We start from the raw sequence: 56,768 nt of genomic DNA, 5'->3' as shown, positions 1-56,768 counted from the left end.
GCGCCGCGCGCAACGCCACCGAGGTGGTGGCGGCGGGTTGGTCGGCCAGGACGGCGTCGACGGCCTGTTCGGCCTGCTTAGCCGGGAACCCGAGGCCCACGAGCGCTTCGGAAACCTGTTCGCGCACCGGAGTACTCGGCGTTTCCGCACCGGGCGGACCGGTGGGGACGGCCACCTGGTTCACCTTGTCGCGCAGTTCGACGACCATCCGCTCGGCGCCGCGTTTGCCGATGCCGGGGACCCGGGTGAGGGCGGCGACATTGCTCTCGGCCAACGCCTTTCGGAGTGCTTCGGGTTCGAGCACGGCGAGCACCGCCATCGCCAGGCGAGGGCCGACGCCGGACACGGTCTGCAGCAGCGCGAACAGTTCGCGCGCTTCGGTGTCGGCGAACCCGAACAGGGTCATCGAGTCCTCGCGCACGATCATCGCCGTGTAGAGGCGGGTCTGCTCGCCGCGGGTCAGCCCGGCGAGCGTGGCCGGGGTGGCATTGAGGCGATACCCGACGCCCGCGGCTTCGATCACCACGTGATCGAGCGCGATCTCGAGCACCTCCCCGCGTACCGACGCGATCACCCGCGCACCACCTTCCGTTGTTCGGCGAGCCGTTGTTCGTAGCGCCGGCGGACCTCCTCGGCCTGTGCCTGCGCGGCCGCCATCCGGTCCATCAGCGGCGCCCGCCAACAATGACAGATCGCCAGTGCGAGCGCGTCGGCGGCATCGGCCGGTTTCGGCGCGACCTGCAAACCGAGAATCCGCGTCACCATCGCGGTGACCTGCGCTTTGTCCGCTGTACCGTTGCCGGTGACGGCCGCTTTCACCTCACTGGGCGTATGGAACGCCACCCGGATCCCGCGCCGCGCCGCGGCCAGCGCGATCACCCCACCGGCTTGCGCTGTCCCCATCGCGGTCCGCACATTGTGCTGCGCGAACACCCGCTCGATCGCGACAGCTTCGGGCCGATGCGTATCCATCCACTCCTCGGCGGCATCCGCGACAGCCATCAACCGCAACGCTAGCTCGGCGTCGGGCGGGGTCCGCACCACCCCCACATCGAGGGCGACCACCTTCCGGCCCGGTCCGCTGTCCACCATGCTGAGCCCGCACCGGGTAAGCCCCGGATCGACGCCCATCACCCGCACCGGCCACCCCTTCGAAGACACGAACAGTTGTTCGAAAGTCTAGAGCATCCTCGCGTTCCGGCCGACCAACGACACGACCCTCACGCCGGTCGCGACGGGAGCCCGAGCAGTGCCGGATCGCCGGCGTGGTCGGCCCAGACCCGGGCCGGATCCGCGACCAGCTTGCGCGTCCGCAGGTCGAGCAGGCCGCTCACATAGGACACCGTCGCGGCGACCTCACCGTCGCCCCTGGTGAGCGTGTGCTCCACCCGATAGGTCTTGCCCTGTCCCCACTCCCACCGACAGTCGACCTCGACCGTGTCGTTCGCACGCAACTCCCGCAGATAGCGAACGTTCAACTCGAGGTTGACCGGCCCCACCCCGGCCGCGAGGAAGTCCGGCACCGAGACTCCCGCCTCGGTCACGCACGCGAACCGCGCGTGGTCGGCGAACTGCTGATACGCCGAGCCGGTGACGTGCAGTTGCGGGTCGAGATCGGACACCCGAATCGGGATCCGAACCCGAAACGGCACACTGGTTTCCGTCATGCCCGCGAGTGTGCCACCGGGGTCCGACACAGTCGCGGGCCGTCGCCGAGGGACCGGCGACTACGGCGTGCTCTTCAGCCCGATCGACGGGTCGATGAACTCGTTGGTGACGATCGCGTCGGCGGCGAGGCCGTCGGGAACCTCGACTCCGCGCTTGCGCAGGATCGGGGTGACGGCGCTGATCACCCGCTCGACGCGGGCGGTGTCGAAATCACCGAGGCTGTTGTCGGGGCCGTTGCCGACGATCTTCTGGGCGAGCTGGACTTTCACCGAGTCGGTGTTGCCGCCCGCGGTCATCGGCGGACCGTCGGGAATCGTCTGGGCGATGCGCAGCAGCGCCGCGTTGACCGGTTCCGGATCGGTGATGTAGTCGATCTGGGCCTGCTGCAGCATCGGCACCAGCTTGCGCAGGCAGGGGCTGAGTTCTTCCCTGTCACCGGTGCGTACCGACCAGGCGTGCGGGTAGATCTCGTAGCCGGACTCGTGGACCAGCAACGACTTCACCGGCTTGAGCCACCCCTTCACGTCATGTTCCCACCGGTAGGGCTCGTTGGAGACGTAGCCCTGCTGCATCACTCGGCCGTGTTCGGCGACGAAGCGGCTCGGGGTGCCGTCGAAGGAGGCGTCGGCCTGATCGGGTTTCACGTCGCCGTGGGCGATCAGGTAGTCCATGAACAGCTTGCCCTCGCTGTAGACGACGGGAGCGCCGGACGCGGGAACGTCCTTCCAGGACGTGATCTGCGGGTAGGTCGCCGGATCGAACAGGACGATCTGCGGATTGACGTCGAGTGAGGCGAACACCCCGGTCACCGGGAATTTCGCCTGCGCCCGCACCGCGTCGTCGGTCGGGACGAAACCGAGGGTGATGCTCTGGTCCTGATACATCTGCGCGGGCACCGGCTGACCACCGAGGAACGGACCACCGAGGCGTACTTCGACATTCACCCCCGTGTCACCGAGCGGACCGGAGTACGCGCCCTTCTTCACATCGACCGTGCCGTTCGGCCCGACCAGCTGATACGCCGCCGCCCGTTCCGGCGTGGCGAACCAGTCCGTCTGAACGACCACGGTCGACGGGCAGACACCGGCGAGGACACCCTGCCCGGTGGGGCCGGGCACCGAGGTCGCACTGTTGCAGGCGGTCAGCACTGTGGCGCCGGCCAGCACGGCCGTGGCGAGGAGAGGTTTGCGCACCGGGAATCCTTCGGGGTCGAGCGAATGTGAGGGTGGGACAGGAGAAGTGGGCTACTTGCCGCGACGCAGTCCGTGCGCCCGGTCGACGCGCCCGGCCAGGAAGTCGAAGAACCAGAACAGGATCAGGCCGACCAGCGAGGACATCAGCAGCGCGGTGAGCAGTTCCTCGGTGGCGAGTTGCTGACGGTAGACATCGATCATCCGGCCGATGCCGGGCTCGCCCTGACGGAAGAAGAAGTCGGCCACGATGGAGCCGATGATGGCCATGCCGCCGGAGATCTTGAATCCGGAGATCATCGCCGGAAGCGCTGTGGGCAGTTGCAGTTTCAGCAACCGCTGCCACCGCGAGGCGCCGTGCAGGGTGAACAGGTCGTGCTCGGCGGGCGCCACCGATTTGAGCCCGAACAGCGTATTGGTGATCACCGGGAACAGCGCCACCATCACGCAGACGATCACCCGGCTGGAGAACTCGTAGCCGAACCAGAACCCGAACAGCGGCACCACCGCGAGGATCGGGATCGTCTGCAGCACCACCGCGTACGGATACAGCGAGTACTCGGCCCAGCGCGCCTGGCTCATGACCACCGCGAAGCCGACGCCGAGCGCGATCGCGATCACCAGACCCACGAGCGCGACCTGCACCGTCGACCACAGCGCGGTCAGGATCGTCGATCGCGCCAGCGGATCGAGCAGCCCCTTGCCGAGCACCTGTTCCGGCGCGGGCAGCAGGAACCGCGACTCCTCGGCCAGCAGTTGGTGGCTGACCAGCGACCAGAGCCCGAGGACGGCGACGAACACCAGGATCGGCGCGATGACACGCACCGGGGCGACCCGGAAAGGCCAGCGGTACTTCGGTTTCGCCGCCGACTCCGCGACGACTCCCCCGGGGATGGCGACGGTGGTCATGCGGCGGCCTCCTGTCCACGCAGCGCGGCCGACACCTCGGCGCACAGACGGGCGAATTCGGGGGTGTAGCGCAGTTCCGGGGTGCGCGGGAAGTCGAACGGGACGGGGATGTCGGCAGCCACCCGGCCCGGCTGGCCCGTGAGCACCACGACCCGTGTGGACAGGAACACCGCCTCGCCCACCGAGTGGGTGACGAACACTCCCGCGAAACCGTCGCGGCGGAACAGGGTGCCGACTTCCTCGTTCAGGCGCTGCCGGGTGATCTCGTCCAGCGCGCCGAACGGCTCGTCGAACAGGAACAGCTCCGGCTGCGACGTGAGGGCGCGCGCGATGGAGGCGCGCATCCGCATGCCGCCGGACAGCTGGGCGGGTTTGTGCTTCTCGAACCCGGCCAGTCCGACGCGTTCGATGGCGTCCGCGGCGGCGGCCCGACGGGCGGTCTTGTCGACGCCTTCCAGCTCGCTGGGCAGTTCCACGTTCTGCCGCACCGATCGCCATGGCAGCAGGGTGGATTCCTGGAAGACGTAGCCGAGACGGCGGGTGCCGACACCGACCGTGCCCGTGGTGGGCTTCTCGAATCCGGCGGCCAGGCGGAGCAGGGTCGATTTGCCGCAGCCGGAGGGCCCGACCAGCGAGACGAATTCGCCACTGCGAACAGCGATGTCGATGTCGGCGACGGCGGTGGTGCCGTTGTCGAAGGTCAACGTCACATTGTCGAAGGACAGGGCGGGGGCGGGCTCGTCGCGTTCAGCCGTCGTATACGAGTCCCGGCCCGATACTGCGGGGGCGGTGGAAACCGTGGCGCTCATGCACTATTTCTAGTGGCATACCATTGCCGCCAGCGGTCAACGCGATTACGTCCCTGTTTCGTATACGATCAATTCGCAGTGCGGGCATCCACCCGCGACACGATCCGGCCGCGCTTCACCACCAGCTGCCGGGTGGGCAGCTGGACCACCGCGGCGGCGGGCGTTTCGGCCTCCACCACGAACAGATCGGCGGGTGCGCCGACCGCGAGCCCGTAGTCCTCGAGGCCGAGAACCCTCGCGCCGCCATAGGTTCCCGCGGCCAGCGCGAGTTCGATCTCGGCATCGGCGACGAGGCGATCACGATAGGCGACGGTGTTCACGCGACGCAGCATGTCGCCGTCGCCGTACGGCGTCCACAGGTCGCGAATGCCGTCGTTGCCCAGCGCCAGGGTGGCGCCCGCCTCGTGCATCACGCGGACGGGAACGACCGCCGCCTCACCGACCGCGCAGGTCACCATGGCGACACCGGCCTCGGCGAGCGCGTCGGCGATGCGGCGCTGTTCGTCGTCGGATTGCTGACCCATCGCGTAGGCATGGCTGATGGTCACCCGGCCCGAAAGCCCTGTCGCCTTGGTGCGTTCGATGATCAGACCGAACTCCCAGGCGCCCATGGCGCCGCCGTCGTGCAGGTGGATATCGACCTTGGCGCCGAACTTGTCGGCGAGATCGAAGATCACATCGAGCTGCCCGACCGGATCGTTGTCGTAGCCCGCCGGATCGAGGCCGCCGACGACCTCGACACCGTCGGCCAGCGCCGCGGCCATCAACGCGGCGGTGCCGGGACGCGTGATCAGCCCACCCTGCGGGAAGGCGACCAGTTCCACATCGACCCGCCCCGCGTGCCGTTCGGCGGCGGCCCGCACCTGCTCGACGCCCCGCAACCCGATGTCGGGATCGATGTCGACGTGGCTGCGCACGTAGGACGTGCCGTATCCGACCATGGCGCCCAACAGATTCGCGGCGTATTCGGCATTCGGAATGCCGAGTTCGGCGCGACGGCGTTCCCCGTTGGCGATGCGCCCGGCCAGCGTCCGACCACCCGAGTTGGCCACCCATGGCGCGCTGTACAGGGTTTTGTCCAGATGACAGTGGGTGTCCACGAGGCCGGGCAGTACCAGCGCACCGTTCAGCTCGATGATCTCGGCGCCCGCAGCGGTGAGGCCGGTGCCGATCGCGGCGATCCGGCCGTCGGTGAGGTGGAGATCAGCGAGTTCCGGTGTGGTGCCGGGTGTCCACGGTCGGCCACCGCGCAGGAGCAGGTCGGTCATCAGAGGTCCTTTCGGTCGCGGGGTGTGGGGGTCGTGCGATGAGCGGTCGTCGTATGTCCCGGCGCACTGTCAGCCGGTGACCAACATGGCGGACCCGGCGCCGACGCCGAAGACGATCACCACGGTCCGGAACACGGCCGGGCGCAGACGATCGGCGAACTTCGCGCCGAGGACACCGCCGAACAGACAGGCCGGCGCGAGGATCGCGACGACGAGCCAGTCCACCGGCCCGAACAGTGCCACCGCCACCATGGCGGTGGTCGAAACACTCAGCGTGAGGACGCTTTTCAGGCCGTTGAGCAGTTGCGCGGAGGCATCGAGGCCGAGTGCGAGAGCGGTCAGCAGCACGATGCCCATGCCGCCGTTGAAGTAGGCGCCGTAGACGCTGCCGGCGAAGACCCCGAGATAGAGGGTGATGCGCGAATCGGGGTGGCGGGCACCGAGAGTGCGCGAGAGCCAGGGTTGCGCGGCGAACACCGCGGTCGCCCCGAGGACCAGGAACGGCACCAGCGCGGCGAACACCTCCGGGGGTGCGGCGAGCAGTGCGAGCACACCGAGACCGGCACCGGCGACGCTGATCACGACGAGCCGCGGCAGCAGTGCGCGGTAGTCCTCGGCACGCTTGCGCAGGGCCGCCGCGCCGCCCAGGTAGCCGGGCCAGACCGCGACCGAGTTGGTGACCGTGGCGGTGACCGGGGGCAGGCCGAGTGCGAGTAGCGCGGGGAACGAGAGCAGGCTGCCGCCGCCCGCGATGGCGTTGCAGAAGCCTGCGCCGAGTCCTGCGGCCAGCAGCAGCGCTAGATGCACGGGGTCCATGAAATCCTTCCGACAGAGCGTCGTGCGATCGTATACGACAGCCGTCGAGGGTTCGCGCCGAGCGATGTCACCGGCAGAACACCCGCCCGAATGCCGTAGATTCGGAGCAATCCTTCGAAGACCGGGCGCCGGTTCGTAGCCGACCGACGCGCGGTTCCGCCATTCGACCGTTGGGGGCGACGTGAGCAGCACCGTCCGACGCATGACACCGCAGCAGGTGTGCCGCGCGATCCGCGACGACATCATCCGTGGCGATTTCCGCCCCGGGCAGCGCCTCACCGAGGACACCCTGGCCGAGCGGTACGGCGTCTCCCGCGTCCCGGTCCGAGAAGCACTGCGGACGCTCGAAGCCGAGGGATTCGCCTGGTCGCGCCCCTACGCGGGGACCTTCGTCGCCGAGCTCACCGAGGCGGAGGCGGCCGATCTGCTCGAGATCAGGGCACTGCTGGAACCGATGTGCGCCGGTAGGGCCGCCGTGCGCCGTTCCCCCGAACAGCTGGGACGACTCAAGGAACTCACCTCGCTCGGCCAGGAAGCGGTGCGCGACGGCAGACTCGGCGAACTCGCCCGGCTCAACAGCCGCTTCCACGAGGTGCTCGCCGAGGCGTCGGGCAGCGCGCTACTCAGCCAGCTCATCACCCAGCTGAGCTGGAAGATCGCCTGGGTGTACGCGGTCGAACTCCCTCGGCGCGCCGAGGATTCCTGGCGCGAGCACGACGAGATCTGCGCGGCGCTGGAGGCACAGGATCCCGACCGGGCGAGCGCGGTGGTCGCCGAGCACATCGCCCACGCCACCTCGGCTTATCGCCTGCGTCCACGTGCCGACGCCGAGACTGCGCCCGAGCCCGCTCCCCCGCCTGTACCTACGCCCTGAGTACCGCGCCTGCGCGCCGATGGCGTAACACGGGCGCAGCAATCGCCGTCATCACTTGAAACCTCAGCGTCGTATACAAACGGTGTTCCGTTCTGCGACTGGAGGTTGTCATGGTCGATCTGCTGCTGCGTCGCGCGCGTATCGCCGATGACGCCGACCCGGTCGATATCGCCGTCACCGACGGCTTGATCACCGCGATCGGGCCGGCCTCGCCCGGTAGCGCGGCGACCGAGATCGATTGCGCGACAAGGGTCGTCATTCCCGGGCTGATCGAATCCCATGTGCACCTGGACAAGGCTCTGCTCGATCGCCGGCGCAGCGCGCCCGACGGCACCCTCGCGAGCGCGATCGAGGTGACCGGCGAACTCAAACGGGGGTTCACCGCCGACGGGGTTCGCGACCGCGCGCGCCGGATTCTCGATCAGGCGATCACCCACGGCACCACCGCACTTCGCGCACACCCGGATGTCGATCCGATCGTCGGGCTACTCGGCGTCGAGGTGCTGTTGGGGCTGCGCGAGGAGTATCGCGACCTGATCGACCTCCAGATCGTGGCCTTTCCGCAGGAGGGAATCCTGCGCGCACCCGGCACGCTGGAACTGCTCCGCGCAGCGCTGCGTCTCGGCGCCGATGTCATCGGCGGATGCTCCTACAACGAAGCCGACGTCGCCGACTGCCGCCGCCACGTGGACCTGGTCTTCGAACTGGCCGCCGAATTCGGCGTCCCCGTCGACATCCACGCCGATTTCGCCGACGACGCCACCGACCCCCGCTTCGCGATGGCCGACTACATCGCCGAGGCCACTCAGCGCTCCGGTCTGCGCGGCCGGGTCGCCCTCGGCCACGTCACCTCCTTGGCGGCCCGTCCCCCGCGCGAACGACAGGCGACCATGGCCCACCTCGCCCAGGCAGGCGTCGCCGTGGTTCCGCTGCCCGCCACCGACATGCACCTCGGCGGGCGAGGCGATCAGGCCGCGGTGCGCCGTGGCGTCGCACCGGTCAGTGAACTGTGGGCCGCCGGTGTGACAACCGCGTACTCCTCCAACAACATTCGCAATGCGTTCACCCCCTACGGCAACGCCGATCTGCTCGACATCGGCCTGTTCCTCGCCCAGACCGGGCATCTGTCCGGCGACACCGACCTGCGCCGCGTCCTCGACATGGCCACCACCGACGCGGCCAGGGTGCTCGGCATCGCCGAGCACCACGGTCTGCGCGTCGGCGCCCGAGCCGACCTGGTCGTCCTCGGCACGCATCGCCTCGCCGACGCCCTGCTCGACCGCCCCGACCGCTGCTACGTCATCAAGGCAGGCCGAATCATCGCCCGCACCACCCGCGTCACCGAAATGCTCGCCCCCGCTGTCCACGCACGCTGATTCGGCGCTCGACGGACCGACTTCACCCGTGGGGCATCCGCTGCGCCGGATCAGGCCGCGCTGTGGTTGCCGCGGTGGACGAGCGCGTCGATGCGCCGTTTGTAGGCATTGAATTCCGGTGTGGTGGAGTCACGTTCGCCGGGCAGGTCGATCTCGACGATCTCGCGCACGTGGCCCGCGTTGCCGTGGGCCGCGCCACCGGCCATCACCACGACGCGGTCGGCCAGGTAGACCGCCTCGTCGATGCTGTGGGTGACGAACACGACCGTCACGGCGGTCTCGTGGTGGATGCGTTTCAGCTCGACCTGCATGTCCGTGCGGGTGAGGGCGTCGAGTGCGCCGAACGGTTCGTCCATCAGCAGGACGGCGGGGCTGTTCGCCAGCACCCTGGCGATCGCCACGCGCTGCTGCATTCCGCCGGAGAGCTGGTGCGGGAACGACTTCCGCACTCGGGTCAGACCGACGGTCTCGAGCCAGCGGTCGGTGATCTCGCGGATGTCGGGCCGGGTCATCCTGGCCTGCTTCGGTCCGTAGGCGATGTTCTCGGCGACCGTGAGCCACGGGAACAGCCCGTAGTCCTGGAATACGACACCACGCTCGGGGCCGGGCCCGCTGACCCGTTCGTCGGCGACGGTGACCGTGCCGGTGGTGGCTGCCTCCAACCCGGCGAGGATCCGCAGCAGCGTGGACTTGCCACAACCGCTGGCGCCGACGACACAGATGAATTCGCCTGCGGCGATATCGAGTTCGACATGGTCGACGGCGAACCCCGGTGCACTGGAATAGCGCTTGCCGACGTTGTCGACGACGATGCGCGCGGGACGCCGCGGGCGGCGGCGAGTGGAGTAGATCTTCATGAGGGTCCTGTCTGCGCGATCACGGAAGGAGCGGCCTACGGCCCGCGACAAGCTCGACCAGCAGCATCAGCAACCGGTCCGCGACGAATCCGGCCAGCCCGATCACGATCATCACCGCGATGATCAGGTCGGTGCGTGACTGTTCTCTGGCCTGGGTGATCAACGCCCCCAACCCGATTCGGATGCCGACCGTCTCCCCGACGACGAGGATCACCCATGACAGGCCGAGCGCGATCCGCAGCCCCGAGACAATGCTCGGCACGGCGGCGGGCAGCACCACCTTGTACAGGGTGTGCGCGGGTGGGGTGCCCAGCATCGCGGCGGCCTCGAGCAGCCGCTTCGGCACCGCCCGCACCCCGGCGATCGTGTTCAGCAGGATCGAGAACACCGCGGCGAGGAACACCAGGAAGATCGTCGAGCGGTCACCGAAGCCGATGATCAACAGAGAGAGCGGGGCCCACGCGGTCACCGGGATCGGTCGGACCAGGTTGATGGTCGGTTCGAGCATTCGGTAGACCAGCCGGGAGCGACCCATCACGATCCCGAGCGGGATCGCGACGGCGGCCGCGAACAAGAACCCCTGCACCACCCGCAGCGTGCTGGCGTAGAGGTGCAACCACAGGGTGCCGCTGTAGGTGTCGCCGATGACGCCACCGAACGCGAGGTCGGCCGAGCGCCGCGCCACCTCGTACGGTGTAGGCAGGAACTGCATCTGGATGCCGAACGGCAGCGTCCACGCGCCTTCGACACCGCGATCCCACAGCAGCCCGAGCACCAGCGGGACCGGGAGCGCCCACAGCACCGTCAGCGCCCGATCGGGAAACCGCCACCGACTGTCGGGCGGCGCCTCGGTGGTGCGGACGGCCGGTGGTGCGTCGAGCGCCGTCATCGCCCGATCCCCGCGGAGGTCAGGAACCCGGTGTCGAACACCATCGCCATGTCGGGCGCCTTGGACAACTGGTCGAAGGCCCGCATCTGCTCGGCCAGGGCGACCACCCGGCCGCGATACTCGTCGTCGAGTTCCCACCGCAACCAGACGTTCTTCGTCGCGGTGTCGACGATGGTGCGGTCGAGGCCGAAGGTGTCGACGAGCCCGTCGACCCAGGCGGTGTGATCGCCCAACATGTACTCGATCGCCTGGACGAAGCTGCGCACGGTCTGCTGCACCCGGTCGCGATCCTGGTCGATCAGCGCGCCCCTGGTACCGAAGACGATGTTCACCGCGCCGATCGCGGTGTCGTACGGCGAGACGATCGGATGCGCGCCGACCCCCATGACGATCGACGGCGCGGTCTCGGCGCTCAGGAACGCGTCGATCTGGCCGGACTTGTAGGCGTTGGCCATGTCCGAGTAGGAAAGGTTGACCAACTGCACGTCGGTGGCCGGGTCGAGGCCGTGCGCGGTCAAGGTGAGCCGCAGCAGGATCTCCTGCGACGAGCCCTGCGGGAATCCGATCTTCTTGCCGCGCAGTCCGTTCACCGTGGTGATCTCCGGCTTGCCGACGAATGCCGACCCGCCGTCAGCGGCGGAGGCGACGATCTTCACATCCTGACCCGCGGCACTGCCCGCCAGGATCGACGGCGCGCCGAGCACTCCGAAATCGATGGCACCCGAGGCGATCGCGTTCTTGATGTCGGGTGAATTCTCGAACAGCACGATCTCGTAGGTCGTGCCCGCGGGGGCGAAACGCTGCATGAAGTAGGGCGCGTAGAGATGCGGCTGCCCCCGCAGGGTGCCGATTCGCACCGACGCCGGGTCGCTGCCGCCGCCCGGTGTGGACACGCAGGCGGTCAGGCCCGTGACGATGAGCAAGGCCGCGAGCACCGCCGAGAGAACCCGACGCAGTGGGTGATTCATCGGTGGAGTGGTGGCGGTCCACGGCGTGTCGAAGGCAGGCATTGCGGGTCCATTTCTCATAGGTTCGCCAGTCGGGCGGCGCACTGGGTAGCGAGGACGATGAGGGCGCGGTCGGAGTTCGCGCCGCCGATCAGACACAGCCCGGCGGGCAGGCTGCGGCGGTTCGGCAGCGGCAGCGTGACGGCGGGCAGGCCGGCGATCGATGCCAGGCAGGTCAGCCGCAGAGTCGCGTGGCGGACGGCATCGCGCGTACGCCGATCAGCCGCTCGCGGCGGCGGCGGTCCCGCCGTGGTCGGCAGCACCAGCACCCGGTCGCCGAGGATGTCGCGGATCCGCGCAGCGGCCTCGGCGACGACTGTCCGCGCGGCCGCGGCCTCCTCGGCGGTCACCGTCGCGGCCCAGGCGAATCGCTCGCGCACGTCGGGTTCGAGCGCGTCGGGATGCGCGGTCAGCCAGTCACCGTGCCCTGCCCATGCTTCGAACGCCTGCACGGCGCGAAACGCGGAGAACCAGCGATCGAGGTCGGCCCGCAGGGTGATCCGTCGAGCGCCGAGTTCTTCGGCGGCCCGCGCACACTGCTCGGCGATCTCGGGCTCTGCCGCCGCACACAGCGTTGGATCGACGACCAGGTCCGTGGTCGAGAACCCGGACCCGTCTGATCGGGGTACAGCAGGATGGGCAAACACGCTGTCGGCCACCGCGAGCAGGGTCGCGGCGTCGCGGGTGAGCCATCCGATGGTGTCGAACGACGGGGCCAGCGGGAGGAGGCCGGTGGTGTCGAGACCGGCGTGCGTAGTCCTGATGCCCCAGAGTCCTTGGTACGAGCCGGGAACCCGGATCGAGCCCGCGGTGTCGGTGCCGAGGCCGATCGATACCTCGCCGCGGGCGACCGCGACGGCGGGGCCGCTCGATGAACCACCCGGAACTCGCTGTGGTGCAACCGGATTGACCGGCATCCCGGTGCGCCCGTTGGCGCCGGTGATGCTGTAAGCGAACTCGTCGGTCCTGGCGATGCCGGTGACGGTAGCGCCCGCCGCGAGCAGGTCGGCGACGACCGCGGCGTGGCGGGGCTCGGGAGTGCGCTCGGCGAGAAAGTCCTCGACACCTGCGCCGAGGGGGTGGCCTGCGACCGCGAACAGGTCTTTCACGGCCACCGTGTGCCCGGTGAGCGGGCCGGTCGAGGTCGCCCCCACCAACGGTGAGCCGAGCTCGCGCCACACCGTGGTGTCCACGCCGCAGCGCGCTCCCGCGCCGAACCGATTCGCCGCCTCCCGCGCCGTCGCGGTCACCGCGCCCGCTCCAGGATGAAGCGGGCCAGATCGGTACCGGTGGCATGCGCGAAGTCGGCGACACGGATCTTGCCGTGTACCCCGCGGGTCAGATCGACGGCTTGCGAGATGGTGAAATCGGCTGCGGCACTGAGGTAGAGGTAGGCGCTGCGCGGATCGGTGTCGAACAGCGCGCCGAGCAGGTCGACGGCATTGCCCACACACAGCGACAGCGCGGTGTCCAGATCGGGATCGAGCCCGGTCGGGATGACGAGTCCGTGACCTGCGGCGAACGGCCCTGTGCCCGAACCGATGTCGGTGACCTGTTCGGCCGGCACGACGTCCAGGGTCACGGTCGCCCGCAGCGGCGCCTCCAACGCGGTGAGCGCCACCTCTCCGTCGCCCTGCGCGAAATGCGGGTCGCCGACATAGAACAGCGCGTCGGGCACCTGCACCGGCAGGAACAAGGTGGCGCCGGGAGTGAGCAGTGTGACGTCGATATTGCCGCCGTGCGCGCCCGGCGGCACGGAGTGCGCCCGGTCCTCGGTGTCGGTGGCCACGCCCATGATGCCGAGGAACGGGGCGAGCGGGAAGCGCGCCCGGTGCGGGCTGCCCGGCCCGATCGGCATGGTGCCGAACCACTCGTCGTCCTGCCCGGTCACCGTGCAGAACTGACCGTACGAACCGTCGTGTGGCGTCCCGGCCAGCATGCCGCGGCCGTGCCGGGTCGAGATGACGCCATAGGGCGCGCGCATGGCGAGGTGCTCGATCCGCACGGCGAGGAGATCGCCGGGCCTGGCGCCGTCGACGGCGATCGGGCCGGTCACGATGTGTGGGCCCGCTCCGTCCTCGCGGACGCGCCGGGCGACCACCTCGACGGTGTCGTCGAGTATCTGATCGCGGGCCACGCCGTGCCCGCGAAAGTAGGCGACCGGGTCCGAGCCCTGATCGTCGAGGATGCCCTCATGACTGATGGTGTCGATGACCACCCGCGTCCCCGGCGCGACGGTGGTGACCGGCGTATCGCCGCGTCGCGGCAGCCTGCCCCACAGCACCCGATCCGGATCGGCGGGGATATAGGTGGTCTCCGGTGTGATGCCGATGCCCTGCTGGAGCACCGGGAAAGCGGCGGCGATCTGGTCCCCGGCCAACGACGTCACAGTGGGTCCTCCGGTCTGCGCGACACTCGGTCGAACATTGGTCCGACCATCTGATGCGATAACGGTATTCCACTAGGAACAGCCCTGCTACCGGGAGAAACGTGCGTAACCGAGGCTTTACACCCCGGCAATATCGGGCCACCGGGCACCCCCTCTTATATGATTGGCCGGACCAATCAGTAGGTGTCGAGAGGAGTCCGATGGCCGTCGCGCCGATCCCCCCGCTGCGCCGCCGCACCGGCAGCGTCAGCGCCGAAGTCGCCGCTCATCTGGAGCGGCTGATCATCGACGGCGCGCTGCGCGCGGGCGATCGCCTGCCGCCCGAACGCGAGCTCGCGGCGCAGCTGAACGTGTCGCGGTCCTCGCTTCGCGAAGCCATGTTCGAGCTGGAATCCAAGAAGCTGGTCGACCGCAGACAGGGCCGTGGCAGCACCGTCACCGATCTCCCCCGCGGCGCCGCCGAACTGCACGGCAGCCTCGCCGACCTCGACACCGAACTCGCCTACGCGACCGAACTGCGCGACCTGGTCGAACCCCGCATCGCCCAGCTCGCCGCCCTGCGCGCCGTCGAATCGAATCTGCTGTCGCTGCACGAGATCATCGACCGCTCCGACGAAGCCCTCGGCCCGGCGGAATCGATGGCCCTCGACATCGAATTCCACACGCTCCTGGCACATTCGGCCCAGAACCCGCTCCTAGTCACCCTCTGCACGATGACCACGGAATGGACCCGCCACACCCGAGTCCTCTCGCACCGCACTCCGCTCGGCCGCCGCGTCTCCGTCCACGGTCACACCCAGATCCTGCGCGCGGTAGACCACCGAGACGGCCCCGCCGCCGCTGCCGCCATGGAACAACACCTGCGCGAGGTCCGCGAGATCAGCACCCGCTAGCGACCCCACATGGTCTCGGGCGCACTCTGTCACGGCGCGGGCGCCTACCCCACAGCGGCGGTGAAGACCTCGAGCGCACGATCGTCGAACAGCACGAACCGCACCTGGGTCACGTGCGTCTCGGCCGCGCGGACCGTCTCGACCGCGATCCGCGCGCCGTCATCCATCGGCCAGCCGAAGATGCCGGTGGAAATCGCCGGGAAAGCGACGGTCGACGCTCCCAATTCGTCTGCCACACGCAGGGATTCGCGATAGCAGGAGGCGAGCAGCTCGGAGCGGTCCTCGGTGGCCGACCATACGGGGCCGACCGTGTGGATCACCCAGCGGGCGGGGAGCAGGCCCGCGGTGGTCGCCACCGCCTGGCCGGTACGCAGGCCTTTGCCGTAGTGCGAGGCGCGCAGGTCACGACATTCCGACAGGATCCGCGGACCGCCCTTGCGGTGGATCGCCCCGTCGACGCCACCACCGCCGAGCAGCGAGGAGTTCGCGGCGTTGACCACCGCGTCCACCTGCTGCTCGGTGATGTCGCCCCGGACCGTCTCGATTCGCGTCATGATCCTCATTGTGCCGGGGCGTTCACGTCGTCCACGGGTACCGTCGAGTGAGCAGGCATGGTCGGTCCGTCCGAGGCGAGGAGAACCACGCATGGCCATACCCACCGGTGACATCGTCGCGACGCCCGACGGGCGGGACCTGGTGATCACCAGGTCGTTGGGGTTGCCGATCGAGGAGGTGTGGGCACGGTTGACCGACCCGCATCTGACCGCGAGCTGGTACGGCACCTGGGAGGGCGACGCGGGCACCGGCAACACCGTCCGGGTGCAGATGCGGTTCGAGGAGGGTGAGCCGTGGACGTCGATGCGCATCGACGACTGCACCCCGCCGATCCACCTCGGCCTCTCCTCGACCGACCAGATCGGCCTGTGGCGGCTCGAGGTGACGTTGCTCGACACCGGCGCGGCCACCGAACTGCGCCTGGTCCACCATCTGACCTCGGAATATCAGCTGGCGGAGATCCCCCAGATCGGTCCGGGGTGGGAGTACTACGCGGACATGTTCGTCGCGGCCTGCACGCATACCGAACGACCGGATTTCGCCGACTACTACCCGTCGATGTCGGGCTACTACCAGCAGCGGGCGTCCTAGCCGAAACGTGAACCGCCCCGGCCGAATTCACGACCGGGGCGGGTTCGACGGAAAACGATCTACTCGTCGTCGAGTTCGGCGGCGACCTCGTCGGAGATGTCGACGTTGGTGTACACGTTCTGCACATCGTCGCTGTCTTCGAGCGCGTCGACCAGCTTGAACACCTTGCGCGCACCCTCGGCGTCGACCGCGACCGACACCGACGCCTGGAAACCGGACTCAGCGGAGTCGTAGTCGATGTTCGCGGCCTGCAGGGCCGAACGCACCGCGATCAGATCGCCGGGCTCGGTAATGATCTCGAAGAGATCGCCGTGGTCGTTGACGTCTTCGGCGCCCGCGTCGAGGACCGTCTCGAGGACGTCGTCCTCGGACAGGCCGTTCTTCTCGAGGGTCACCACACCCTTGCGGGCGAACAGGTACGACACCGAACCCGGATCGGCCATGTTGCCGCCGTTGCGGGTCATCGCCAGCCGGACCTCGCCCGCGGCGCGGTTGCGGTTGTCGGTGAGGCACTCGATCAGCACGGCGACACCGTTGGGCCCGTAGCCCTCGTACATGATCGTCTGCCAGTCGGCGCCGCCGGCCTCTTCACCACCGCCGCGCTTGCGGGCGCGCTCGATGTTGTCGTTGGGGACCGATGTCTTCTTCGCCTTCTGGATGGCGTCGAACAGCGTCGGATTGCCCGCAGGGTCACTACCACCAGTGCGGGCCGCCACCTCGATGTTCTTGATCAGCTTGGCGAAGAGTTTGCCGCGCTTGGCGTCGATTCCCGCCTTCTTGTGCTTGGTGGTGGCCCATTTGGAGTGGCCGCTCATGCCCTACTTCCTTCAAGTCGGTTGCGCGTCTGCCCGGGCGGACAAGCTCGATCCAGCCTACTCACCGTCCGCCACGCCCGCCGACGCGGGCTTTAACGCGCCGCGCGAACCAGGTCGACGAACAGTTCGTGCACTCGAAGATCGCCGGTCACCTCGGGGTGGAACGAGGTCGCCACCACGTTGCCCTGTCTGGCAGCCACGATGCGACCCTCGGCGGGCCCGTGCGGCACCCGCGCCAGCACCTCGACATCGGCACCCACCCGCTCCACCCACGGGGCGCGAATGAACACCGCACGCACGGGCGTGTCGAGGCCCGCGAAGTCGAGATCGGTCTCGAAGGAATCGACCTGCCGACCGAACGCGTTGCGCCGCACCGTCATATCGATGCCGGACAGGTGCTGGGCGTCGGCCCTGGTGTCGAGGACCTCCGAGGCGAGCAGGATCATGCCCGCGCAGGACCCGAACGCGGGCAGCCCGTCGCGCAGCCGCGCCCGCAACGGTTCCAGCAGGTCGAACGCCTGCAACAGCTTGGAAATCGCGGTCGACTCGCCGCCGGGCAGTACGAGCCCGTCGACCGCCGCCAACTCCGACTCGCGCCGCACCAGTACCGGATCGGCGCCGCAGTGCTCCAGCGCGGCAACGTGTTCACGCACGTCACCCTGCAGCGCGAGGACACCGATGGTCGGCCGGGTGGAGGTCGAGGTTGCGTTCACAGCCGTTGAGCTTACGAGCGCGCCCGATGTGGGCCCGCTCACGCTCACTTCTGGCGCGGTGTGCGGATCAGGCCTTCCTGGACGACAGCGGCGACCAGGTTGCCTTCGCGGTCCCAGATCTTGCCGCCGGTCAGCGCGCGACCGAAACCGGCCGAGGGTGAGGACTGGTCGTAGAGCAGCCACTCGTCGGCACGGAACGGGCGCAGGAACCACATGGCGTGGTCGAGGGACGCGTTCTGGGTCGGCTCGTCGGGGTGGATCACCTTCGACGAGCCGAGCAGCGTCATATCGCTCATGTAGGCCAGCGTGCAGACGTGGAACATCGGGTCGTCGGGCAGCGGGTGCCGGTACCGGAACCACACCTGCTGGGGGGAGACGGCGCCGTCGCGCGCGACGACCTGCTCCTGCGGGACCGTGCGGATGTCCCAGTGCTCCCATTCGCGCATGGCCCACAGCCGCTCGGGGGTCATGGTCACGCTGGCATCGGGCAGGTCGTCGGGACCTTCGACCGTGGGCATCACGTCCTGGTGTTCGGGCCCTTCGTCACCGTGATGGAACGAGGCCGACATCGTGAATATCGCCTGCCCGTCCTGCACGCCGGTGACCCGCCTCGTGCAGAACGACCGGCCGTCGCGGATGCGTTCCACCAGGTAGACGGTGGGTTCCTCCGGATTGCCCGGTCGCAGGAAGTAGCCGTGCAGGGAATGCACCTGGAAGCTGGGATCGACGGTACGGACCGCCGAGACCAGTGCCTGCCCGGCTACCTGACCGCCGAAGGTGCGCGGTAGCTGAGACTCCGTGGAAGCACCGCGGAAGATGTCGCGCTCCAGCCGCTCGATCGCGAGAGCCTCTTCGATTGTCGCCATGCGCTCGAGATTATCGCCTTGCCGACCGGGCGGTATGTCCGGCTCGGCACGACGGCCCCGAATTTGCTGAGATGGTCCGGTGCCGACATTCACGCCCACCTCGCCCGCCGCCCTCTCCCGGCTCGTCGCCGACCGGCTCGTCGAGCTGCCGGGGCGGCGGGTGCTCGCGGTCGACGGCGCCGATGCCGCCGCGCCGGTGGAACTCGGCCGCCGGATCGTGCAGACGCTCACCGACCGGGGGCGATCGGCGGTGGTGGTGTCGGTGCACGACTTCGTGCGCCCCGCGTCGCTGCGCATGGAGTACGGACGCGATGACGAATGGTCTTATCGCACAGCATGGTTCGACTACGAGGCGATGCGCCGCGAGATCCTCGACGTGCTCCGCACCGAAGGGCGCTGGTTGCCCGCACTGTGGGACGAGGAGCGGGACAGGTCGGCGCGGGCGGCGATTCGGGCCGCGCAGGCCGATCTGGTGCTGGTGCTCGCGGGGCCGATGCTGCTCGGTCGCGGTCTGGATTTCGATCTCACGATCCGCCTGGAATTGAGTGAGCAGGCGGCGCTGCGGCGCACCCCCGTCGAGCAGCGATGGACGCTGCCCGCTGTGCGCGATCACACTGCCGACAATCCCGAGGAAGCAACGTGGACCGTTCGCTGGGATCACCCCGATCGGGCGGCGCTGCGCCGCTGACATCAGGGGAACCGACGCAGCCCGGAAACGCGAAAGCCCCGTCCGACAGACGAACGGGGCTCGAGCGACGACGATCAGGCGCAGGCGACCGAGGTCTGACCCAGGTTGGTCAGCATGCCGCAGGCCCACGACTTCTGGACCTTCCACTTGCCCGCTTCGGCCACGAACGGCACGTCGACGACGTTGGTCTGACCGTTGACGGTGAAGTTGGCCTTGGCGTTGACGCTGTCACCGAAGGAGGTCACCTCGGTGACCTGGACCTGGACGTTGTTGTCCTGGACGGCCTGGGCCAGGCGGTTCGGCAGCTCGGGATCGGCCTCGATGCCCTGCACGAAGTCCAGCTTCTGGTCGTTGGGGACCGCCGGATCCAGTGCGGTGGTGAGCTGTGCGTTGAGCTGTTCGACCGTCGGCACCGCCGGCAGGTCCGCGGTTGCCGAACCCTGAGCCTTGGCGCTGGTGGTGGTCTTGGGCGCGGGCTTGTCGCCCTTGTCGTCACTGCACGCACTCAGGCCGAGGGCGGCGACCACAGCCAGTCCTGCGATCGCGACTCGTCCGGTCCTACGAAACTTCATCCACTCGTCCTTACGTCGGGTCGGAATCTCGCCCTCTGGGCGACGGCGGAGGACCGGCGCCACACAGCGCAGGCCTCGATGCCACGGCGAGGACGCTACCCAGTGATGTTGAGGAAACTCTGAGACACAGACAACCCGGCTCTGTGAGATGCGCCCGATTGTGATGCACCCCAGCGTCACCCGGCGCGCAGACCCGCCACCGCCTCGACCAGCCGCGCATGGGTCGGCGCGTCCGCTGCCGCGATGAGCCCGTGCGGCTCGGTGTGCAGCGGTTGCCCGGCGAGACCGGTGACCACGCAGCCCGCCGCCTGGCACACCGCGATCGCGCTGCTGAAATGCACGCTGTCGCGGAGATCGCCGCCGGTGATGTAGGCGGCGCGACGCCCGGCCGCCACCCAGACGAGGGCTAACGAGGTCGATAGGACCCGCGGATGGAACTCTCCCGCAAAGCCTTCGGCGTCGAAGAGCCGCGCCGGGGTCGACCAGGGGAACGGGTGGTCGAGGTCGACATCGACGAGGTGGCTTTCCGAGTGCGGGCGCAACGGCTCGTCACGGCCGTCGGTGCGCAGGAACGCCCCCTGCCCCGCCGTCCAGAACACTTCGTCGGCGAACGGGTCGGCGGTCGCCGCCACTGTCACGGCGTCGCCGTCGCGCAGCGCGACATTGACCGCCACGAACGCGGTGTCGACAGCGAAATTCCTGGTGCCACAGAGTGGATCGACAAACCACGTCCGATCGCTGCGGGCAGAGCCGGTGACGCCCGATTCCTCGGCGACGAACCGGTCACCCGGACAGGCGGTCGCGAGGACGTCGAGGATGGCTTTCTCGGCCGCGATATCGGCCTGCGTGGCGAAATCGTCGCCCTGTTTGGCGTAGCGAGTGAGCGGAGCGTGGAACGCCGACCGGATCACCGCTGAAGCGACTTCTGTTGCGTGGATTGCGATTTCACTATCTGAGTGGTGCACCGTCTCCAGGCTACGGACCACATCGCGCCCCGGCAGGCGAACCAGCGGTCCGCGGCGAACACGCACGGGCCACTACTGAGCCAGGTACACGGCGAGCCCGAGTCCGCCGATGCCGACCGTCACCCGCAACACACTCGGCGGGATCACCTTCACCACCGGCGGACCGCACCAGCCACCTGCCAGCGCACCCGCGCCGAGGGCCAGCGCCGCGCCCCAGTGCACCGGCCCGAAGGCCGCGAAGCCGACCGCCGCGACCAGGTTCGCGATGCCGAGCAGGAAGCTCTTGAGAATCGAGGCGCTCCAGATGGATTCGGCGGTGCACAGCATCATCATCGACAGGTAGATCACGCCCGCGCCCGCGCCGAAGTACCCGCCGTACACGGAGGTGAGCAGGATGCCGACCGGCACGATCCAGGGCGCGCTGAGCTCGCCGATATGGCGGCGCACCAGTGGCTGCACCAGCAGCGCGATCGACGCCATGGCCACCAGAAACGGCACGACCACCTCGAACGCGCCGTCCGGGGCGACCAGCAGCGCGAGCGCGCCGAGCAGCCCGCCCACGGCCGCCAACACCGCCCAGCGCACCAACGTGGGCCCTCGGCCGACGAGTTCACGTCCGGAATTCGCGGTCGCCCCGACACCGACGGCGACCATGGCGACCGTGTTGGTGACATTGGCCGCGACAGGCGGCAGACCGGCGGCCAGCAGCGCCGGATAGGAGACGATCGAGGCCATCCCGGTGACGAAACCGATCAAGCCGGTGAAGAATCCCGCGACGACCAGCAAGGAGAAGTCGAGCGCGGTCACGGACCGACTGTACGGTACGCCCAGTTGGCAGCAATTTCTGGGCCAACCGATACCGAGCCCACATCGCCCACCTGCGCCGGGATCACTCCGACGCGCCGAAGGCCGTGCCAGGATGTCGGAGTGCAGATGACGACTTTCGAGCCGGGCGAACCACCCGTTCGACGTAACCGGCTGGACTCCAACACCGTTGCCCGCCTCGACGACGTCACCACCTTCGCCCAACTGCTCGACGCGTTAGAGCTGGTCCGCATGGATCATCCCGATGCCAGGATCCTCTGCACGCTCGACGATCTCGGCCAGTGCGCGTACACGAGCATGCACGCGACGCTCGGACTCGTCGAAGGCGAGGGCGGCGCCGTCCACGACGACCCGGACGACCCCGCCGCCACCCACCACGCCGAGAACGCCACGGTCTCCCGGATCGCCGCGCTGCTGGACAACCCGTCCGCCCGCGTTCCGTGGGACGCGCTGCGCGACACCCGCAACGCGTCCGAGGACGAACTCGCCGCGCTCGTCGCCGCCAACCGTTCCCCCGACCGTGTGGTCGACGACGTCGTGCTGATCCAGCGTGTCCCGGTGGACCGTGACGACCTCGCCATCGCGGGCATTCCCAACGGGTACTTCGCCGATGACTGGAGCACCTACGACAACCACACCGTCATCCGCCGCATGGCCACCCACGGCTACCGCCACATCGCCATCGGCGCCTCCCTGCTCGCCTTCGCCCGCCCCACCGCGCCCACTCCCGAACAGGCAGCCGCCCTGGTCACCGACCTGACCCATCTGTACGGCTCCCCCACCGCCATCGCCTGGCACGAACTGGCCGTCCTGCTCCCCACCCAGCGCCAGCTCGTCCTCGGCTACGCCGAGAACTTCGCCGACGCCCTCACCGCCGATACCGAAGGCGCGGCGGGCCAGCCCTAGACAGCGGGCGCGGTAGCCGGCTGTCTCGCGGTGACGCTCGACCACACGCTCCAGGCCAGCCACACCATGCCCACCCCGGCCGTGATGTGCCCGGCGCGGACCAGCGTCGCCGGGAGCAGGAAGGTCAGGCACAGCACGGACAGACCCGTGGTGTAGAGGATCGTGGCCGCCGCCGGGACGGCTCGGCTTCTCAGCAACGCCGAGCCGAACAGCAGCGTTCCGGTCAGCGCGAGGAACGCGGTCACGAGGAACGCGGATTTCGCCGGGCTGGTGAGCAATTCGTCGACAACCGGCTTGTCCAGGTACACCAGGACGAAGTTCTTGGTGAAGGCGACACCGGCGAAATAGCCGAAGCCGAGGAATTGGACGGCGAAGGCGAGTGCTCCGAAGCGGCCGAGGCGCTGGTGCAGCAGCGTGTACAACGCGACCAGTAAGCCGATGCCGAAGGGGACGGACGCCCCGTTGAGGACCTGGGTCAGTGGTGTCTTGCCGTCGGCGATCAGTTCGGTCGCGCCCGCCGCGGCGATCGCTGCGCCGCAGAGGAATCCTGCGACGCTACCCAGTCGCAGTAGTGCTCGTGTGTCCATGTCGAAATCCCTTCTCGATGTCGAGTTCGACGGTAGGAATCCGGTGGTCACGGCGGTAAGTGCCAGGCGACCCATGACTTTCGGCTACATTCGCCGCGCGGCCCTGGTCGTGTGCGGAACAGGGCCATAGGCTCAGCCGATGCATCGACCGCACGCACTGACCTGGGTGGCGTGCTTCCTCTACGCCTCGGTGCTGATCGCCGGACTCGCTGTCGCCTCGACCGCGCCCGTGGACCCCGTCCGGTTGTGCGCTTTCGCCGGCGCGGTCCTCGTGGCGGGCGCGCTGGAGATCGCCGAATGGCGTGGACCTGCCACCCGGGCCGTCGCCCTCGCGGGGCTGGTCGTCCGCACGGCCGTGTACGCCGTGATCACCGTGCTGGACGGCAGTGGCAATGCGAAGGTTCTGTTCGTACTGCTCCCGCTCACCGCCTATTTCACCGTCGGACACCGGGTCGCCTACACACTCGCCGGTGGCGGTCTACTCCTCGCCGGAGCCGTTGTCATCGGACGGCCTGCGCTGCGCCAGGATCCCGAAGCGCTGTCCGATCTGCTGATGTTCGCGATCGGCATCGTGTTCGCCCTCGCGATCGCGGTGATCGCCGAACGCGAGGAGACCGGGCGGCGCCGCGCCGAAACGCTGCTCACCGAGCTGTCCGACGCGCACGCCAGACTGCGCGAGTACGCGGACCAGGCGGTCACCCTGGCCACCGTCGCCGAGCGAACCCGGGTGGCCCGCGATATCCACGACAGTGTCGGCCACCATCTCGTGGTCATCGCGATCCAGCTCGAGAAATCGGCCGCGTACCGAACGGTGGACACCGACACCGCCGACCGGGCACTGGCCGAAGGACGTCGTTCCGCGCGCCTGGCCCTCGACGAGGTCCGCCGCGCGGTGGGCACGCTGCGCGCCGACGACACCCAGTTCACGCTCGGCTGCTCACTGCGCGCGCTCGCGGCCCGACTCCACGACCCGGGCTTCGCCGTGACCCTCGACCTCACCGGTAGCGAGGACACCGTCGGCGAACCCGTGCGCCTCGCCCTGTATCTCGCCGCGCAGGAGGCGCTCACCAACGCGCGCCGCCATTCCGGCGCCACCGCGGTGGCGGTCCGGGTCGATCTGACGCCGACCACGGGCGTCCTCGACATCGCCGACAACGGAACAGGTTTCGCGCCGGGCACGGCCGAGGGGCAGGGGCTCGGCGGCATGCGTGAACGCCTCGATCTGGTCGGCGGCGAGGTACGAATCACCTCCACCTCCCGGGGAACTCGGCTGCTCGTCACGATCCCGGTGGTTGCGCGATGACCGGACACGATGCCGGGATGCCGGCGCCGAAGGTCCGCGTGCTGATCGCCGACGACGAGCGTCTCGTGCGCGAGGGGATCGCCGCGCTGCTCGCCTTACAGTCCGGCATCGACGTGGTCGGCACGGCCGAAAGTGGCGCCGAGGCAGTCGAATCGACTGCCGCACTGGCACCTGATGTGGTGCTGATGGACGTGCGGATGCCCGGAATGGACGGCGTCGAGGCAGCCGCCCTCTTGCGCGGCCGGGCGACGGTGTTGATGCTCACGACCTTCGACGACGACGGCTACATCGTCGCTGCCCTGCACGCGGGCGCCTCCGGATACCTGCTCAAAGACCTCCCCGCCGCCGAACTCGCCCAGGCGATCCGCCTCGCGTACGCGGGCGTCGATCAGTACTCCGCCGCCGTCACCGCGCGCCTGGCCGCCATGGTCCGATCCCGCACGCCACGCCCCACCGTCGAGCTCACCGGTCGCGAAACCGAGGTCCTGCGCCTGCTCGCCACCGGCGCCGCCAACCGCGAGATCGCGCGGTCCCTCTACCTCAGCGAGGGCACCGTCAAGAACCACATCTCGAGCATCCTGAACCGCCTCGGCGTGCGTGACCGCACCCAAGCCGCCATCTACGCACACGAGCAGGGCATCCTCTGAAACGCCTGCGCTCGGGTTCAGGTCAGGGCGTTCACCATGCGCGCGGCGAGCACCCGGGTTCGGTCGAACGGCGCCGCGCTCACGGCGGGCGTGCCGATCACCGAGCGCAGCACGCCGAGGCCGATCAGCAGGGCGCCGATCAGCTCCGCGCGGAGTTCCGCGTCGGGTCCTTCGAGCCGGTCGGCGAATTCGCGCAGGTAGTCGTCGCAGAGTTGAGCGCGTAACTGATCGCGCACGTCGTCGTGACCGGCCGATCGGAGCATGGCCAGGAGCGGGTGTTCGCCGCCGTAGCGCGACCAGTCCTGGTACACGACATCGTGGAGCAGGGCGTCGGCGATGCTGACGACCGGGCGGTGCGGATCGGCGGCCACTCCGGTGGGGATCTCCAGGTGCATCGCCTCGGCGTAGAGCCCCTTCTTGGAACCGAAGTAGCGCGACACCAGGGCGGGATCGACCCCGACCTCGGCGGCGATCTCGCGCAGTCCCGTGCCGTCGAAACCCTGCGCCGCGAAGCGGATTCGCGCGGCGTCGAGCAGCGCGGCACGGGTGGCCGCACGGTCACGGCGACGGGGTTCGGCTTTCGGTTCCATGAAGTCATGCTAAGTCATCAGATGTTGACTTGGTGCCGCGTTCGTTTCTAGCCTCGACATATCGGCCGATGACACAGTCCAGAGTGATTCGAGGAGAACGGGATTCGATGCGCACGTATGTCATCACCGGCGGCACCGACGGCATGGGCAAAGGGCTCGGCCTACATTTTCTGCGACGCGGCGACCGGGTGATCGCGATCGCCGGCGGCGCGACGAAAGGCGAGGCGTTCCGCCGCGAGGCCGCCGCGATCGGCGCGGGCGAGCGCGCGGTGTTCCTGCGAGCCGATCTGAGCACCCTGAGGGGAATGCGGGACACCCTTGCCCGGGTCACCGCGCTGGCCGATACCGTCGACGGCCTCGTCTTCGGCGCCCAACGCTTCCGACCCCGGCGCGAGGTCACCGAGGACGGCACCGAGTTCACCTTCGCGCTGCACTACCTGAGCCGATTCGTCCTCGGACACGGTCTCGTCGATGCGCTGGAACGCACGGATACCCCGGTCATCATGAACATCTGCGGCCCCGGTGGCTTCCCGGGCCGAATCCACTGGGACGACCTGACCCTGCGCGAGGGCTACACCGGCACGCGCGCCGCCATGCAGGCCTCACGCGCCAACGACCTGCTCGGCGTCGCTTTCCCGCACCGCCATCCGAACACCCGCACCCGCTACGTGCTCTACAACCCGATGATGGTGCGGACCGCGATGGCCGACCCACTGCCCACACCCCACCGGATACTGGCCAAGGCTGCCGGATTCGTTGTCGGCCGATCGGTCGATCAGGCGGTCCCGCCGATCGCCCAGCTCCTCGACGAGCCACCCGCAGATCCGGTGACCGCCTTCCGGCGCCGGACCCGACTCCCCCTCACGCGCAAGGACTTCGACCCGGACAACGCGATCCGTCTGGACACCCTCACCACCGAGCTCGTCCAGCGCTGAGTCGCCGCACGGCAAAGCCTCGGCGGGCGTCGCGATCACGACGCCCGCCGAGGCGAATGCTTCGATGCCCGAACGATATCGGGCCGGCGATCACCAGCCGCGCTCGGCGAGACGGTGCGGCTGCGGGATCTCTTCGACGTTGATGCCGACCATGGCTTCGCCCAGGCCGCGCGAGACCTTGGCCAGCACGTCCGGGTCGTCGTAGAAGGTGGTGGCCTTGACGATGGCGGCGGCGCGCTGTTCGGGGTTGCCGGACTTGAAGATGCCCGAGCCGACGAACACGCCTTCGGCGCCGAGCTGCATCATCATGGCGGCGTCGGCGGGGGTGGCGATGCCACCGGCGGTGAACATGACGACCGGGAGCTTGCCGGTCTGGGCGACCTCACGAACCAGTTCGTACGGGGCCTGCAGTTCCTTGGCGGCCACGAACAGCTCGTCCTCGGACAGCGAGGTCAGGCGACGGATCTCGCCGCGGATGGTACGCATGTGGGTGGTCGCGTTGGACACGTCGCCGGTGCCCGCCTCGCCCTTGGAGCGGATCATGGCCGCGCCCTCGGTGATGCGGCGCAGGGCCTCGCCCAGGTTGGTGGCGCCACAGACGAACGGGACGGTGTAGTTCCACTTGTCGATGTGGTTGGCGTAATCGGCGGGGGTGAGGACTTCGGACTCGTCGATGTAGTCCACGCCCAGGCTCTGCAGGATCTGCGCCTCGACGAAGTGACCGATGCGGGCCTTGGCCATGACCGGGATGGAGACCGCGGCGATGATGCCGTCGATCATGTCCGGGTCGCTCATCCGGGACACGCCGCCCTGGGCGCGGATGTCGGCGGGTACCCGCTCGAGCGCCATCACGGCCACGGCGCCGGCGTCTTCGGCGATCTTGGCCTGCTCGGCGTTGACCACATCCATGATCACGCCACCCTTGAGCATCTCGGCCATGCCGCGCTTCACGCGGGCGGTGCCGACGGTGTTGGTGGTCTCAGGCGTAGTCACGAATGTCTCCTGTGTCATGGGCGCCAATCAAGTCGCTCGGATTCGGTTCACCGTCGATTCTAGAGCTGCCCGAAATCGGCCTTCATAGCCAGTTGAGCACCACTGGCCTTGTCACGACCAGCGGCGATGCGTTCGCCGCCCACCGCTGGCCTTGTCCGATGGCCTGGCATTCACCGTGCCACGGCTCCGACCGCGTCCTCCACGGGCCCGCGCCGTGCCCGGTCGACCAGCACGATCGCCGCCGCGACGGCCGCCGCCCCGGCAGCGCACCACAGCGCCGCGACCGGGGTTTGCGCGCGATCGACGGCCACGCCGGCGACGACCGGACCGAGCACCGCGCCGATATTGAGCGCGGTGGTGGCCAGGGCCCCGGCGAGCCGAGGCGCGGCGGGTGCGGCGGTCCGCACGATGGTCGCGATCAACGCGGATCCGACGCCGAACGCGGCCGCGCCCGTGAGCAACGTCATGGCCGCGAACCCCGCCATCGTGTGCGCGGTGATCGCGGCCAGCGCCCACACGCCGACCAGTCCGGCTGTACCCACGGTGATGATGGAACGGCCGTGGCGGTCGCTGTACCGGCCGGTGAGGGTCACCCCGACGAAGGAGCCGAGGCCGAACAACGCCAGCACCAGCGGGACCCAGACGCTGGTCGCGCCCGCGATCGCGGCGGCGACGGTGCCGAGGTAGGTGAACGCGGCGAACGTCGCGGCATTGACCAGAACTCCGACGATCACGGCCGACCGCACCGCGCGCACCCCGAGCACCGCCCACTCGGACCGCATCGACCGATCCGCAGCGCCGACTCCCGCACCGTCGCGCGGCACCATCGACGACACCGGGACGAGGACCACCGCGCTCACCACCGCGACGGCCCAGAAGGCCGATCGCCAACCCCACAGCTGCCCGAGCAGCGTCCCCGCGGGCACGCCCGCGATGCAGGCCACTGTCACTCCCGACACGATGATCGAGGTCGCCCGACCGACCAGCGCGGGCCCGACCAGCCGCGGCAGAGCCGCCAGCACGATCGCCAGGAATCCGGCGTTGGCGACCGCGGCCACCGCCCGGGTAGCCACCAGCACCGCGAAGTCGGTGGTCAGCGCGCCGACGATATGGGCGGCGCAGAACAGCGCGAGAAATGTTGTCGCCGAACGCCGTAGCGGCCACCGACCCATGGTGGCCGCCATCGTCGGCGCGCCCAGCACCATGCCGACCGCGTACACCGAGGTCAGCAACCCCACTGTGCCGAGCGAGACGCCGAAGTCGGCGGCGGTCCGCGCCAGCAACCCCGACATCATGAATTCCGATGTGCCCTGCGCGAAAACCGCGGCAGCCAGCACGAAAACCCCGATGGGCATGATTGATCAACTCTCCGGATACCGGGACACCGCGCGTCGCGCGCGGTGTCCGAGATGAGGCGGCATCGAGCGAATCATGGCTCGGCCGCGAGGAATCGACGATCATCCGGCGTTGCGAACGACACATCGCATCGGTCCGCGGACCGATGGATGCTGGACCCACAACGCCGCCCGGCCCGCAGGCCGGACGGCTACCTTCTGGACGCCTCCGGAGAATTCACCCGCCCACCTTATGCGAGGTGACCGCAGCGGAGTCAACCTGTTTTCGCGACAGCCGACGGGGCCGTCGAGGCGGAAAGACACACGCGGTGCGCCTCAGCGGATCGAGCGGACCACGTGCTGGGTGTCGTCTTCGGCCGCGGAAACGGCTTCGGTGAGGAGTTCGTCGAGGTGGTACGGGTAGACGGCCTCGCCCGCGTCGTCGAGTGCGCGGATGTCGTCGGCGGAGCACCAGCGGTGGTCGGTGATCGTGCGGCGTTCCAGGGCGGTGAGGTCGGCCGGGCGCCATTCGAAGCCCGGCGAGCGCAGGGTGAAGAACAGTTCTTCGGAGCGGATCAGCTCGCCGTTGAACGGGAACACCGCGACCCGGCGCCACAGCGGGCCGCGCAGCGCGGCGGGATTCACACGCTGCCCGGTTTCCTCGTAGATCTCGCGCACCGCGGCGTCGCGCAGGTTCTCCCCCGGTTCGACGCCGCCGCCGACGGTGAACCAGAAGGCCACCTCGGGGATCATCGGGTCGTGGCCGCGCAGCAGCAGCACGCGGTTCTGCTCGTCGAGCAGCATCACCCGGGCGGAGGTGCGGGTGGTGTGCACCGTGAGGCCGGTGGCGGCGGCGGGTGTCGCGCGTTCGGTGATCTCGAAATAGTGCGGCAGCGGTGCGGTGCCGCCGAGGTGCAGGATGCGCACGGGCCTGCGGGTGCGCAGGGCCAGGGTGTCGCGCACGGCGTCGTTGTGGAAGCGGCGCGCGATCAGCACGCGAGCCTCGGCGTCGGCGAGTTCGGCCACCAATTGCGGTCGCAGGTGGTCGATGTCGACGAGCGACAGCGCGGCGGAGAGCTGGTTCTCGATCGTTTCCCGGTCACCGCGATCGGCGCGTTCGGCCCGATCGGCGAGGGTGGCGAGCTGGGTGGCCCGTTCGGCCCGGCGGGGATCGGTACTCACCGGACCGGCCTCCGACATCGCCACCGCGCGGGCCACCACCGCCCGGCGGGCGAGCGCGGCATCGAGTGCCTGCCAGGACTGATCGGAGCGCACGTGCAGCCGGTCGAGCCGGTTCGCCGTGGAGTAGGCCCACACGCCGAGGGCGAGGACGAGCAGGGCGATCAGCCCGAGAACGAGGACGGTGGTCGCGGAGAAGGTGATCATCCGGCGGCCCTGACGCGGTTGTCGCCGACGGTGACGGTCTCGTACACCCGCAGGATCTGTTCGGCCACGACCGGCCAGTCGTAGCCCGCGACCACCTGGGTCGCGGTGCTGACCAGACGCATCCGCGTCTGGTCGTCGGTGAGGAGCGTATCGATGGCGGTGGCCAGCGCGTCGGAGTCACCGATCGGGGTGAGCATGCCCGCGGTCCCGTCACGCAACACGCGACGGAAGGCGTCGAGTTCGCTCGCGACCACCGGGGTGCCTGCCGCCATCGCCTCGATCAGGATGATCCCGAAACTCTCGCCACCGAGGTTCGGCGCGACGTACACGTCGGCACTGCGCAACGCGGCGGCTTTCTCCTCGTCGGAGACCTGTCCGAGGAACCGCAGGTGCCCCGCGTGCTCCCCGGCTTCACGGCGCAACCGATCCTCGTCACCGCGCCCGACGATGAGGATCTCCACGTCGGGGTGGTGGTCGATGAGCGCGGGCAGCGCGCCGAGCAGCACGTCCATGCCCTTGCGCGGTTCGTCGTAGCGACCGAGGAACAGCACGGTGCGGCCCGCGCGCGGGTACCCGTCGAGTGGCTCACCGCGCGCGAACGCGGACACATCGACACCGTTGGGGATCTCGACCGCGTCGGATCCGAGCGCCTCGACCTGCCAGCGCCTGGCCAGCTCGGACACGGCGATCCGCCCGCTGATCTTCTCGTGATACGGGCGAAGTACACCCTGAAAAGTACTGAGTACCAACGACTTCGTGGTCGAGGTGTGGAAGGTCGCCACGATCGGGCCCTCGGCGATCTTGAGCGCCAGCATCGACAGGCTCGGGGCGTTGGGTTCGTGGATGTGCAACACGTCGAAGTCGTTGCTGTCGATCCAGCGCCGGATCCTGGTGTAGGCCATGGGTCCGAACGACAACCGCGCCACCGACCCGTTGTAGGGAATCGCGACCGCGCGACCCGCCGAGACGACGAAATCGGGCAGCGGTGTGTCGTCGGAGGCGGGGGCGAGCACGCTCACCTTGTGCCCGCGTTCGATGAACACCCGGGCGAGCTCGACGACATGGGCCTGCACGCCGCCCGGGACATCGAACGAATACGGGCAGATCATGCCGATCTTCACGGCTGTCCCCCTGTGTCCTGCGCGGTGATCCGCGACAGTCGTTCGGGCGACAGGTCGCTCTCCCAGAGCGGTTGCAGCATGTGCCAATCGGCCGGATGCTCGGCGATATTGGCGGCGAACCGGTCGGCGAGCGCCTGCGTCGCGGCCGCCACGCCACCGGAAACATCCAGTGCCGGTTCGGCTTTCAGACCCCATCCTTCGGTGCCGTCCTCGTCGACGGTGAACCAGCCGTGCACCGGGACCAGCGCGGCGCCGGTCTCGATGGCCAGCTTCGCGGCGCCGCCGGGCATCCAGGTGCGCTCCCCGAGGAAGTCGACCGGCACACCCTTGCCGGTGAGGTCGCGCTCGCCCATCAGGCACACGATCCGGTTCTGGCGCAGTCGTTCGGCGAGTGCGGCGAACGGCGGCTGCTCGCCACCGGTCAGCGGGAACACCTCGAATCCGAGGCTCTCGCGGTAGGCGACGAACCGCTCGAACAGCGATTCCGGCTTCAGTCGCTCGGCCACGGTGGTGAAGTTGTCGTAGTGCTGCACCAGCCAGACACCGGCCATGTCCCAGTTGCCCGAGTGCGGGAGCACCAGAATGAGACCGCGACCCTGTTCCAGAGCGGCGTCGACATTCTCCAGGCCACCGACGTAGTAGTCGATCTCGGTGTGGTCCATCGACGGCAGCCGGAACGCCTCACGCCAGTAACGGGCATAGGAGCGCATGCTCGCCCGCATCAGGTCGGCGGGCACCTGGTCGGCGGGTACACCGAGGACACGGGCGAGGTTGCGGCGCAACTGTTGTGGTCCGCCGCCCTTCACCGCACGATCGGCGCCGAGATCGAAGACCCTGCGCACCAACCCTTCCGGCGCCGAACGCACGAGACCCCAGCCCGCGGCGTAGCCCCAGTCACTCATCCGATCTTTGAGGCTCACGACGCCGATCCCTCTGCCGCGTCCGGCTGCGACGCCGGGGGAATGACAACCCGCGCGCCCGGCGAATTGCGCACCGCGAGCACCCGCTGGAACACCGTGACGATGCTCAGCACCGCCAGCACCCACATCGCCACGTACACGGCCCAGGTGAGCCAGTCGATCCCCCAGTGCCCGCCGATGCCGGTGAGCCCGGCGCCGACCAGCACGATGACCAGACGATCCGGGCGTTCGATGAGCCCGCCGTCGGCGGACAGGCCACTGGCCTCGGCACGCGCCTTGGCATAGGAGATCACCTGCGAGGCGACCAGCACGATCAAGGTCAGCGCGAACAGGTGCTTGCTGTGCTCGTGATAGACCGCCCACCAGGCGAGTCCGCCGAAGATCGCGCCGTCGGCCACCCGGTCACAGGTGGCGTCGAGGACGGCGCCGTACTTCGTGCCGCCGCCGCGGGCGCGCGCCATCGCACCGTCGAGCATGTCGAACATGACGAACAGCCAGATGACCATCGTTCCCCAAAACAGATGTCCGGAGGGGAACAGGGTCACCGCGGCGGCGATCGTCGCGGTGGTGCCGATCAGGGTCATCGCGTCCGGGGTGAGCCCCGTCCCGACGAGCGCTTTGCCCAGCGGCGCAGTCGCTTTCGCAAACGTCTGGCGGCCGAAGAAGCTGAGCACGGTCTCTATTCCTCCCACGCCTCCGCCAGCAGCTGCCGCGTGTCGCGCAACAACTGAGGCATCACCTTCACCCCGCCGACCACGGTGATGAAGTTCGCATCCCCGCCCCAGCGCGGCACGATGTGCTGGTGCAGGTGGTCGGCGAGCGAACCACCGGCCACACCACCGAGATTGAGACCCACGTTGAATCCGGCAGGCCGCGAGACCTGCTTCATCACGCGAATGGCCCGCTGCGTGAAGGCCATCAGTTCCGCGCTCTCGGCGGTCGTGAGGTCCTCCAGGTCGGCTACCCGGCGGTAAGGCACCACCATCATGTGCCCTGGGTTGTACGGGTACAAGTTGAGCACGGCGTAGACATTCTCGCCGCGGGCGATGATCAGGCCGTCCTCGTCCGACATCTTGGGGATATCGGTGAACGGATGCCCGGTCGCGTCCTTGGGCTTGACCTCGCCGGTGATGTAGGACATCCGGTAGGGCGTCCACAACCGTTGCAGGCGGTCGGGCTGGCCCGCCCCGGCGTCGACGATCGAGCCGGCGTCAGGGGCGAGGTTCTCGCTCATGAACCGACCGCCGCGGAGACGACCTCGAACCCCTCCGCGGTGGGTGAGGCGTTCACGCGGTGGGCGACCCAGGTGGTGATGGTGGCGACCGCGTCGGCGACGGGCACACCGTTGACCTGGGTGCCGTCGCGGAACCGGAAGCTCACCGCGTTCGCTTCCACGTCGCGCGCGCCCGCCAGCAGCATGAACGGCACCTTCTGCGCGGTCTGGTTGAAGATCTTCTTCTGCATCCGGTCGTCGCTGCGGTCCACCTGGGCCCGCACGCCGGCGTCGCGCAGCCGCTCGATCACCGAATCCAGGTGCGGGGCGAAGTTCTCCGCCACCGGGATGCCGACGACCTGCACCGGCGAGAGCCAGGCGGGGAACGCACCGGCGTAGTGCTCGGTGAGGACGCCGAAGAAGCGTTCGATCGAGCCGAACAGGGCGCGGTGGATCATCACCGGACGCTGCTTGGTGCCGTCGGAGGCGGTGTACTCGAGGTCGAAACGATCGGGCAGGTTGAAGTCGAGCTGCACGGTCGACATCTGCCAGGTGCGGCCCAGCGCGTCCTTGACCTGCACGGAGATCTTCGGGCCGTAGAACGCGGCGCCGCCGGGGTCGGGCACCAGGTCGAGGCCGGAAGCCTCGGCGACCTTCTCGAGGGTTTCGGTGGCCTCGGCCCAGAGTTCGTCCGAGCCCACGTACTTCTTCGGGTCCTTGGTGGACAGCTCGAGGTAGAAGTCGTCGAGGCCGTAGTCCTTCAGCAGGCCGAGCACGAACTGCAGGGTGCTGGTGAGCTCGGCGTGCATCTGCTCTTTGGTGCAGTAGATGTGCGCGTCGTCCTGGGTCATGCCGCGCACGCGGGTCAGGCCGTGGATCACGCCGGACTTCTCGTAGCGGTACACCGAGCCGAACTCGAACATCCGCAGCGGCAGCTCACGGTAGGAACGGCCGCGCGCGCCGAAGATCAGGTTGTGCATCGGGCAGTTCATCGGCTTGACGTAGTAGTCCTGGCCGGGCTTGCGGACGGTGCCGTCCTCGTTGAGCTCGGCATCCAGGTGCATGGCCGGGAACATGCCGTCCTTGTACCAGTCGAGATGGCCCGAGATCTCGTACAGATGCCCCTTGGTGAGGTGCGGGGTGTTGACGAACTCGTAGCCCGCGTCGACGTGGCGCTGACGCGAGTACTCCTCCATCTCCTTGCGGATGATGCCGCCCTTGGGGTGGAACACCGGCAGACCCGAACCGAGCGCGTCGGGGAAGGAGAACAGGTCCAGTTCGAGGCCGAGCTTGCGGTGATCACGGCGCTCGGCCTCGGCCAGCAGCTCCAGGTGGGCGTCCATCGCCTCGGTGGATTCCCACGCGGTGCCGTACACGCGCTGCAGGTCCTCGCGGTCCTGGTCGCCGCGCCAGTAGGCGGCCGAGGAGCGGGTGAGCTTGAACGCGGGGATGAACTTGGTGGTGGGGATGTGCGGGCCGCGGCACAGATCGCCCCACAGTTTTTCGCCGGTGCGGGGGTCGAGGTTGTCGTAGATGGTCAGCTCGTTGCCGCCGACCTCCATGATCTCGGGATCGTCGATGCCGGACTTGTCGCTGATCAGCTCGAGCTTGAACGGCTCGTTCGCCAATTCGACGCGGGCGTCGTCGATCTCCACGACGCGACGCGAAAAGCGTTGCGCGCCTTTGATGATCTTCTTCATCCGCGATTCCAGCTTGGCCAGATCCTCGGGGGTGAAGGGCTTGTCGACCTGGAAGTCGTAGTAGAAGCCGTCCTTGATCGGCGGGCCGATCCCGAGTTTCGCGTCGGGGAACTCCTGCTGCACCGCCTGGGCCAGCACGTGCGCGGCCGAGTGCCGGATCACGCTGCGCCCGTCCTCGCTGTTCGCGGGGACCGGCTCGACGTCGGCGTCCTCCTCCGGAATCCAGGACAGGTCCTTGAGCGCGCCGTCGACATCGCGCACGACGACGACCGTGTCCGGTCCCTTCGTGGGCAAGCCCGCTTCCCGCACCGCTGCGCCCGCGGTAGTCCCGGCCGGCACCCGAACGAGAGCGACGGGACTGATGGGTGCAGAGGTGGTCACGGGAATGTTCTCCTTGACGTCGGTGCCGGGTCATCCGGCAGGTCGCGCAGCGTCGGTCACGCAGGGGATCCTGCGCCGCCCATGCTATCGGGACCGCCGGGCGGGCGTGTCGATGGACCTAGGACCGGGCGCGCGCGGCAGCCGCCAGGTGTTCGGCTCGATCGGCGGGCGAACGCTTCGGGCAGCTCGTGCACATCTGCCGACCGGGCGCCTCGTAGACCAGGCAGCACGAGGCGCGGCGCACGAAGGTGCGGCCCGCCACGGTGACGAACCGGGGTGCGGGCAGGCGTGAGCCGACATCGGCCGCCAGCCGGGTCGCCGCGTCCGGGGAGCCCGCGTCCAGCGCCCGGTTGCCGATGGCGTCGGCGACGATCGCCCACAGCGCCGGGATCCCGGCGCCGGACACGGCCGCGACCTGGGCGATCACCGCGGTCAAGGTGTCACGCAAGGCGGTCGCGACCTCGTCGGCCGCGGCCGCGCCGGTCTCGCCGCCCACGTCCGAGCGCACGGAACGTCCGGTGCCGTCGACCGGCACCCGGCGGAATTCCGCGTGTTCGACACCGCCGTCGGGCCGGACCACGCAATCGAATTCGCCGAGGGCGGCGACCGGGGCGGGCGTGCCCGCCGCATAGGCGACGGCGATCTGCTCGACCAGCGTCGAGGCGACCATGCACCACCACAGGGTGCCCGCGACCCGGGGAACATCGGTGCCCCAGGTGTGGCTCATCGCGTCGATCCGCGCCGCGATCCAGGCGGGGTCGGTGAGGACGTGGCCGGGAACGGTGCTCACGACATCAGGGGACTGCGTAACCATGGCCAATCGACTCCGATCCACCCTGCGACCATCGAAAATGTACCGAGCAGCCACAACGTCACCAGGACGAGGGCGAAGGTGCCCACCGCGCCGAGCACCTTGATGAACCAACCGCGCGAGGTGTACCAGTCCATGACGATCCGGTACTTTCCGCGCACCCAGGTCAAGGTGTGGTGGGCCCAGACGAACTCGGTGGCCAGGATGCCGAATCCCGCGAACACCAGCGCCCAGCCGGGTCCGGGGTACGGGATCGTGATGATCCCGACGAGCAGGACCAGCCCACCGACCACGCCGACGACGATGCGGTAGCCGAGGTCGAGGGTAGGGCGCTGGGCGACGTGTGCCCGGAAGGCGCGCCCGCGTTCCTTCAACCCGTCCCACCGCCCCGGCTCGGCCGTGGACTCCTCGTCCGCGGAGTCGGGGCCGTCGGTGACGCGCTCGGCGGCGGTCGGATCGCTGGTCATGATTTCCAGCCTACGAGTCCGACCGCCGGCCGGTCGCGGTGTCGTCAACCGGTGACGGCGAGTGCGGCGTGATCGTCGATCGCGCTGACCCCGTCGACAGTCACCTCGAGCACCCGCGAGGTCGCGATGTCGAAGAACAGCCCCGACACCGCCAATCCGCGCTCGGTCACCGCTCGGCGCACCGCGGGATTGCGTCCCAGTGTCTCGAGCTGCACGGCGACATTGACCATGCTCAGCTGGTCCACCTCGTCGTACCCGGCCGCCCTGGCCGCGGCGGCCACGGGATGCCCGGCGAGGAACCGCTCCAATGTCGGCTCGGCGTGCCGCAACCAGGAGCTCAGGCCGCCTTCGGTGGCGGCGGCGGAGTGCACCGCCTTCATCGCACCGCACGAGGAGTGCCCGCACACCACCACCGAGCGCACCGCGAGGCTGTCCAACGCGAAACTCAGTGCCGCTTCGACGGAATCGTCACCGCTGACCGGGACCAGATTGCCCACATTGCGCACGGTGAACAGGTCGCCGGGACCGCTGTTGGTGATCACGTTGGGCACGATCCGCGAATCCGAGCAGGTCAGGAAGAACGAGTCCGGGTCCTGGCTGTCGTGCAGCCCGTCCAGATGCGGTCGCACGACGTGCGCGTGGCCGCGATGGTAGGCCGCGACACCCGCGGTCACCGCGTCGCCGCCGGACTTCTGGTGCCGCCAGGGACGCAGCATGTCGTCGATGGCGGCGCGACCGAATCCGCGGATCGGCGGCGCGGCCGGGGTGTCGGCCATCCGCGCACTGCCGATTTCGACGAAATCGACACGGCCACCACCGCTTTCCTGCTGACGCTGCCACTCCTCGATCGCCTCGAACGCGGCGTGATCGAGGAAGTCGACGGTCATCTCGACGGTCACATCGACGCCCGCGGGCACCTTCGCCAGCTCGCCCGACAGTTTCGGCAGGGCGAGGAAGGTGCAGGAGCCGTCGATGTGGACCTGCCAGCGCCCGTCGGGCAGCGGGGTCGCCGCCACCTGCACGCGCACGACCCGCCACAGCAGCAGGCCGAACGCCAGGGCGAGGCCGATGACCACGCCTTCGAGCAGGTTGGTGAACACCACGCCGAGCACGGTCACCACGTAGACCAGCAGGTCGCCGGTGCGCCGGGCCAATCGGATGTGGGCCAGTTTCACCAGCTGCATGCCGATGACGATGAGCAGACCCGCCAGCGCGGCCTTGGGGATCTGTTCCACCAGGCCGACCAGCGCCACCGAGAACAGCAGAATCCAGAGTCCGTGCAGGACGGTCGAAGCCCTCGTGCGCGCGCCCGCCTGCACATTGGTGGCGCTGCGCACGATCACACCGGTGATCGGCAGGCCACCGACCAGGCCCGAGACGACATTCGCCGTGCCCTGGCCGATGAGTTCCCGATCGAAACCGGTGCGCGGACCGGTGTGCATCTTGTCGACCGCGACGGCCGAGAGCAGGCTCTCCACGCTGGCGATCAACGCGATGGTCAGCACCATCATGGCGACGGCGGACCAGTTGCCCGAGGGCAGTTCCGGCAGGCCGAGCGCGTCGAAGACCGACCCGCTCAGGGCGATGCGCTCGACCTCGGGCAGGCCGAGCGAGAGCACGGTGCCCACCAGCACCGCGACCAGCGGACCCGGCACCGCGCGCAGCTTCGGCGGGACGTACTTCCAGCCGAGCATCACCGCGATCACCACGGCGCCGACGAGCGCGTCACTACCGTGCAGCGAGAGCAGCTGTCCGGGGAGTTCGATCAGATTGCGCAGCGCGGTGCTGTGCGAGGAGCCGCCGAGCAGCACGTGGATCTGCTGCAGGGCGATGGTGATGCCGATGCCGGCCAGCATGGCGTGGACCACCACGGGGGCGACGGCGAGCGCGGCCCGCGCGATCCGGCTGAGCCCGAACAGGATCTGCAGCACGCCCGCGGCGACGACGATGAAACAGGTGACGCGCCAACCGAATTGCACGATGGACTCGGCGACGACCACGGTCAGACCGGCGGCGGGGCCGCTGACCTGCAGGACCGAGCCGCCGAGCAGACCGGCGACCACACCACCGATCACGGCGGCGACGAGACCGGCGGCGATCGGCGCGCCGGAGGCGACCGCGATGCCGAGCGAAAGCGGTAGTGCCACCAGGAAAACCACGAGGGAGGCGGGTAGATCGTGACGCAACAGCGTCTGTTGCCACGCGGGACGGGACGACTCGTTCGGCGAGCCCTCCGCGGTCGGCGGGGCAAGGTCGTTCTCGACAGACATGACTCTCCTTCGCCGGCTCTCGGCGCTGGGCCGAGGCCGATCATCACGAGGACGGTGAAGCAAAGGGACTGGAGCATTGAAAGATGCCGGTGCAACGGCGAACCGGGTGCGGATGGATCCAACCTATTAGTAAAGAATTGGCAAAGCCAGTGTGCCGTACAAACAGTGGGTCTCGCCATAACGGCAGGCAGTGTGTGGTGTGACCCACAACCACCCCTCTTTACACCGGTTCGGCGGCGGCGCGACGGGCCTCGTCGAAGTCGGCGATCCCGTCGGCGGTGATCTCGATGACCCGCGCGGTCGCCAGGTCGAAGAACAGTCCCGACACCGCGACCCCGCGCTCCTGGATGCCACTGCGCACCGCCGGATAGTCGATCAGGGTCTGCACCTGCCGGGCCACGTTCACCATGCCGAGTTGGTCGACCGGACCGAAGCCCGCCAGCCTGGCGGCCTCGGCGACGGGGTGACCGGCGTGGAACGCCGCCAGCGTGGGCTGGGCATGGGCCAGCCAGTCGTCGAGTCCCGGCCCGGCTTGCACCTGCCGGTACAGCGCTTCCATCGCCCCGCAGCCGCTGTGCCCGCACACCACCACCGAGCGCACGTCGAGCTTGTCGAGCGCGTAGATCAGTGCCGCTTCCACCGAGACGTCGGAGCCGCCGACCGGCACCAGATTGCCCACATTGCGCACCGTGAACAGATCACCGGGACCACTGTTGGTGATCACGTTGGGCACGATGCGGGCGTCGGCGCAGGCCAGGAAGAAGGTGTCGGCATCGGGCCGGTGCCGCAACCCGTCCAGGTGCGGGCGCATCAGGTGCGCGTGCTGGCGATGGTAGGCCGCGATGCCCGCCGCGATCGGGTCGACGCCGCCGCTGCGCCGCCACGGCCGGATCGCCTCGTCGACCGCTTTGCGCGCGTGGCCGTGCTCGGGGGGTCCGTCGTGGGTGCGGGCCATCCTCGCGGCCCCGAGTTCGACGAAGTCGACTGTGCCGCCGCTTGATTCACGGGCATCGGCCCATTCCGAGAGCAACTCGCACGCCGCGTGGTCGAGGAAGTCCACGCTCAGTTCGACGGTCACCGCCACACCCGCCGGCACCTTCGCCAGCTCGGTCGTGAGCCGGGGCGCGGCCAGGAAGGTGCAGGTGCCCGCGATGCGTACCAGCCAGGTCCCGTCGGCGCGCGGCGCCGCGGCGACGGTGAACTTCACGACCCGCCACAGCAGCAGCGCGAACGAGGCGAGGAGTCCGATCACCATGCCCTGCAACAGGTTCAGCGCGACCACGGCGATCACGGTGACCAGGTAGACGTAGATGTCGCCGGTGCGGCGGGCACGTTTGATGTGCGCCAGCTTCACCAGCTGCACCCCGATCAGCACCAGCAGCCCGGCCAGCGCCGCCGTCGGAATCTGGCGGACCAGGCCCACCAGCGCGATCGCGAACACCAGGATCCAGCCACCGTGCAGCACGGTGGCCGCCCTGCTGCGGGCGCCCGCGTTGGCGTTGGTGATGCTGCGCACGATGACCGCCGCGACCGGCAGGCCGCCCAGCACGCCCGAGACCATGTTCGCCGCGCCCTGACCGAGCAGTTCGCGGTCGAAGTCGGTGCGCTGGTCGGGGCGCAATTTGTCGACCGCGACAGCCGAGAGCAGCGTCTCCACACTGGCGATGAGAGCGACGGTGAGCATGGTGAGCGCGAGCGGCAGCCACCCGCCGTGCGGCAGCGCGGGCAACCCGATGCCGTCGAGCAGCGAGCCGTCGAGGCGTACCCGTTCCACCGTCACCGGCAGCACCAGCGAGACCACCGTCGCCGCCACCACCGCGACCAGCGGACCGGGCACCACCCGTACCCGGCGCGGCAGATACTGCCATCCGATCAGCACGGCGATCACGAGCAGCCCGACGAACAGATCGCCCTTCTGCACCGACATCACCTGATGCGGGAGCGCGACGATGCTGGCCCACGGCGAGCTGACCGTCGCTCCGCCGAGCAGGACATGGACCTGCTGCAGCGCGATCACCACGCCGATGCCGGCGAGCATCGCGTGCACCACGACCGGCGCGATTCCCAGCGCGGCGCGCGCGATCCGACTGAGCCCGAACAGAATCTGTAGGACACCCGCACCGACAGTGATGAAACACATAGCGGCCCAACCGAATTGCTGGACCGCTCCCGCCACGACGACGGCCAGACTCGCGGTCGGCCCACTGACCTGAACCTTCGAGCCGCCGAGTAATCCGGCGACCACCCCGCCGACGGCCGCGGCGATGAGCCCGGCGACGACCGGCGCGCCGGAAGCCAGCGCGACGCCGAGCGACAGCGGCAGAGCGACGAGGAAGACCACGAGTGACGCTGGAAGATCTTGCTGGAGAACCGATTTCAGTGAAGCGCACGACAGCGGGCGCGCCGTCGCGGTGGTAGTGGTGCCCGGATCATTGTCGGTCATCATTCTCCTTCGCCGGGGCGGGTGAGCTCCCGGTTCATCGGTCGAACATGCACTGGCAATTGATGCTGAGCTGCGAGCGAACGGCGGATCTGCAGCACTGCTCGAAGAGATCGGACCCCAGACACAGAGTCGGGTTAATGGTAAAGAACTTCCCAAGCATTAGAAAACGTTCTGGGAAGAATGGGACGGAATCGCCGTCGTTCTGTGACCTCAGTCACAGAGCAGGTTCTCGGCCAGTTGCCGCTGCGTCGCCTGGTCGAGACCGGCACGGGTCGCCCATGCGGTGGGGCCACCGTGCTCGGTGTCCAGGTGAGTCAGGAACTGGCGCATGGTGATCGCGTCGGCGGCGAACACCCAGGCGGGGAGCCGATCGACCGCGTCGTCCGGTCGGGCGGGCCGACCGTCGCGAGTCCGCAGCGCGGCGATGTTCGGGGTGGTCGCGGCATAGTCGGCGATGATGTCGTCCGCGCATACCCCGGCGACCGCGAGCAGCAGGGCGATCACCACGCCGGTGCGATCCTTGCCCGCGGCGCAGTGGATCAGCGCGGGCAGTTGGCCCGGCGCGGCGAGCAGGCGCAGCACGGCGGCGATGTTCTCGCTGCTGTGCTCGAGGTATTCGCAGTACCGATCGAACATGCTCCCGTCGGGCGAGACCTCGGTGAGATCGAGCCGCACCCGGTCCGCACCGTAGACGTGCAGGTTCCGGTAGTCGGCGACGGCGTCGACCACCGCACCCGTTCCGTCCGTGACGATCTCGTCCGGCGCGCGCAGGTCGACGATCGTGCGAAGTCCGCACTCGGTGAGCAGAAACGACACGTCCCCGGCATCCAGCCGGGTGAGCAGATCCGACCGAAACACCCGCAAGCGACGCACCTGCCGCCCGTCCACTGTGCGCAACCCACCCAGATCGCGCGCGTTCACCGCACCGCGCAGCGGCAATTCCCGGCCCATCGCAGAACTCACACCGTTGGTCATCACAATCCCCGTTCTCAATTTTCGCAGCACCTGCTGCCAAACGTTGATCAACGGTATTCGGTGCCGAGCACCCGCAATTCCGAAATCCGCACTCCCCGAACGGGCTTCCTACTGTTTATGCAGGTCAGAACATTTTCTACGTAGATTCGATCGCGAAATACGATAGACGGATCGAAATATTCGATACGAGTCGGCCGCAGCTGTTCTCATCGATACCGTCGGCACGAAAACTTCCGTGTCGAAAGGTATGTCGAATGCACCTGACAATCGTCGGAAATCGAGCCGGTATGCCCGCCGACGGCGCTGCCAGTTCGGGCTATCTGGTCGAAACCGGCCAGTCGAGAATTCTGCTCGACTGCGGTCCCGGCATCGCGGTGATGCTCGGCAACTACCTGCACGCGAGCCTGCTCGACGCGGTGGTCATCAGCCACCTGCATCTGGATCACTGCTACGACGTGCTGCCCATCGGTAAGCAGGCGATGCGCAAAGCCCCCGACGCCCCGGACCGCCGGATCAAGCTGTTCGTGCCGAAAGGCGCTCGCGCGAGACTGGATCAGCTCGCCGCGCTGTTCCCGGTGAAGACCTTCCCCGACCTGAATCGGGCGTTCGACCTGGCCTACGAGGTCATCGAGTACGAGCGCGGCGCAACGCATACACTCACCGACTGCAGCATCGAGTTGGTGCCCATGGTGCACACCGAACCGGCCTGCGGGGTCCGGATCGAAAGTCCCACCGGCAGTATCGCGTTCACCGGCGACACCGGCTGGAACGACAACCTGATCGCGCTCGCCGCCGATGTCGACATCTTTCTCGCCGAGTCCACCCTCGCCGAGCCGGATCACACAGCTCACGGCCATCTGTGCGCCACCGAGGTCGGGCGGGCCGCCGCGGCCGCGGGTGCGCGCTCGGTGGTGCTGACCCATCTCGGCTCGGCACAGCCGCAGTGGCAGCAGGCTCGACGCGACGACGTGTCGGCGGAGTTCGACGGGCCCGTGCACCTGAGCCGACCCGGCATGCGGTTCTCGGTGCCCGCCGAACAGCCGAGCTGAGCGCTACACCGCGACCGTCAATGTCGCGAGGCCGCGCAGGTTGATCCGGCCGTTCCAGGTCTGGTCGACCACCGCGGCCTCGGGAAAGCGGGTCACGAAGCGCGGGAACACGATCCGGGCCTCCATCCGGACCAGGGCGGCGCCGAGGCAGTGGTGGATGCCCGCGCCGAGCGAGACGTTCTGGTGCGCGTTCGGCCGGTCCAGGCGCAGGTCGTCGGCGTCGGCGCCCCAGAATTCCGGGTCGCGGTTGGCGGCGGCCAGTGCGCCGATCACCCAGCTGCCCGCCGGGATCTCGTGCTCGCCGACGCGCAACGGCGCGAGGGTGATCCGGCGCATCAGGTGCACCGGGGTGTCGAACCGCATCAGTTCGTCGACCGCGCCCGCCGCCAGGTCGGGCTCGGTCCGCAGCCGCCGCGCCTGGTCCGGATGCCGCAGCAGCGACAGGATTCCGCTGCCGAGGTGGGTCACCGTGGTCTCGTGGCCGGCGATGTAGAGGAACATCACCTGCGAGATCAGCTCGTCCTCGCTGAGCATGTCGCCGTTGTCCTCGGCACTGATCAGCGCGGTGAGCAGGTCGTCGCCGGGGGTGGCGCGCTTCCAGCGGATCAGTTCACGAACCATGCCGAACAGTTCCTGATTGGCGGCCCTGATCCGGTCCTGGGTCTCGGCGCTCGCGAACGGCTCGAACACCAGCACGACGATTTCGGTCAGCTCGCGCAGCCGGGTGTGCTCGCCGACGGGGATACCGAGCATCTCCGAGATGATGGTGAAGGGCAGCGGAAAGGCCAGTTCGGCAATGACATCCGCCGTGCCCGCCGCGGCGAGACGGGCCAGCGCCTGCTCGACCAGTTCCTCGACGCGCGGTTGCAGCGACTCGATGGACCGGGGGGTGAAGGCCTTCGACACCAGCCGCCGCAGGCGGGTGTGGTCGGGCGGGTCCTGGTCCAGCATCGACAGCCCGCCCATCACCCGGCTCTCCTTGCGGACCTCGGTGCTGCCGCTCTTCCACGCGGGCAGATGCCGCAGGTGCTGCTCGTCGACGGAGTGCGGCGAGCGCTGCAGCGCGGCCACGTCGGCGTGCCGGGAGATGATCCAGAATCCGAGCGGATGGTGCTGCGCGGGTCCGGCGGCGCGCAGCTGGGCGTAGTGCGGATAGGGGTCGTCGGCGAATCCCGGTGCGGTGGGATCGAAGACGAAGGTCTCGGTGCTCATTCCAGGTATCGCTTTCTTGCCGCTGCTCGCATGATCTTTCCGCTGCTCGTCTTCTGCACGGTGTTCGGCGCGGCGAGCACCACGTCCGCCACGGCGAGTTCGTGCTCCTGCGTCACCGCCGCCCGGATGGCGCCCACGATGTCGTCGGCATCGGCATCGGCGTCGCGCTCGAGCTCATGGACGACGACCAGCTTCTCGCCGTCGCGTCCCGGCACCGCGAATGCCGCGCCACTGCCGGGTCGTAGCGCCGGGTGCGCGCGCGCCACGGTGTGCTCGATGTCGTGGGGGTAGTAGTTGCGGCCCCGGATGATGATCATGTCCTTGAGCCGGCCCACCACGTACAGTTCACCGTCGACGACCAGGCCGAGGTCGCCCGTGCGCAGGTAGACGCGCTCGGCGTCGTCGGCGAGGCGAGCCTGGAAGGTCGCGGCGGTCGCCTCGGGCAGGCCCCGATAGCCCTGGGCGACATGGTCACCCGCTACCCAGATCTCCCCTGCCCGATCCGGCGGGCAGAGCTCGCCCGTCTCCGGGTCGACGATGCGCAGCGCCTCACCCGGCAGTACCACTCCCGAACCGACGAGCGTGCGACCCTGATCCACCGCGGCCGCGACGTAGCGTCGATCGGCGAGCGCGTCGATATCGGCGTCCAGCAACCGTGGACCGCGTCCCTTGCCGCTCGCCGAGACCAGCAACGTGGCTTCCGCGAGCCCGTAGCACGGGAATACCGATTGGGCGCTGAACCCAAGCGGGGCAAAGGTTTTCGTGAATCGGTCGAGGGTCTCGGCCCGGATCGGCTCGGCGCCGTTGAAGGCGACCTTCCAGGAGCTCAGGTCCAGATCGGGCAGTTCGCCCGCCGCCGCGCGCGCGACACAGGCGTCGAAGGCGAAGTTCGGACCGCCACTGGTGTGCGCGCGATAGCGCGAGATGGCCTCGAGCCACCGCAGGGGTCGCCGGATGAAGGTGGTCGGCGACATCTGGATACAGGTCGCGCCGACGTACACCGGTTGCAGCACATTGCCGATCAGGCCCTGATCGTGGAAGAACGGCGCCCAGCCGACGACGGTCGACTCGCGGTCGTGGCCGAAACTGTGCCGGATCATCTCCTCGTTGGCCACGAGATTTCGATGCGTCACCATCACGCCCTTGGGCGCCGAGGTCGACCCGGAGGTGTATTGCAGGAACGCCACCGAATCCGGATCCACCGCCGTCGGCGCGAAAGCAGTTTCCGCCGTGGGCAATTCGTCGACAGCCAGCCACTGCCGTGCGGTACAGAGCGGCTCGAGCACCGATCGCAGAGGCTCGAGCACCTCGCCGATCGTCAGCACGGCGGTGGGGGCGCAGTCGGCGACGATGGCGCGGGTCGCGTCCTGAACCTTGCCGCGCCGCGGCGGATTCACCGGCACGGCGACGATATTCGCGTAGAGGCAGCCGAAGTAGGCGGTGATGAATTCGACGCACTGCGGGAAGACCAGCAGGGCACGGTCGCCCGGTTCACACCGCGAGCGCAGCAGTCGGGCCACCGCCATCGCTCGGTCGTGGAGTTCGCGATAGGTCGTGGTGGTGTGCTCGGCGCCGTTGTCGTCGAGGAAGATGTAGGCGATGCGGTCCGGCTCGTCGACGGCGCGACGCGCGAGAATGTCGGGAAATAGCTGCACGTCGGTCCTCAGGTCAGGGCGGCGGTCATGATCGCCGCGATAGCCGCGCGATGTCGATGGTGGAACAGGTGATCACCGGTGAACTCGTGCGTGGCGAACGGGCCGTCGGTCAACGTGCCCCACGCCCACACTTCTTCGGGATCGGCGATCGGGTCCTCGGTGCCGTAGAACGTCGTGATCGGGCAGGCGAGCCGGGGGTGCGGCCGGTGGCTGTACTCCTCCGACAACTCCAGATCCGCCCGCGTCAGCGGCAGCGCGTACCGCAGGAAGCTCGCGCTGCGGCCCGCCGCTCCCCACGCTCCCATCGCCGCCATCGCGTCGGCGAAGTCGTGGTCGGGCAGACGATGCAGGACCGCGCGACTGGCCGCCAGGTGCGGTGCGCGGCGACCGGAGACGAACAGGTGGATCGGTGGCCGATTCGCCAGGGTCAGCGCGCGAGCCAGTTCATAGGCGATCAGCGCGCCCATGCTGTGGCCGTAGATCGCCACCGGCGTTTCACCCGATCGGGTTATCTGGCCGACCAATTCGTCGACCGCCTCGCCGACCCGGTGCAGCGGCGGCTGCTGCGCGACGTCCTCGCGGCCGGGGAGCTGGACCCGGACCACCCCGATCTCGGGTCCGAACAGGTCGGGCCAGCGGTTGAACGACGACGCCCCGGCGCCCGCGTGCGGGATGCACACCAGCCGGACCGCCGCGGCCGCGGTGTCGCTGCGCAACCACGATTTGACCAGTCCGGTGCCCGTCACGGGGCCCGCCGCACGTCGACGGGCAGGCTCTTCAGGCCGCGCACGATGAAACTGTGGTCCTGCCACTCGAGTTCGGCCGGCCGTTGTTCCAGGTGTTCGGAACGGACGAACAGGTACTCGAAGGCGACCTGTGCCTGCAGTTCGGCGAGCAGTCCGCCGAGGCAGCCGTGCATACCGTGGCCGAAGCCCAGATGTCCACCGCCGGTGCGGGTCAGGTCGAACTCGTCGGGCCCGGTGAAGACGGCGGGGTCGCGGTTGGCCGCGCCGAGACACACCAGGATCTGGTCGCCCGCCGAGATCCTGGCACCGTCGAGCTGGATATCGCGGGTGGCCAGGCGCTTGGTCAATTGCAACGGCGGGTCGTAGCGCAGCGCCTCGGTGACCGCGGCCTCGACCGACTCCGGTCCGCGGTGCAGCAGCGCGGCCTGCTCGGGGTGCCGCAGCAGGGCGAGCGTTCCGTTGCCGATCAGCGATTTGGTGGTCTCGTTGCCCGCGACGAAACACATGATGCAGACGAACACCAGCTCCTCGTCGGAGAGCACATCCCCGCCCGCGGTCCGCGCGGCGAGCAGCTGGCTGATCAGATCGGTGCCGGGCCGGGCTCGCCGCTCGGGCAGCACGGCGTCGATGGCGGCGGCGAACTCCTCGACCACCGCGCAGACGCGCTCGAAGTCCCCGGCCTTCATCATTCCGGGTTCGAGCAGGAATCGGATGTCGTGGGTCCACGGCCCGACCCGGCCGCGCAACTCCTCGGGCAGATCCATCCACTCGCACAACACGGCCACCGGCAGCGGCGCGGCCAGGTCGGCGATGACATCCATGCCGCCGTCACGCCAGGCCTGCTCCATGAGATCGCCGGCGACCCGGGTCACCAGGGGGCGCAGCGATTCCACCGACCGGGCGGTGAACACGCGGTTCACCAGTCCGCGCAACCGCGCGTGATCGGGATTGTCGGTGAACACCAACGACTTACGCCCGAGGCGTTCGATCTGCGCGACGCTGCAGTGCCCGAGCCGCTCGGCCTGCCTGCTCACCAGACTGGGAATCAGCCCGGCGCTGAACGAGCGATCGTGCAGCACGCCGCGTACCTCGGCGTGCCGGGTGAGCACCCACATGCCGAGCGTCCGGTGCACCGGTTCGGCCTCGCGCAACTGCTGGTAGAGCGGATACGGGTCGTGCCGGAATTCGGCGCTGAAGGGGTTGAACCGAACCCGGGTCCTGGTCGGTGCGACGGGATCGGGCGAGTGCGTGGTCATGCCGACCGCACGCGTCGCTCGGTGAAGAATCCGGTGCGGTAGGGCGAGAGCACCAGCCGCAGCAGGCCGATCTTGCCCATCCGGAAACCGAGCGCCGACAGCTTCAGATAGCGCTCGTAACGGGCGACCACGTCGGCGCCGACGATCTCGACGGCTTCGGCGCGGTGGGCACGCAGTCTGCGGGCCCACTGTTCACACGTCCAGGCGTAGTCGAGGCGCCCATTGCTGATCGAGCGCACCTCGAACAGTCCCTCGGCCGCGGCGGTGATCTCGGCCAGGGTCGGCAGATCGGCGTCGGGGAAGATCTCCTGCTGCATGAAGGCACTGGCCTGGTCGCGGGACATGTTCGCGTAAGCGATGGTCTGCAGCGACAGCGTGCCGTCGGGCTCGAGCCAGTCACGGCATCGCGTGAAGAAGTCCCGGTACACCCCGATCTTCTGTTCCGGCGAATCGTCCGGGGTCGCGAAGTGTTCGAAGGCGCCGATGGAGATGATGCCGTCGAAGCGGGTATCCGGCTCGTAGTGCAGCCAGTTCTCGGTCCGCACTTCGACGCCGGGGCAGGCGCGCGCGCGGACGAACTCGGCCTGCTCGGGGCTCAGTGTCAGCCCGACGGACCTGGCCACCCCGGCTCCGGCCAATCGTTCGAGGATCGCGCCCCACCCGCAGCCGATGTCGAGGACGGTGGCGGCGTGCTCGGCGTCGATCGCGTCCAGGTGGAATCGCAGTTTGCGGTCCTGGGCGAGTTCCAATGTGTCATCGGGGTTTTCACGCAGGGCGCAGGAGTAGGACAACGACTCGTCGAGCCAGAGTCGATAGAAGTCGTTACCCGCGTCGTAGTGGTGACGGATTGCTGCGGCGGCCGCGACGGACCGCTCGATATGCACCGACATCGCTACCCCACACTCCGCCGGCTCTGCTCGTGCAAGTAGGCGGCGACGGCGTCGAGGTTCGGGTTGTCGAACAGGTCCTCGGGCGCCAGATCGACGCCGTAGCGGTCCTCGACCTCGATCAGCAGCGCCACGGCGAGGGCCGAGTCGATGCCGAGGCGGTCGAAATCGGTGGCCGGGTCGATGGTGGCGGCCGGTACCTCGAGCAGACTCGCGAGGTATTCCTGGCACCAGGTGACAATGGCTTCTTTACTCGTATCCATGGTGAGAATTCCTTAGATTCGCTTGGCTGCCATGCGTTCGGCGGAGGGCATTTTCAGGTCCCAGGCGAGACCACAGAACGACAGTGTTCGAATGAGCCAGAAACCGGGGTCGAGTCGATACCAGTCCAACCCGAAAGAGGGTGACTCGGGAAATGCGTGGTGATTGTTGTGCCACGACTCCCCCAGCGTCGCCAGGGCGAAAACACCACCGTTGTGGCTGTTCTCGCGGGATTCGTACCGGCGGGTGCCGAACATGTGCAGGAACGAATTGATCGCCCACACGATGTGTTCGAGAACGAAGATGCGTACCAGTCCGCCCCAGAGCAGGCCGGCGACCGCGCCGGTCCAGCTCATCGAGACCAGGCCGCCGATCACGGTCGGGATCAGCAGCCCGAGCGCCACCCAGTAGTAGTAGAGGCGGGCGATGCGGACCAGACCCCGGTCCTTGATCAGATCGGGCGCGTAGTGCACCACGTTCGGGTACTCGTGGCGGCGCATCCACAGGAAATGCGAGTGGGCCAGGCCGCGCAGCGCCCCGCGCAGGCCGTCACCGGCGAGGTTGGGTGAGTGCGGGTCGCCTTCGCGATCGCTGTACTCGTGGTGGCGCCGGTGCAGCGCGACCCAGGAGATGACCGGCCCCTGGCCCGCCATCGAACCGAGGATCGCGAGTACCCACGTCACCCACGGGGCCGCCTTGAACGTGCGGTGGGTGAACAGCCGGTGATAGCCGACGGTCACACCGAGTCCGGTCAGCAGCCACATCCCGAAGAGCAGGGCGAATTCCAGCACACCGAAGGGCCGGACCAGCAGGAAGGCGAAGGCTACGACGGTGCCGATGATCGGGAGAATATCGAACAGCAGGAAGTGACGTCGTTGCAGTCGATGAATATAGGGACTACTGATCGTTTTTCTGCGCGGATCGGGATTCATTTGTTCAATTCACCTCAGCGGTATAGAAACCGGGCGCAACATTATTACCGTAACCATGGGTTCAGCGGTCGGCGACGGCGTGTGACAATTGCCGATCGACGGATCGGAATTGCTTATGACGGACCAGCGACAGCGCGACAGCGATCGCGCCGAAGCCGGTGGCGAACATCCAGAGACGGTCGGCGCCGAAGACCGCGATGACGGCTCCGCCGATCGCCGAGCCGAGTGCGGCCCCGAGATACAACGCCGAACCGTTGAGCGACAACAACATCGGTGCCTGCTCCGGGGCGGCGTCGGCGATCATGCTGTGCTGCTGCGCGGGCAGGAAGGCCCAGCCGACCACACCCCAGATCGTGACGAAGGCGAGGGTGCTCGCCAAGGTGTGCGCGGCGATCGGCTGCCAGGCCAGGTTCGCGGTGAAGATCGTCAGCGAGCCGAGCAGCACCGGCCGGGCGCCGAATCGGTCGACGAGCACGCTCCCGCCCCAGAGGCCGAATATCGCACCGACGCCGTGCGCCATGATCAGCGCGCCGACGTAGTCCGCTCCCACGGCCGGGACCTCGGCATAGATCGGGCCCACATAGGTGAAGACCATCAATCCCGCGGTCATGCCCGAGATCGTCACCGCCAGCCCCAGCCACACCGGTGGGTGCCGCAAGGGTGCGAGTCGCTGGCGCAGCGACACCACGGGTGTGGTGTCGCCCGCGGGAACCGTCAGTGCCACACCGACAGTCGTGATCAGCGCCACCGCGGCGACGGCGACGAACGCCATCCGCCACGACGACAGCCCGGCGACCCACACCCCGAGCGGCACGCCGGCCACGGTGGCGATCGAGATGCCGCCCAGGATGACCGCCAGCGCCCGTCCGCGACGGTCCGCCGTGGCCATCCCGGCCGCCGCCGCGGCGGCCAGGGGGACGTAGATCCCGGCGACGCACCCGGCCGCGATGCGAGCCACCGCCATCACCCAGGGTGACCAGGCCACCGCGGCGAGCAGATTGACGACGGCGAACAGCGCGATCGCGGCCAGCAGCAGGTGCCGTGGCGAGCGCACCCGCAGCACGGTGACCACGACAGGTGCGGCGAGCGCGTAGGCCAACGAGTAGCCGGTGACGAACAACCCGGCGCCGGCGACGGAGACCCGCAGGTCGGCCGCCATCGGTGCCAGTACCCCGGCGACGAGGTAGTTGTCGGTCCCGGCGCAGAACGCGCCGAGCGCGAGCACCAGGACCGGCAGCCACCGGATCGACGACGGCGCGGCGTCGGCGACCGTCACCGGATGCCCGTGCGCTTCACCAGGGTTGGGCGTCGGCATCGCGCAACTCCACGGCGACATCGATGAGTTCGTAGATCCGCATGCCGGGTTTCCAGACGCTCGCGTCCGCGATCACCCGGATCCGGCCGGGGCGTCGTTCGACGCTCTTGATGTGCACCTCGAGGGTCATCAGCTCATCGCTCGCCAGGATCTGCCCGCGATACCGCCACGACAACGACACTCCCACCGGGAGCACGAACTCCGGCGCGACCAGCTCGGCGGTGAGACCGGAGTCGACCGTCCACTCCTGCATCGCCTGGATCACCGCCTCGACCCCGAGCGATCCCGGCATCACCGGGTCGAGGTAGAAGTGGTAGCCGAAGAACCAGTCGTCGGCGGCGACCGCGCGGGTGGCACGCAGGTAACCCAGCCCGTATGTGCCCGCGCTGTCGACGGTCTCGATGCGGTCGAGCATCGCCAGGTGCCCGACCGCGCACGGAATGCCGGTGCTCGCGGCGCGCCTGGCCGCCACGTCGATCACCCGGACAGCGGGGCGGTGCTCCTGGCTGTCGAGCCAGGTCGGCACGAACTCGCCGTTGTCGAGTCCGTTCTGGTTCGCCAGCGCCGGGGCGTTGAAGAACCCGAACAGCGACTCCCCCGCGTAGAACGGTTCGCCGTCCACCGCGAGCTCGTAGGAGAACGTCTGCAACACGACACCGACCAGGACGGTGGTGTCGATCAGCCTGCTGGTCTGCTGAATCGTCTTGTCCCGCAGGTCGACCTCGCGCAGTACGGTCGCGGAGCCGTCGAGATTGCGCAGGCTGAAATCCTCCCCCGGCGAGGTGAGGGTGGCGCCGAGGAAGTAGCCGAGCAGCAATGCCGATTGCAGCGAGGTCTCCATGTAGACGACGTTGGGCATGGAGGCGTTGGCGGATTCGAGGTAGTACCAGGAGTCGGCGGGCGAGTCGTACTCGGTGTGCGAGCTGCCCGCGTCGAGCTGCCCGCGTCGTCCGTCGACGGCCATGACCCGGTCGCAGAGCTGGAGTCCGTGGTTGGGCATCCGGGTGGCCCGGCGGCCCGCGTAGGCCGAGAACTCCGGGCCGAGCGCGATGCCGAGATCGCCACGGGCGCTGTGGGTCATGTGGAACTCGCCGAGCAGCGCACGCTGACCGAAGGCGTTGCGGCGGCCGAGGAATCGGGAAATCCCGCCGCCGACCTCGGGACCGATCGGCAGCCCCGGTTCCTCCGCGACCTCGAGGGTGAGGCCGTGGACGCGCGCCACTACCTCGCCCGCGCACCGGATCTCGGCGTTGATCCGGAGCCAGGGACGCGGGAGCAGGTCGATCTGGACCACGTCGGCGATCAGCTCCACGGGGCCCGTCATCGGCGCGGTCACGGTCACTTCGAAGGGTTCGCCCGTCTGGAATCGGGCCCCGGCCAGGCACAGCTGCAAGCCCGCGCGCACCGCGAAGACCTGGGCGGCCTGCCAGGTGAGCTCGGTTGCCGCGGTGACCGGATCGGGGCCGTCGATGCGGCAGGTGGCTCGCAATCGTCCTCTGGCCCATGACCCTTCACGTCCGGCGATCTCGAGCACCTCGGTGAGGTTTGCGTGAGTGCCGTCGGTGAGCCGGATGTCGGGGTTGACGCCTTCCTGGTCGTAGGCCGGACCGAAGACAGCGGCTATGTCGCCCCTGCCCAACGCGGCGAGGTCGGTGCCGTTCAGTGTGGTGATCGGCGTGCGGGCGAGGAACTTGAAGGCGTTCATCGTGGTCGCGGGCGCAGGCAGCTCGAAGACCACCGGGTGCCCGGGCGCCGCGGAGATCGCGAGCCCGGTCGCCGGCGCGTAGTCCACCATCACCGCGAAGGACTGTTGCGCCCAGGTGGGCGACGCGGAAGCGATTTCCGCGTCGGTCCGGGCGATGTGCTCGTCGCGACCGAGGCTCGCGAGCGCACGCCGCTGCAATGCGGTCTGCACGTCCATCGCCGACAGGTGCGCGGCCACCAGCTCGGAGCGGACCTCGTGCAGGAGGGCGGCAATGGCGTCGGCGGGTGCGCCGCCCGCCGCCACCGGCACAGTGGCCGACGGCGCCGGTGCGGTGGTGTGTCGCACCGCGGGCACCGCCGAGCTGGGCGAGAGGGCCTCCGGTGCCGTGGATGGTGCGGATTCCGGTCGAGGGGCGGGGCTGGTGGCCGGCTCCAGTGCCAGCGACCAGGCGAGGACGTCGAAGGGCTCACCGTCGAAGTCGAGGGTGTCCAGTGGTGTGGTGGTCATCGGATCTCCATTCCTCACATCGACGATGCTCACGCGCGCTGCTCGCGTAACCGCACGGCCTCGGCGAACTTCTCGGTCATCTCCGGGGTGGCGATCACGGCGAGATCGGAGTAGCGCTGCAGCACAGTGCCGTTCGGATCGCACGCGGTGACGGTCACGGTGACCTCGGTGCCGGTCGCGTTGGCGCGCAGGTCGTCGACCACCAGCACGAACGGACTGTCGTCCGGCAACGGGGCGAAGTACTCGATGCGCCCGATCGACAGCGGCAGGCAGGCCGAGTTCATGAACCACACACCGAGCAACGCGCCGGCCTGGATCGCGACGTCGGCCAGCACCGGACTGTGCAGTGCCCCCGCGTAGTTGCCGGCGCCGATGCGAGCGTCGGGGAGCTCGCCTTCGACGACGAGGCGGCGGTCGGCGCGCTCCAGGATGCGGCGGACACCCTGCAGAAGCGGCCCGTGGAACAGATCCGCGGCGCGGTAGACGTCGAGTCCGTTCTCCGGCCCCACACCGATCGCGTAACCCGGCCAGCCGGAAACAACCGGGGCAGGCCATGTTTCGGCGGCGAGGAAGAATGTGCCGGTGAAGTGCGCCGGCGCCAGTGTCTTGCCCGGCTCGTCGCTGCGGATCCAGACCGTGACGCTCAGGCGATCGTCGACGACGGTCCCCGCCTGCGCCTCGAGCCGGTAGGAGCGTTCGTCCTTGCCGTCGTAGACGATGCCCCGCAGTACCTCGAAGCCGGTGCATTCCACCACCCGCAGGCCGGGGTTGGCGCGCTCGAGCACATTGATCGCCCAGCCGAGTCCGGCGGCTGCCGGGAACACCGGGAACTTGCCGACTCGATGATCGCCGATCACCGGGTCCCCGGCCAACGGCGCGAGATCACGGTGTGTGGTGAAAGGGCTTGTCTGGGTGAGGGTCACGGCCGTGGCCAGCGGTGCCGCGGGACCGACCAGCACCGACACGTCGTCGGCGCGACCGGGGGCGAACTGTTCGGCGAACATCCGGGCTCCGGCGTCCATCCCGAGCAGGGCGACACCGCGAGCGAGGAAGACTTCGCGCAACTGCGGAGTCACCATGCCGCCGTCCCACGCACCCCAGTTGACGGTGGTGACGTGTCCGGCCAGACCCTGCCGTCGCCAGCTCACCGCCGCCCGGTTGAGGGCTTCGTTGGCGACCGCGTAGTCGGCCTGACCCGGATTGCCGTAGACCCCGGCCACCGACCCGAACAGGATGAGGTGCCCGAGCGTGGCGTCGCGCAGGGCGGTGACCACGTTGTACAGCCCGTCCAGCTTGGTCGCGAGGACGAGGCGGATGTCGTCGGCCGTCTTGGCGGGGAGCAGGGAATCCGCGAGGGCGCCTGCCCCGTGCACGATGCCGGTGATCCGGCCCGCGTCCGGCGCGAGTGCCCGTTCGGTGGATTCGGCGTCGGTGATGTCGACCGCGAGGTAGCGCACCCGTGCGCCGGTCTCGGCCACCGCATCGACGGTCGCGCGGATCTCACGCTGTGCCAGGAGGTTTCGGGTGAGACGGTCGACCTGCTTCGGTGTCGGCTGCTCACCCGCGGCGCGCACGGCGGCGATGGCGGCGGCCTTGAGGGCGTCATCGGCGACGCCCGCCGCCCACTCCGGCTCGGCCTCGAGTTCGGTGCGTCCGAGCAAGAGGAACTCGCACGGCTTGCGAGCGGCCAGTTCACGAACACACCGCGCGGTCACTCCCCGGGCGCCACCGGTGACGACGAGAACATCGTCGGTGGTGAGGGCGAGTTCGGTGGCCGAGGTGGAACTTTCGACCGCCTGCGGGCGCAGCGTCCAGCGGGTGTGGTCGGCGTCGACCCCGACTTCGCGAGCGTCGATCGCGGCGTCGTCGAGTTCGGCGAGGAAGGAGACGATCAGCGCCTCGTCTGTCAGCAGCGGCGAGAGATCCAATGCCCGGCAGAACACCGTGGGCGCTTCCTGCGCGAGGGTCTTCACCAGACCGCTGACCCCGCCGACAACGGCGGCGGCGGCCGCTCGTTCACCGCGGTGGCCGAGCACGCCGTCGATGCGGGTGAGCGTGACGAACGCCGCCCGCGTCCCGGCTTCGGCGGTCGCCACCAAGCGGTCGTGCACCAGCGTGGCGGTGTGGATCGTATCGGCGAGCCGATGACCGCCCACCAGCCACTGGCTGTCCGCGGGCAGCACGGTCAGGCACAGATCCAGCCGCGCGACATCTTGCAGCGCGGACTCGATCGCCCCCTGCACGGTGGCGCCGTCCCATGCGGCTACTCCGGCATCGTCGCGGGCCGCGACGGCGGCCGTGTGCACGGTCCATCCCTGCTGTTCGAGACCGGTCGCGAGAGTCGCCGCGGTGTTGTCACCGTGGTCGACGATCAGGGCCGTCCGCTCCGCGGCGTAGGGCTGGGCGAGGCGGTCGATCTCGGGAAGGGCGACCGGCACGATCCGCAGCAGCACCGGATCGTCCTCGATCCCGTCCTGGCTGGATCCCGGCGGAAGCCCTTGTTCACCGGCGGTTTCCGACCCGCCACCCACCGCGGGAGCAGCCGGGGTGGCGGCGGGGGCGGCAGAGCCGGCGACGAAATCGACGATGTCGCTCAGGGTCCGCAGTTCCGCGACCTGCTCGGGACCGACAGCGGGCACACCGTCGATACGCTCACCGACCGCACCCATGATCTGAACCCGCTTGATCGAATCCACACCGAGATCGGCTTCCAGATCCAGCGACAA

General features: G+C 68.9%; 55 protein-coding genes (1 of these 55 cut by a window edge). 10 read left to right on the top strand and 45 right to left on the bottom strand.

Going from position 1 to position 56,768, the window contains the following annotated elements; all coding sequences use genetic code 11:
- From ruvA to ACFVJ5_RS00720, 8 genes are all read right to left on the bottom strand, one after another.
- On the bottom strand, positions 1–574 hold the 5' portion of the coding sequence (ruvA, locus tag ACFVJ5_RS00755) for a Holliday junction branch migration protein RuvA (RefSeq protein WP_379217756.1). 26 nt of this gene lie to the left of the window's left edge; only the first 574 of its 600 coding nucleotides appear in the window; the start codon lies at positions 572–574; the stop codon falls past the left edge of the window.
- Positions 571–1,140, bottom strand: a complete 570-nt coding sequence (gene ruvC / locus ACFVJ5_RS00750; protein ID WP_194825156.1) for a crossover junction endodeoxyribonuclease RuvC — start codon at positions 1,138–1,140, stop codon at positions 571–573. The genes ruvA and ruvC overlap by 4 nt, the downstream gene beginning before the upstream one ends.
- 80 nt (positions 1,141–1,220) lie before the next feature.
- Positions 1,221–1,667, bottom strand: coding sequence for an acyl-CoA thioesterase (locus ACFVJ5_RS00745; protein ID WP_379217755.1), 447 nt, complete (start codon positions 1,665–1,667; stop codon positions 1,221–1,223).
- Positions 1,668–1,727: 60 nt separating this feature from the next.
- Entirely contained in the window at positions 1,728–2,861 is a 1,134-nt protein-coding gene (locus ACFVJ5_RS00740; RefSeq protein ID WP_379217753.1) for an ABC transporter substrate-binding protein, read from the bottom strand.
- Between the two features lie 51 nt (positions 2,862–2,912).
- On the bottom strand, positions 2,913–3,767 hold the full coding sequence (locus ACFVJ5_RS00735; RefSeq protein ID WP_379217751.1) for an ABC transporter permease: 855 nt from the start codon (positions 3,765–3,767) through the stop codon (positions 2,913–2,915).
- Positions 3,764–4,576, bottom strand: coding sequence for an ABC transporter ATP-binding protein (locus ACFVJ5_RS00730; protein WP_379217750.1), 813 nt, complete (start codon positions 4,574–4,576; stop codon positions 3,764–3,766). Before ACFVJ5_RS00730 ends, ACFVJ5_RS00735 begins: the two co-directional genes overlap by 4 nt.
- A 68-nt stretch (positions 4,577–4,644) precedes the next feature.
- On the bottom strand, positions 4,645–5,844 hold the full coding sequence (locus ACFVJ5_RS00725; RefSeq protein WP_379217748.1) for an amidohydrolase: 1,200 nt from the start codon (positions 5,842–5,844) through the stop codon (positions 4,645–4,647).
- Between the two features lie 69 nt (positions 5,845–5,913).
- Positions 5,914–6,660: a sulfite exporter TauE/SafE family protein gene (locus ACFVJ5_RS00720; protein WP_379217746.1), complete on the bottom strand. Its 747-nt coding sequence runs from the start codon at positions 6,658–6,660 to the stop codon at positions 5,914–5,916.
- Positions 6,661–6,862: 202 nt separating this feature from the next.
- Between ACFVJ5_RS00720 and ACFVJ5_RS00715 the strand changes: the two genes are divergently transcribed.
- Both ACFVJ5_RS00715 and ACFVJ5_RS00710 read left to right on the top strand, forming a co-directional pair.
- The gene (locus tag ACFVJ5_RS00715; protein WP_379217744.1) at positions 6,863–7,534 is read left to right on the top strand and encodes a GntR family transcriptional regulator; all 672 of its coding nucleotides are present in this window, start codon (positions 6,863–6,865) and stop codon (positions 7,532–7,534) included.
- Positions 7,535–7,644: 110 nt separating this feature from the next.
- Positions 7,645–8,910 (top strand): amidohydrolase family protein, encoded by a 1,266-nt coding sequence (locus ACFVJ5_RS00710; protein ID WP_379217742.1) that lies wholly within the window; start codon positions 7,645–7,647, stop codon positions 8,908–8,910.
- 50 nt (positions 8,911–8,960) lie between these two features.
- Here ACFVJ5_RS00710 and ACFVJ5_RS00705 read toward each other — a convergent pair whose 3' ends face one another.
- Genes ACFVJ5_RS00705 through ACFVJ5_RS00685 form a run of 5 tightly spaced genes read right to left on the bottom strand, consistent with a single transcriptional unit; the run spans position 8,961 to position 14,052 of the window.
- Complete coding sequence (locus ACFVJ5_RS00705) at positions 8,961–9,767, bottom strand: ABC transporter ATP-binding protein (RefSeq protein ID WP_379217740.1); 807 nt, start codon at positions 9,765–9,767, stop codon at positions 8,961–8,963.
- Positions 9,768–9,786: 19 nt separating this feature from the next.
- On the bottom strand, positions 9,787–10,656 hold the full coding sequence (locus ACFVJ5_RS00700) for an ABC transporter permease (protein WP_379217739.1): 870 nt from the start codon (positions 10,654–10,656) through the stop codon (positions 9,787–9,789).
- Positions 10,653–11,666 (bottom strand): ABC transporter substrate-binding protein, encoded by a 1,014-nt coding sequence (locus tag ACFVJ5_RS00695; protein ID WP_379217737.1) that lies wholly within the window; start codon positions 11,664–11,666, stop codon positions 10,653–10,655. The genes ACFVJ5_RS00700 and ACFVJ5_RS00695 overlap by 4 nt, the downstream gene beginning before the upstream one ends.
- Before the next feature lie 14 nt (positions 11,667–11,680).
- Positions 11,681–12,913 carry an amidase family protein gene (locus ACFVJ5_RS00690; protein WP_379217735.1) on the bottom strand — a complete coding sequence of 411 codons (1,233 nt, stop codon included), beginning with the start codon at positions 12,911–12,913 and terminating at the stop codon, positions 11,681–11,683.
- Positions 12,910–14,052: an acetamidase/formamidase family protein gene (locus tag ACFVJ5_RS00685; RefSeq protein ID WP_379217734.1), complete on the bottom strand. Its 1,143-nt coding sequence runs from the start codon at positions 14,050–14,052 to the stop codon at positions 12,910–12,912. Before ACFVJ5_RS00685 ends, ACFVJ5_RS00690 begins: the two co-directional genes overlap by 4 nt.
- A 200-nt stretch (positions 14,053–14,252) precedes the next feature.
- Between ACFVJ5_RS00685 and ACFVJ5_RS00680 the strand changes: the two genes are divergently transcribed.
- A complete protein-coding gene (locus tag ACFVJ5_RS00680) occupies positions 14,253–14,945 on the top strand; it encodes a FadR/GntR family transcriptional regulator (RefSeq protein WP_379217732.1) in 693 nt (230 codons plus the stop codon).
- 44 nt (positions 14,946–14,989) lie between these two features.
- On the opposite strand, the gene ACFVJ5_RS00675 is transcribed toward ACFVJ5_RS00680, so the two are convergent.
- Positions 14,990–15,499: an O-acetyl-ADP-ribose deacetylase gene (locus tag ACFVJ5_RS00675; protein ID WP_379217730.1), complete on the bottom strand. Its 510-nt coding sequence runs from the start codon at positions 15,497–15,499 to the stop codon at positions 14,990–14,992.
- A 91-nt stretch (positions 15,500–15,590) separates the two neighbouring features.
- Here ACFVJ5_RS00675 and ACFVJ5_RS00670 point away from each other — a divergent pair, with 91 nt between their 5' ends.
- Positions 15,591–16,091 (top strand): SRPBCC domain-containing protein, encoded by a 501-nt coding sequence (locus tag ACFVJ5_RS00670; RefSeq protein WP_379217728.1) that lies wholly within the window; start codon positions 15,591–15,593, stop codon positions 16,089–16,091.
- Positions 16,092–16,150: 59 nt separating this feature from the next.
- On the opposite strand, the gene ACFVJ5_RS00665 is transcribed toward ACFVJ5_RS00670, so the two are convergent.
- From ACFVJ5_RS00665 to ACFVJ5_RS00655, 3 genes are all read right to left on the bottom strand, one after another.
- Positions 16,151–16,906, bottom strand: a complete 756-nt coding sequence (locus ACFVJ5_RS00665) for a YebC/PmpR family DNA-binding transcriptional regulator (protein ID WP_062987270.1) — start codon at positions 16,904–16,906, stop codon at positions 16,151–16,153.
- A gap of 92 nt (positions 16,907–16,998) precedes the next feature.
- The gene (gene pdxT, locus ACFVJ5_RS00660) at positions 16,999–17,619 is read right to left on the bottom strand and encodes a pyridoxal 5'-phosphate synthase glutaminase subunit PdxT (RefSeq protein WP_379217727.1); all 621 of its coding nucleotides are present in this window, start codon (positions 17,617–17,619) and stop codon (positions 16,999–17,001) included.
- A 44-nt stretch (positions 17,620–17,663) separates the two neighbouring features.
- Positions 17,664–18,485 carry an acyl-CoA thioesterase gene (locus tag ACFVJ5_RS00655; protein WP_379217725.1) on the bottom strand — a complete coding sequence of 274 codons (822 nt, stop codon included), beginning with the start codon at positions 18,483–18,485 and terminating at the stop codon, positions 17,664–17,666.
- A gap of 79 nt (positions 18,486–18,564) precedes the next feature.
- Between ACFVJ5_RS00655 and ACFVJ5_RS00650 the strand changes: the two genes are divergently transcribed.
- Entirely contained in the window at positions 18,565–19,173 is a 609-nt protein-coding gene (locus tag ACFVJ5_RS00650) for a hypothetical protein (RefSeq protein ID WP_379217723.1), read from the top strand.
- Between the two features lie 74 nt (positions 19,174–19,247).
- Here the strand turns inward: ACFVJ5_RS00650 and ACFVJ5_RS00645 are convergent, their stop codons facing one another.
- From ACFVJ5_RS00645 to ACFVJ5_RS00635, 3 genes are all read right to left on the bottom strand, one after another.
- On the bottom strand, positions 19,248–19,745 hold the full coding sequence (locus ACFVJ5_RS00645; protein WP_378988951.1) for a hypothetical protein: 498 nt from the start codon (positions 19,743–19,745) through the stop codon (positions 19,248–19,250).
- 176 nt (positions 19,746–19,921) lie between these two features.
- The gene (locus ACFVJ5_RS00640) at positions 19,922–20,710 is read right to left on the bottom strand and encodes an inositol monophosphatase family protein (RefSeq protein ID WP_379217721.1); all 789 of its coding nucleotides are present in this window, start codon (positions 20,708–20,710) and stop codon (positions 19,922–19,924) included.
- Between the two features lie 72 nt (positions 20,711–20,782).
- Positions 20,783–21,517, bottom strand: a complete 735-nt coding sequence (locus tag ACFVJ5_RS00635; protein WP_379217720.1) for a sulfite exporter TauE/SafE family protein — start codon at positions 21,515–21,517, stop codon at positions 20,783–20,785.
- A gap of 126 nt (positions 21,518–21,643) precedes the next feature.
- Here ACFVJ5_RS00635 and ACFVJ5_RS00630 point away from each other — a divergent pair, with 126 nt between their 5' ends.
- Positions 21,644–22,441: a hypothetical protein gene (locus ACFVJ5_RS00630; protein WP_379217718.1), complete on the top strand. Its 798-nt coding sequence runs from the start codon at positions 21,644–21,646 to the stop codon at positions 22,439–22,441.
- On the opposite strand, the gene ACFVJ5_RS00625 is transcribed toward ACFVJ5_RS00630, so the two are convergent.
- Complete coding sequence (locus ACFVJ5_RS00625; RefSeq protein WP_379217716.1) at positions 22,438–23,028, bottom strand: hypothetical protein; 591 nt, start codon at positions 23,026–23,028, stop codon at positions 22,438–22,440. The two genes, ACFVJ5_RS00630 and ACFVJ5_RS00625, sit on opposite strands and share 4 nt — an antisense overlap.
- Before the next feature lie 139 nt (positions 23,029–23,167).
- Here ACFVJ5_RS00625 and ACFVJ5_RS00620 point away from each other — a divergent pair, with 139 nt between their 5' ends.
- On the top strand, positions 23,168–24,331 hold the full coding sequence (locus tag ACFVJ5_RS00620) for a sensor histidine kinase (RefSeq protein ID WP_379217714.1): 1,164 nt from the start codon (positions 23,168–23,170) through the stop codon (positions 24,329–24,331).
- On the top strand, positions 24,328–24,978 hold the full coding sequence (locus ACFVJ5_RS00615; protein WP_379217712.1) for a response regulator: 651 nt from the start codon (positions 24,328–24,330) through the stop codon (positions 24,976–24,978). Before ACFVJ5_RS00620 ends, ACFVJ5_RS00615 begins: the two co-directional genes overlap by 4 nt.
- A 17-nt stretch (positions 24,979–24,995) precedes the next feature.
- Here the strand turns inward: ACFVJ5_RS00615 and ACFVJ5_RS00610 are convergent, their stop codons facing one another.
- Positions 24,996–25,568, bottom strand: coding sequence for a TetR family transcriptional regulator (locus ACFVJ5_RS00610; protein WP_379217710.1), 573 nt, complete (start codon positions 25,566–25,568; stop codon positions 24,996–24,998).
- Between the two features lie 107 nt (positions 25,569–25,675).
- Here ACFVJ5_RS00610 and ACFVJ5_RS00605 point away from each other — a divergent pair, with 107 nt between their 5' ends.
- A complete protein-coding gene (locus ACFVJ5_RS00605) occupies positions 25,676–26,503 on the top strand; it encodes an SDR family NAD(P)-dependent oxidoreductase (protein ID WP_379217708.1) in 828 nt (275 codons plus the stop codon).
- 90 nt (positions 26,504–26,593) lie between these two features.
- Here ACFVJ5_RS00605 and pdxS read toward each other — a convergent pair whose 3' ends face one another.
- The 13 genes from pdxS to ACFVJ5_RS00540 all read right to left on the bottom strand — a co-directional run bounded on the left by pdxS (position 26,594) and on the right by ACFVJ5_RS00540 (position 42,517).
- Positions 26,594–27,514, bottom strand: coding sequence for a pyridoxal 5'-phosphate synthase lyase subunit PdxS (gene pdxS, locus ACFVJ5_RS00600; RefSeq protein WP_056810852.1), 921 nt, complete (start codon positions 27,512–27,514; stop codon positions 26,594–26,596).
- Positions 27,515–27,666: 152 nt separating this feature from the next.
- On the bottom strand, positions 27,667–28,851 hold the full coding sequence (locus ACFVJ5_RS00595; RefSeq protein ID WP_379217706.1) for a Cmx/CmrA family chloramphenicol efflux MFS transporter: 1,185 nt from the start codon (positions 28,849–28,851) through the stop codon (positions 27,667–27,669).
- Positions 28,852–29,166: 315 nt separating this feature from the next.
- Positions 29,167–30,213, bottom strand: a complete 1,047-nt coding sequence (locus ACFVJ5_RS00590) for an NUDIX domain-containing protein (protein ID WP_379219737.1) — start codon at positions 30,211–30,213, stop codon at positions 29,167–29,169.
- Positions 30,213–31,337 (bottom strand): glycosyltransferase family 4 protein, encoded by a 1,125-nt coding sequence (locus ACFVJ5_RS00585; RefSeq protein WP_379217704.1) that lies wholly within the window; start codon positions 31,335–31,337, stop codon positions 30,213–30,215. Before ACFVJ5_RS00585 ends, ACFVJ5_RS00590 begins: the two co-directional genes overlap by 1 nt.
- Positions 31,334–32,257 carry a phosphatidylinositol mannoside acyltransferase gene (locus tag ACFVJ5_RS00580; RefSeq protein ID WP_379217702.1) on the bottom strand — a complete coding sequence of 308 codons (924 nt, stop codon included), beginning with the start codon at positions 32,255–32,257 and terminating at the stop codon, positions 31,334–31,336. Before ACFVJ5_RS00580 ends, ACFVJ5_RS00585 begins: the two co-directional genes overlap by 4 nt.
- Positions 32,254–32,931: a phosphatidylinositol phosphate synthase gene (gene pgsA, locus ACFVJ5_RS00575; RefSeq protein ID WP_379219736.1), complete on the bottom strand. Its 678-nt coding sequence runs from the start codon at positions 32,929–32,931 to the stop codon at positions 32,254–32,256. Before pgsA ends, ACFVJ5_RS00580 begins: the two co-directional genes overlap by 4 nt.
- A gap of 5 nt (positions 32,932–32,936) precedes the next feature.
- Complete coding sequence (locus ACFVJ5_RS00570) at positions 32,937–33,491, bottom strand: HIT family protein (protein ID WP_379217700.1); 555 nt, start codon at positions 33,489–33,491, stop codon at positions 32,937–32,939.
- Positions 33,488–35,551: a threonine--tRNA ligase gene (gene thrS / locus ACFVJ5_RS00565; RefSeq protein ID WP_379217698.1), complete on the bottom strand. Its 2,064-nt coding sequence runs from the start codon at positions 35,549–35,551 to the stop codon at positions 33,488–33,490. Before thrS ends, ACFVJ5_RS00570 begins: the two co-directional genes overlap by 4 nt.
- Positions 35,552–35,669: 118 nt before the next feature.
- Positions 35,670–36,341 carry a (2Fe-2S)-binding protein gene (locus ACFVJ5_RS00560; RefSeq protein WP_379217696.1) on the bottom strand — a complete coding sequence of 224 codons (672 nt, stop codon included), beginning with the start codon at positions 36,339–36,341 and terminating at the stop codon, positions 35,670–35,672.
- Entirely contained in the window at positions 36,338–36,829 is a 492-nt protein-coding gene (locus ACFVJ5_RS00555; protein ID WP_379217694.1) for a TIGR02611 family protein, read from the bottom strand. The genes ACFVJ5_RS00560 and ACFVJ5_RS00555 overlap by 4 nt, the downstream gene beginning before the upstream one ends.
- Positions 36,830–36,873: 44 nt before the next feature.
- On the bottom strand, positions 36,874–39,099 hold the full coding sequence (locus tag ACFVJ5_RS00550; RefSeq protein ID WP_379217693.1) for a SulP family inorganic anion transporter: 2,226 nt from the start codon (positions 39,097–39,099) through the stop codon (positions 36,874–36,876).
- Between the two features lie 220 nt (positions 39,100–39,319).
- Positions 39,320–41,545: a SulP family inorganic anion transporter gene (locus ACFVJ5_RS00545; protein ID WP_379217691.1), complete on the bottom strand. Its 2,226-nt coding sequence runs from the start codon at positions 41,543–41,545 to the stop codon at positions 39,320–39,322.
- Positions 41,546–41,752: 207 nt separating this feature from the next.
- On the bottom strand, positions 41,753–42,517 hold the full coding sequence (locus tag ACFVJ5_RS00540; protein WP_379217689.1) for a tyrosine-protein phosphatase: 765 nt from the start codon (positions 42,515–42,517) through the stop codon (positions 41,753–41,755).
- Between the two features lie 254 nt (positions 42,518–42,771).
- Here ACFVJ5_RS00540 and ACFVJ5_RS00535 point away from each other — a divergent pair, with 254 nt between their 5' ends.
- The gene (locus ACFVJ5_RS00535) at positions 42,772–43,566 is read left to right on the top strand and encodes an MBL fold metallo-hydrolase (protein WP_379217687.1); all 795 of its coding nucleotides are present in this window, start codon (positions 42,772–42,774) and stop codon (positions 43,564–43,566) included.
- A 3-nt stretch (positions 43,567–43,569) separates the two neighbouring features.
- Here ACFVJ5_RS00535 and ACFVJ5_RS00530 read toward each other — a convergent pair whose 3' ends face one another.
- The 10 genes from ACFVJ5_RS00530 to ACFVJ5_RS00485 form a co-directional block, all read right to left on the bottom strand.
- A complete protein-coding gene (locus ACFVJ5_RS00530; protein ID WP_379217685.1) occupies positions 43,570–44,778 on the bottom strand; it encodes a cytochrome P450 in 1,209 nt (402 codons plus the stop codon).
- Positions 44,775–46,433: a fatty acyl-AMP ligase gene (locus tag ACFVJ5_RS00525; protein ID WP_379217684.1), complete on the bottom strand. Its 1,659-nt coding sequence runs from the start codon at positions 46,431–46,433 to the stop codon at positions 44,775–44,777. The genes ACFVJ5_RS00530 and ACFVJ5_RS00525 overlap by 4 nt, the downstream gene beginning before the upstream one ends.
- 8 nt (positions 46,434–46,441) lie before the next feature.
- Positions 46,442–47,179 carry a thioesterase II family protein gene (locus ACFVJ5_RS00520; protein WP_379217682.1) on the bottom strand — a complete coding sequence of 246 codons (738 nt, stop codon included), beginning with the start codon at positions 47,177–47,179 and terminating at the stop codon, positions 46,442–46,444.
- The gene (locus ACFVJ5_RS00515) at positions 47,176–48,435 is read right to left on the bottom strand and encodes a cytochrome P450 (protein WP_379217680.1); all 1,260 of its coding nucleotides are present in this window, start codon (positions 48,433–48,435) and stop codon (positions 47,176–47,178) included. The genes ACFVJ5_RS00520 and ACFVJ5_RS00515 overlap by 4 nt, the downstream gene beginning before the upstream one ends.
- The gene (locus tag ACFVJ5_RS00510) at positions 48,432–49,325 is read right to left on the bottom strand and encodes a class I SAM-dependent methyltransferase (protein WP_379217678.1); all 894 of its coding nucleotides are present in this window, start codon (positions 49,323–49,325) and stop codon (positions 48,432–48,434) included. The genes ACFVJ5_RS00515 and ACFVJ5_RS00510 overlap by 4 nt, the downstream gene beginning before the upstream one ends.
- Before the next feature lie 2 nt (positions 49,326–49,327).
- Positions 49,328–49,585: an acyl carrier protein gene (locus ACFVJ5_RS00505; RefSeq protein ID WP_056810906.1), complete on the bottom strand. Its 258-nt coding sequence runs from the start codon at positions 49,583–49,585 to the stop codon at positions 49,328–49,330.
- A gap of 12 nt (positions 49,586–49,597) precedes the next feature.
- Complete coding sequence (locus ACFVJ5_RS00500; RefSeq protein ID WP_379217676.1) at positions 49,598–50,515, bottom strand: acyl-CoA desaturase; 918 nt, start codon at positions 50,513–50,515, stop codon at positions 49,598–49,600.
- Between the two features lie 61 nt (positions 50,516–50,576).
- Positions 50,577–51,830, bottom strand: a complete 1,254-nt coding sequence (locus tag ACFVJ5_RS00495; protein ID WP_379217674.1) for an MFS transporter — start codon at positions 51,828–51,830, stop codon at positions 50,577–50,579.
- Positions 51,808–54,042 (bottom strand): beta-ketoacyl synthase, encoded by a 2,235-nt coding sequence (locus ACFVJ5_RS00490; protein ID WP_379217673.1) that lies wholly within the window; start codon positions 54,040–54,042, stop codon positions 51,808–51,810. The genes ACFVJ5_RS00495 and ACFVJ5_RS00490 overlap by 23 nt, the downstream gene beginning before the upstream one ends.
- 29 nt (positions 54,043–54,071) lie before the next feature.
- On the bottom strand, positions 54,072–56,768 hold a 2,697-nt coding region (locus ACFVJ5_RS00485), incomplete at its 5' end, for an SDR family NAD(P)-dependent oxidoreductase (protein WP_379217671.1).

This window comes from Nocardia sp. NPDC127606, assembly GCF_042671725.1.
In the GTDB taxonomy this organism is placed as follows: domain Bacteria; phylum Actinomycetota; class Actinomycetes; order Mycobacteriales; family Mycobacteriaceae; genus Nocardia.
This window is presented reverse-complemented; position numbering and strand designations above follow the sequence as displayed.

Bases quoted from the DNA above. Each gene is read 5' to 3' on its own strand.
- ACFVJ5_RS00495 (WP_379217674.1), bottom strand. From the start codon at position 51,830: ATGCCGACGCCCAACCCTGGTGAAGCGCACGGGCATCCGGTGACGGTC.
- ACFVJ5_RS00540 (WP_379217689.1), bottom strand. From the start codon at position 42,517: ATGACCAACGGTGTGAGTTCTGCGATGGGCCGGGAATTGCCGCTGCGC.
- ACFVJ5_RS00735 (WP_379217751.1), bottom strand. From the start codon at position 3,767: ATGACCACCGTCGCCATCCCCGGGGGAGTCGTCGCGGAGTCGGCGGCG.
- ACFVJ5_RS00510 (WP_379217678.1), bottom strand. From the start codon at position 49,325: ATGTCGGTGCATATCGAGCGGTCCGTCGCGGCCGCCGCAGCAATCCGT.
- ACFVJ5_RS00655 (WP_379217725.1), bottom strand. From the start codon at position 18,485: ATGGCGACAATCGAAGAGGCTCTCGCGATCGAGCGGCTGGAGCGCGAC.
- ACFVJ5_RS00530 (WP_379217685.1), bottom strand. From the start codon at position 44,778: ATGAGCACCGAGACCTTCGTCTTCGATCCCACCGCACCGGGATTCGCC.
- ACFVJ5_RS00555 (WP_379217694.1), bottom strand. From the start codon at position 36,829: ATGACCAGCGATCCGACCGCCGCCGAGCGCGTCACCGACGGCCCCGAC.
- ACFVJ5_RS00515 (WP_379217680.1), bottom strand. From the start codon at position 48,435: ATGACCACGCACTCGCCCGATCCCGTCGCACCGACCAGGACCCGGGTT.
- ACFVJ5_RS00490 (WP_379217673.1), bottom strand. From the start codon at position 54,042: ATGACCACCACACCACTGGACACCCTCGACTTCGACGGTGAGCCCTTC.
- ACFVJ5_RS00710 (WP_379217742.1), top strand. From the start codon at position 7,645: ATGGTCGATCTGCTGCTGCGTCGCGCGCGTATCGCCGATGACGCCGAC.
- ACFVJ5_RS00715 (WP_379217744.1), top strand. From the start codon at position 6,863: ATGACACCGCAGCAGGTGTGCCGCGCGATCCGCGACGACATCATCCGT.
- ACFVJ5_RS00670 (WP_379217728.1), top strand. From the start codon at position 15,591: ATGGCCATACCCACCGGTGACATCGTCGCGACGCCCGACGGGCGGGAC.
- ACFVJ5_RS00500 (WP_379217676.1), bottom strand. From the start codon at position 50,515: ATGAATCCCGATCCGCGCAGAAAAACGATCAGTAGTCCCTATATTCAT.
- ACFVJ5_RS00550 (WP_379217693.1), bottom strand. From the start codon at position 39,099: ATGTCTGTCGAGAACGACCTTGCCCCGCCGACCGCGGAGGGCTCGCCG.
- ACFVJ5_RS00705 (WP_379217740.1), bottom strand. From the start codon at position 9,767: ATGAAGATCTACTCCACTCGCCGCCGCCCGCGGCGTCCCGCGCGCATC.
- ACFVJ5_RS00630 (WP_379217718.1), top strand. From the start codon at position 21,644: ATGACGACTTTCGAGCCGGGCGAACCACCCGTTCGACGTAACCGGCTG.
- ACFVJ5_RS00720 (WP_379217746.1), bottom strand. From the start codon at position 6,660: ATGGACCCCGTGCATCTAGCGCTGCTGCTGGCCGCAGGACTCGGCGCA.
- ACFVJ5_RS00645 (WP_378988951.1), bottom strand. From the start codon at position 19,745: ATGAAGTTTCGTAGGACCGGACGAGTCGCGATCGCAGGACTGGCTGTG.
- ACFVJ5_RS00695 (WP_379217737.1), bottom strand. From the start codon at position 11,666: ATGCCTGCCTTCGACACGCCGTGGACCGCCACCACTCCACCGATGAAT.
- ACFVJ5_RS00680 (WP_379217732.1), top strand. From the start codon at position 14,253: ATGGCCGTCGCGCCGATCCCCCCGCTGCGCCGCCGCACCGGCAGCGTC.
- ACFVJ5_RS00535 (WP_379217687.1), top strand. From the start codon at position 42,772: ATGCACCTGACAATCGTCGGAAATCGAGCCGGTATGCCCGCCGACGGC.
- ACFVJ5_RS00615 (WP_379217712.1), top strand. From the start codon at position 24,328: ATGACCGGACACGATGCCGGGATGCCGGCGCCGAAGGTCCGCGTGCTG.
- ACFVJ5_RS00730 (WP_379217750.1), bottom strand. From the start codon at position 4,576: ATGAGCGCCACGGTTTCCACCGCCCCCGCAGTATCGGGCCGGGACTCG.
- ACFVJ5_RS00505 (WP_056810906.1), bottom strand. From the start codon at position 49,585: ATGGATACGAGTAAAGAAGCCATTGTCACCTGGTGCCAGGAATACCTC.
- ACFVJ5_RS00665 (WP_062987270.1), bottom strand. From the start codon at position 16,906: ATGAGCGGCCACTCCAAATGGGCCACCACCAAGCACAAGAAGGCGGGA.
- pdxS (WP_056810852.1), bottom strand. From the start codon at position 27,514: ATGACACAGGAGACATTCGTGACTACGCCTGAGACCACCAACACCGTC.
- ACFVJ5_RS00675 (WP_379217730.1), bottom strand. From the start codon at position 15,499: ATGACGCGAATCGAGACGGTCCGGGGCGACATCACCGAGCAGCAGGTG.
- ACFVJ5_RS00595 (WP_379217706.1), bottom strand. From the start codon at position 28,851: ATGCCCATCGGGGTTTTCGTGCTGGCTGCCGCGGTTTTCGCGCAGGGC.
- ACFVJ5_RS00605 (WP_379217708.1), top strand. From the start codon at position 25,676: ATGCGCACGTATGTCATCACCGGCGGCACCGACGGCATGGGCAAAGGG.
- ACFVJ5_RS00700 (WP_379217739.1), bottom strand. From the start codon at position 10,656: ATGACGGCGCTCGACGCACCACCGGCCGTCCGCACCACCGAGGCGCCG.
- ACFVJ5_RS00725 (WP_379217748.1), bottom strand. From the start codon at position 5,844: ATGACCGACCTGCTCCTGCGCGGTGGCCGACCGTGGACACCCGGCACC.
- ACFVJ5_RS00570 (WP_379217700.1), bottom strand. From the start codon at position 33,491: ATGAGCGAGAACCTCGCCCCTGACGCCGGCTCGATCGTCGACGCCGGG.
- ACFVJ5_RS00545 (WP_379217691.1), bottom strand. From the start codon at position 41,545: ATGATGACCGACAATGATCCGGGCACCACTACCACCGCGACGGCGCGC.
- ACFVJ5_RS00620 (WP_379217714.1), top strand. From the start codon at position 23,168: ATGCATCGACCGCACGCACTGACCTGGGTGGCGTGCTTCCTCTACGCC.
- ACFVJ5_RS00745 (WP_379217755.1), bottom strand. From the start codon at position 1,667: ATGACGGAAACCAGTGTGCCGTTTCGGGTTCGGATCCCGATTCGGGTG.
- ACFVJ5_RS00625 (WP_379217716.1), bottom strand. From the start codon at position 23,028: ATGGACACACGAGCACTACTGCGACTGGGTAGCGTCGCAGGATTCCTC.
- ACFVJ5_RS00610 (WP_379217710.1), bottom strand. From the start codon at position 25,568: ATGGAACCGAAAGCCGAACCCCGTCGCCGTGACCGTGCGGCCACCCGT.